Raw genomic sequence first — 56349 nt, forward strand, 5'->3', positions numbered from 1 at the left:
CGACCACGTAGTCGATGGACGCGGTGAGCGCCTCGACATCGGCCGGCTCGACGGCCGGGAACAGCGCCACCCGCAGCTGGTTGCGACCGAGCTTGCGGTAGGGCTCGGTGTCCACGATGCCGTTGGCGCGCAGCGCCTTGGCGATCGCCGTGGCGTCCACCCCGTCGGCGAAGTCGATGGTGGCGACCACGTTGGAGCGCAGCGCCGGGTCGGTGACGAACGGGGTGGCCACGCTGGACCGCTCGGCCCAGCCGTAGACCGCGGCGGCGCTCTCGGCGGTGCGCTTCGCCGCCCAGGACAGGCCGCCCTGCGCGTTCATCCAGTCGGTCTGCTCGGCGGCCAGGAAGATGGTGGCCAGCGCCGGCGTGTTGTAGGTCTGCTCCAGCCGCGAGTTGTCGATCGCGGTGACCAGGTCGAGGAAGGCCGGGATGTAGCGCCCGGACGCCTTGATCTCGGCGGCCCGGTCCAGTGCGGCCGGCGACATCAAGGCCAGCCAGAGACCGCCGTCGGAGCCGAAGCACTTCTGCGGGGCGAAGTAGTAGACGTCGGTCTCGCCGACGTTGACCTCCAGGCCACCCGCGCCGGAGGTCGCGTCGACGAGCAGCAGCGCGCCCTCGTCGGCACCGGCCACCCGGCCGATCGGGACGGCCACACCGGTCGAGGTCTCGTTCTGCGGCGTCGCGTACGCGTCCACGCCGGACTCGGCGACCAGGGCCGGCGCGCTGCCCGCGTCGGCCTTGCGGACGGTCGGCTCACCCAGGAACGGGGCGTCCTTGACCGACTTGGCGAACTTGGCGCCGAACTCGCCGAAGCTGGCGAACTGGGCCCGGTCGCGAATCAGGCCGAAGGTGGCGACCTCCCAGAACGCGGTGGTGCCACCGTTGCCGATCACCACCTCGTAGCCCTCGGGCAGCGAGAAGAACTCGGCGATGCCGGAGCGCAGCCGGGCGACCTGGTCACGGACCGTCTTCTGCCGGTGCGAGGTGCCCAGGTAGCTGGTCGCGACCTCGGCGAGAGCGGACACCGCCGCCGGGCGGACCTTGGACGGGCCGCAGCCGAAACGTCCGTCGGCGGGCTTGATCTCATCGGGAATCCGGATGATCGGTGCGTCAGCCACGGTCTTGAAGATCCTTCCGCAAGGGCGAGGGCGGGCCCGGCGACACTGCCGGCCCCCATCCTCGCACCCGGGCCGGACGGCGATGGCCGGGGTCCCGGCGGTCGGTCTGAGTCCTTCGCCACAGTCGGCTGACCTCTCTTCGACGCGCGGCGTCGAAAGGGCCCCTTCTCGACGCGCCGCGTCGAGAAGGGGCCATTGCCTACCGCTCAGACGCCGTGCGGGATGGCCGCCCAGCCCTCGACGTCGGACGGCTTGCGGGACTCCGGGCCGATGTAACGGGCGGACGGACGGACCAGCCGCTGGAGGCGCTTCTGTTCCAGGATGTGCGCGCTCCAGCCGCCCATCCGTGCGCAGGTGAACATCGAGGTGAACATGTGCGCCGGCACCTCGGCGAAGTCCAGCACGACGGCCGACCAGAACTCGACGTTGGTGGCCAGCACCCGGTCCGGACGGCGGGCCTGAAGCTCGGCGAGGGCGGCCTTCTCCAGCGCCTCGGCGATCTCGAAGCGCGGCGCGCCCAGCTCCTTGGCCGTGCGCCGGAGCACGCGGGCGCGCGGGTCCTCGGCACGGTAGACGCGGTGGCCGAAGCCCATCAACCGCTCGCCGCGGTCCAGGACGCCCTTGACGTAGCCCTCGGCGTCGCCGCTGCGCTCCACCGCCTCCAGCATGCTGAGCACCCGGGACGGGGCGCCGCCGTGCAGCGGCCCGGAGAGGGCGCCGATGCCCGACGAGATGCAGGCAGCCGCGTCCGCCCCGGTGGAGGCGACGATGCGAGCGGTGAAGGTGGACGCGTTCAGGCCGTGCTCGGCGGCCGAGATGAAGTACGCGTCGACGGCCTTGACGTGTCGTGGGTCGGGCTCGCCGCGCCAGCGCTTCATGAACCGCTCGACGATGGTCTGCGCCTTGTCGATCTCCTTCTGTGGCACCGCCGGCAGGCCGAGGCCGCGGGCGGACTGGGCGACGAAGGAGAGCGCGGTCACCGAGACCCGGGCGAGATCCTCACGGGCCCGCTCGTCGGAGATGTCCAGCAGTTGATTGAGACCCCAGTACGGGGCCAGCATGGCGACCGCGGACTGCACGTCGACGCGGATGTCACCGGAGTGCACCGGCACCGGGAACGGCTCCGCCGGCGGCAGGCCCGGCCCGAACCGGCCGTCGACCAGCAGTGCCCACACGTTGCCGAACGACACCTGGCCGATCAGATCCTCGATGTCGACTCCGCGATAGCGCAGCGCGCCGCCCTCACGGTCAGGTTCGGCGATCTCGGTCTCGAAGGCGACGACGCCCTCCAGCCCGGGTTTGAAATCGGCCATGTCGCTCTCCTGGATCTGGTCGGTGCGCCCGATCGCTCATCCGGCCCGATCGGCCGAGCGCCTTAGGCGACCCTCAGGGATGTGTTCGGAACATACTGCCTGCTGAGTAAGGGATACGCGACCCGCTGCGACTGTGCTGCACGCGACATCCCCGGACGCGCATTCTCCGCCCGGCTCAGTGAGACTGGGCAGGGCGGGCTGGTCAGCGCGGGAGGGTGCTGGCGGGGCCCCCGAAAAGGAGTGGGGACGTGACGGGTGACACACCCGCCCCGGCCGCGATGCGTAACGAGTACGCCGCGGACCTGGGCCTGACCGAGGCTGACCTGGCGGTGGACTGGCACACCCAGTTCGACAGCTGGTTCGCCGACGCGGTGGCCTTCGGGCTACCCGAACCGAACGCCATGGTGGTGGGCACCGCCGACCCGGCCGGCCGGCCGAGCGGGCGGACGGTGTTGCTGAAGGGGTACGACCCGGAGGGCTTCGTCTTCTTCACCAACCACCTGTCGCGCAAGGGCGTCGAGGCGACCGCCAACCCGTACGCCAGTCTGGTCTTTCCGTGGTTTCCCATGCAGCGGCAGGTGGTGGTCGCCGGGCGGGTCGCGCACGTCGACCGCGCGACGAGCGAGGCGTACTTCGCCAGCCGGCCGCGCGGCTCCCAACTGGGCGCCTGGGCCAGCCCGCAGTCCCAGGTCGTGTCGGGCCGGGCGGCGTTGGAGCAGCGGTACCAGGAGGCGGCCGAGCGGTTCGCCGACCAGGCCGAGATCCCGACCCCGTCGCACTGGGGCGGGCTGCGGGTCCAGCCCGAGTCGGTGGAGTTCTGGCAGGGCCGGGCCGGCCGGTTGCACGACCGGCTCCGCTTCCGTCGCCGGGACGAGGGTGACTGGATCGTCGAGCGGTTGGCGCCGTGACGGGTGTGCAGGAGACCCGGCCGCGCGCGGCGCGCCGCTGGGCGATCGACGTGCGGCCGCTGCGGGTACCGGCGTACCGGCGGCTCTGGCTCGGCAACACCGTGGCGATGTTCGGCTTCCAGTTCACCGCCGTCGCGGTGCCGGTGGAGATGTACGCCCTGACCCGGGACTCGTTCTGGGTGGGCCTGTTGGGGGTTGCTGCCTTCGTACCGTTGCTGGTCTTCGGGCTCTGGGGCGGCGCGGTCGCCGACGCCCGCGACCGGCGTGCGGTGCTGCTCGGCGGCTCATTGTTGCTTTGGGCATCCACCCTCGGTCTGCTGGTCCAGGCGCTGCTGAACGTGGGCAGCCCGGTGCTGTTGCTGGCGTTGATGGCGTTGCAATCGGTGGCCTTCGCGATCAGCTCGCCGGCCCGCAGCGCCATGCTGCCCCGGCTGGTGCCGGAAGGGCTGGTGGCGTCCGCCACCACCCTGAACTACACGACCTTCACCGCCGCGTCGGTCGCCGGCCCGCTCGCCGCCGGCCTGATCCTCTCCGCGTCGCCGGACACCACGGTGGTCCTGCCGATCGCGTACGGGTTGGACGCGGTGCTGTTCACCGCGATGCTCTGGGCCGCGCTGCGGCTGCCCTCGCTCCCGCCCGAGCCCACCGAAGACGGCCAGGCCCGACGTGCCGGCCTGGCCAGCGTCGTCGACGGGTTCCGCTACCTGGCCACCACCCCGGTACTGATGCTGTCCTTCGGGGTGGACCTGATCGCGATGATCCTCGCCATGCCACGGGCCCTCTTTCCGGAGATCGCGCACGAGCGGTTCAGCGGTGGCGGCGCCGTCGGTCTGCTCTACAGCGCCATCGCGATCGGCTCGATGATCGGTGGGCTGACCTCCGGCTGGATCGGCCGGCTCCGCCGGCAGGGGCTCGGCCTGGTGCTCGCGGTGGTCGGCTGGGGCCTGGCGATCGCCGCGGCGGGCCTGGCCCACCAGCTCTGGCTGATGGTCGTGCTGCTCGCCGTGGCCGGCGCCGCCGACCTGATCAGCGCGGTGCTGCGTCAGTCGATGCTGCTGGTCTACGCACCGGACCGGATGCGCGGCCGGCTCCAGGGCGTCAACACGGTGGTGGTGGCGGGTGGCCCACGCCTGGGTGACCTGCGCGCCGGCACCATGGCCGCCGGGTTCGGCGGCGGGGTGGCCTGGGTGGCCGGTGGGCTCGCCTCGGCGGTGCTCGTGGTGGTGCTCGCGGTCGCGTTCCCGGCGCTGCTGCGCTACCGGGCGGCGACGGCGTCGAGCGACGACCGGGCCTGACCGGTTAGGGTCGCCGGCATGGAAAGCCCCGATCAGCGCCCGTTCTCCGGCGCCCAGTGGACCATCTCCGCCGCCGGTCACGAGGCCGTCATCGTGGAGGTCGGCGGTGGGCTCCGGACGTACCGGCACGACGGTGTCGACCTGGTCGACGGGTACCAGACCGACGAGGTCTGCCCCGGTTGCACCGGGCAGGTGCTGGCGCCCTGGCCGAACCGGATCCGCGATGGTCGCTACCCGTTCGGTGGGCGGACGCACCAGCTCGCACTGACCGAGCCGGACCGGCACGTGGCCATCCACGGGCTGGTCAACTGGGTGCCGTGGCAGCTGCTGGAGCAGTCGGCGGACGCCGTGACGGTCGGCTACGACCTGCCGCCGCAGCCCGGCTACCCGTGGCCGCTGCGGCTGCGCAGCCGGTGGAGCGTGGACGCGGACGGGCTGCGCGCCGAGCACGAGGTGACCAACATCGGCGAGGAGTTGGCACCGTTCGGTTTCTCCGTGCACCCGTACCTGCACCTGCCGGGCGTCGCGGTGGACGACCTGGTGCTGCGGCTGCCCACCCGGAGCCGGGTGCTGGTGGACGGTCGGCTGCTGCCGGTGGGGGTGACCCCGGTGGCCGGCACCGAGTACGACTGGACCAGCCCCCGCCGGATCGGCGCGGCCGTGCTGGACTCCTGCTTCGGCGAGGTGATCCGGGACGCCGACGGCGGTTCGTCGGTGAGCCTCTCCGCGCCGGACGGTTCGGCCGGGGTGAGCATCTGGGCGGATGCCGAGTTCGGCTGGTGGCAGGTGTTCACCGGGGACGCCCTCACCGGCGAGCGACACCGCCGCTCGGTGGCGGTCGAGCCGATGACCTGCCCACCGGACGCGTTCCGGTCGGGCAAGGATCTGCTCACCCTCAAGCCCGGCACGACCTGGCGGGGTGCCTGGGGCATCCGCCCCGGAGCCTGATGGAGTTCGCCGAGGTCGTCCGTCGTCGGCGGATGGTGCGCAACTACGACCCGGACCGCCCGGTCCCGCCCGACGTGGTGGACCGGCTGCTCGACCACGCGGTCCGCGCGCCGTCGGCCGGCTTCGCCCAGGGCTGGGGCTTCCTGGTGTTGGAGGAGCCGGCCGACCGGGAACGGTTCTGGGCCGCCACCACCCCCGACGGCGGTGGACGGGAGCGCTGGCTCGCGGGCATGCGCCAAGCACCCCTGATCGTGGTGCCGCACGCCAACGAGTCGGCCTACCTGCGGCGGTACGCGGAGCCGGACAAGGGCTGGACGGATCAGTCCACGGACCGGTGGCCGGTGCCGTACTGGCACGTGGACGCCGGCTTCGCGGCGTTGCTGATGTTGCTCACCGCCGTGGACGAGGGGTTGGGTGCGTGTTTTTTCGGCATTCCGCCGCAGCGGCTGGCCGCCTACCGGGACGCGTTCGGCGTGCCGGCGGAGTACCAACCCGTCGGTGCCGTCACAATCGGTTACCGGGCGGCCGACCATCGGTCACCGTCGTTGCGCCGTGGGCGTCGCCCGATGGACGAGGTCGTACGGCGTGGCCGGTGGAACTGAGGCTGACGTCCCGTTCGTCCGGTTGAAGAACGGACGAGCGATAGCGAAACTGACATCAGGGAGCAGAACGCAGCGTGCGCTGGGCGGCTAGGCTGGCACGGTCATCGGTGCCGCGCCGCGCGGTGCCCGCCGCGGCCCGGCTCGGCGCCGTCGGTCGGCCCGGCCACGGGGAGGGGAGCGTGCCGTCGTGATCTTCAGAGCGGTCCGGGACGGGCGTCCCTATCCGGAGCACAATCTGACGCTCAAGCAGTGGGCGGAGATCCCGCCGCGGCCACTGCGCCTGGATCAGATGATCACCACCAAGCGCGAGTTGGCGCTGGACAAGCTCCTCGCCGAGGATTCCACCTTCTACGGTGACCTCTTCCCGCACGTCGTGCAGTGGAACGGCGGGCTCTACCTGGAGGACGGGCTGCACCGGGCACTGCGCGCCGCCCTGCAACAACGCAACCAGATCCACGCGCGGGTGCTTGTGCTCTCCGAGCCCATCGAGTGACGAGCCCTTCTGTCGCCCGTTGAACCTTCGTTAGGGTGGCGTCCATGACCGCTCCGCTGGACCTGCTCGACCTGGACCCGTCGCTCAGCGAGGAGGAGCGGCAGATCCGTGACGTCGTCCGCCAGCTCGTCGACGACCGGGTGCGGCCACACGTCGCCGACTGGTACGAGGACGGCCGGGCGCCCGCCCGGGAGCTGGCCCGCGAGTTCGGCAAGCTCGGCCTGCTCGGCATGCACCTCACCGGCTACGGCTGCGCCGGCGCCTCCGCGGTCGCCTACGGGCTGGCCTGCCAGGAGCTGGAGGCCGGCGACTCCGGCCTCCGCTCCCTGGTCTCCGTGCAGGGATCGCTCGCCATGTACGCCATCTGGCGCTACGGCAGCGAGGAGCAGAAGCAACGCTGGCTGCCGCCGATGGCCACCGGTGAGGCGATCGGCTGCTTCGGCCTGACCGAGCCGGACCACGGCTCCGACCCCGCCTCGATGGCCACCCGGGCCCGCCGCGACGGCGACGACTGGCTGCTCACCGGCGGGAAGATGTGGATCACCAACGCACCGATCGCGGACGTCGCGGTGATCTGGGCGCGCACCGACGACGGCGTACGGGGTTTCGCCGTACCGATGGACACGCCCGGCGTCACGGCCCGGGAGATCCGCCGCAAGATGTCGCTGCGCGCGTCGGTGACCGGCGAGATCGTGCTCGACGACGTCCGGCTCCCGGCCGACGCCCAACTGCCCGAGGCGGTCGGGCTCAAGGCGCCGCTGAGCTGCCTCACCGAGGCCCGCTACGGCATCGTCTGGGGCGCGGTCGGCGCGGCCCGCGACTGCCTGGAGACCACCCTGGCGTACGCGACCACCCGCACCCAGTTCGGTCGCCCACTGGCCGGCTTCCAGCTCACCCAGGCGAAGCTCGCCGACATGGCCGTCGAGTTGGTGAAGGGGCAGCTGCTCGCGCTGCACCTGGGCCGGATCGCCGACGCCGGGCGGCTGCGGCCCGACCAGGTCAGCGTGGGCAAACTGAACAACGTGCGGGAGGCGCTGGCCATCGCCCGGCAGTGCCGCACCATCCTCGGCGCCAACGGCGTCTCCGGCGAGTACCCGGTGATGCGGCACGCCAACAACCTGGAGAGCGTGCTGACCTACGAGGGCACCTCCGAAATCCACCAACTGGTCGTCGGGCAGCGGCTCACCGGGCTCTCCGCGTTCGCCTGACCTGCTCGTTTGTCGCTTCCTGGCGCTCGCCGCGCGACTGTCGTAACGGGGCCGTACCGTCATTGACAGACGACGTGTCTGACGAGGACGGTGAGCGTGATGGCCCGCGATGCTGGCAGCAACGAGCCCACGAGGGAGTTCCCCGGTTTCCCGACCGGTGACGATCTCAAGGCGCGGTCGACCGCGACACCCGAGTGGAGCACGGACACTCCGGGTGGCCCCGGCGGGTCTGCTGGTCCCGGTGGGCTTGGTGGGCCCGGTGGCCCGACGAGCGGTGGCGACGGCCCCGGCGGTGGCGGTGGCGGCGGGGCGGCCCGCGGGCTGCTCCTGCTGCTCGGCGCTGCCGCGCTGGCCGTGGTCGTGCTGCTCGGCATCCAGGCGACCGGCATCCTGCCTGAGTTCCGCAACCCGTTCGCCAAGGAGCAGACCGACCGCAGTCAGCCACCGCTGCTGAAGTCGATCCAGGACCTCAGCCGCTACGTGGCCGCCGAAGGCAACTTCCAGGTCGTGGTCGACACGCAGAACGACAGGCGCAACGTTCCGGACTTCCTGCTCAACGAGCGCACCCTGTTCGTCGGGGCCGGCAGCGTCGAGGCGTACGTCGACTTCACCAAGATCGGTGAGGGTGCCGTCGTCCAGTCCGCCGACGGCAAGTCCGTCGAGATCAAGCTGCCCGCACCGCAGCTCGGCGAGACCAACCTCGACATGGAGAAGAGCTACGTCTTCGCCGAGCAGCGCGGTCTGCTCAACCGACTCGGTGACCTGGTCGGCAACGACCCCAACCGGCAGCAGCAGGTCTACCAGCTCGCCGAGGACCGGATCACCGCCGCCGCCCGGGACAGCGGGCTCTCCGCCCGAGCCGAGGAGAACACCCGCAAGATGCTGGAGGGGCTGCTCCGCTCCCTCGGCTACCAGCAGATCACGGTCACCTACATAGCCGCCTGACCTGCCCCTCCGTACGCCGAAGCGCCCGCCCCGACTCTCGTCGGAGCGGGCGCTTTCGTCTTGCCCCTCGGTCCCGTGCTCGGATCGCGTCAGGTGTGCGGGGCGGGTCAGTGGCCGGTGGAGGCGAGGTAGCGGTCCTCGTTCGGCATCAGCACCCACAGGATCAGGTAGACGATCACCTGCGTGCCGGGCAGCAGCAGCGACAGCAGGAACAGCAGCCGGACCATTCCGGCCGACATGCCGAACCGCCGTCCGAGGCCAGCGCAGACACCGGCGATCATGCGCCCCTCGCGGGGCCGGACCAGTTTGCGACTCATCGTCGTACTCCCACTCTGCGGCGGTGCGCCGCGTCTGCAATCCACGGTAGAAAGGGATAGCCACCTCGCCCTCGGTCCCGAGGAGGAGCGGCGACCCGTGGACCCGTAGGTGCTTTACCCGGGCCGCCCCCCGCTGACGCCTCCCAGAACCCCCGCCACCCGCCGCCGGTCGTCTGCCCGCCCCCCGTAGCCGGGCGGAGATCGTGCTCGATCCTGGTTGTAGTGGCATCGGGGCGCGCGGATGCCACTAGATCCTGGATCCAGCACGATCTTGCAGTGCAGTGCAGTGCAGTGCAGTGCAGTGCAGTGCAGTGCAGTGCAGCGCGGCGCGGCGCGGCGCGGGCGGGGGCGCGGGCGGCGCGGCGCGGGGGCGCGGGCGGCGCGGCGCGCGGAGCAGGGACGCGCGGGGGTGGGAGACGGTGGTCGGGTGTTCACGTCCCGGACCGGATGGGCGGTGAGCTGGGCGGGTAGGCTGGCTGATCGGCCTTCCACACCCCGGAGGGCCGGCACCCATACCCCGGACGGTCACCATCGGGGCCGCCAGATCGGTGGTCACGACCCGGCCGGGTCCCGTACGCCGGGACGACGGCGAGGAAGCGCAGCCATGATCAGTGTTTTCGACCTCTTCAGCGTCGGTATCGGGCCGTCCAGCTCGCACACGGTGGGGCCGATGCGGGCCGCGCGTACGTTCGTCGGCGGGCTCAAGGCCGACGGGCTGCTCGCTGACACGGCGCGGGTGCAGGCCGAGTTGTTCGGCTCGCTGGGCGCCACCGGGCACGGGCACGGCAGCGGCCCGGCGGTGCTGCTCGGGTTGGCCGGCGAGTCGCCGGAGACGGTCGACACGGACACCGTCGGCCCTCGGGTCGAGCGGATCCGGGCCGAGCGGCGGATCAACATCCTCGACGCGCACGAGATCGACTTCGACCCGGATCGGGACCTGACGCTGCACCGCCGCCGGTCGTTGCCGTACCACCCGAACGGGATGACCTTCGTGGCGTACGACGGGGCCGGTGCCGAGCTGCGCAGCCGCACCTACTACTCCGTCGGTGGCGGGTTCGTGGTGGACGAGGCGGCGGCCGGGGCGGACCGGATCAAGCCGGACAGCACGGTGGTGCGGTATCCCTTCCTGACCGGGGCGCAGCTCCTCGACGTCACCACCCGCACCGGGCTGTCGATCAGCGAGGTGATGCTGGCCAACGAGCGCTCCTGGCGCAGCGAGGCGGACATCCGGGCCGGTCTGCTGGAGATCTGGCGGGTGATGCGGGAGTGCGTGCAGCGCGGCTGCGAGCGGGACGGCGTACTCCCCGGGGGGTTGAAGGTTCGGCGGCGCGCGGCGGAGCTGCGGCGCGGCCTGGAGGTGGAGGCGGAGGCCGGGACTGTCGACCCGCTGCACGCGATGGACTGGGTGACGCTGTTCGCGCTCGCGGTCAACGAGGAGAACGCCGCGGGCGGCCGGGTGGTCACCGCGCCGACCAACGGCGCGGCCGGGATCATTCCGGCGGTGCTGCACTACTACACCCGGTTCGTGCCGGGCGCCGATGACGAGGGCGTGGTGCGGTTCCTGCTGACGGCGGGCGCGATCGGTGTGCTGTTCAAGGAGAACGCCTCGATCTCGGGCGCCGAGGTGGGCTGCCAGGGTGAGGTCGGTTCGGCGTGTTCGATGGCGGCGGCGGGGCTGGCCGAGGCGCTGGGCGGCACCCCGGAGCAGGTGGAGAACGCGGCCGAGATCGGGATGGAGCACAACCTGGGGTTGACCTGTGACCCGGTGGGTGGCCTGGTGCAGATCCCCTGCATCGAGCGGAACGCGGTGGCTAGCATCAAGGCGATCACGGCCGCCCGGCTGGCGCTGCGCGGCGACGGGGTGCACAAGGTGTCGCTGGACAAGGTCATCAAGACCATGCGGGAGACGGGCGCCGACATGAAGGTCAAGTACAAGGAGACGGCACGTGGCGGTTTGGCCGTCAACGTGATCGAGTGCTGAGTCCGGTCGATTCGGGGCAATCGTTCACCGACTGCTAACCTGTCGTCCGTTTCAGGAGGCGGGAGGCTGCGGTGACCGCTGGCGTCGCGGCATTGTGGTCGCACCGCAACTCGCTGCGCATCCTGGTCAGGCGGGATCTGGCGGTCAAGTACCAGCAGTCGGTGCTTGGCTACTTCTGGTCGTTGATCGAGCCGCTCGGCATGGGCGCCATCTACTGGTTCGTCTTCGGGGTGCTCTACTCCCGGGACACCGGTCGGCACCTCGGTGAGGCGGCCGGGTCGTACCCGTTGTTCCTGATCACCGGCATCTTCGCCTGGATGTGGACCAGCTCGGCGCTGAGCGAGGCGACGAACGCGCTGACCGGCCAGTCTCGGCTGATCACCACGATGAACGTGCCGCGTCAGGTCTTTCCGATCGGCCGGGTCACCGGCCGGTTCGCCGAGTACGCGGCCGGCCTGCCGATCCTGGTCGCCATCGCGGTGATCTACGCGGCGCACGGTCGGATCCACCCGGGTTGGTCGCTGCTCTCCCTGCCGCTGGCGGTGGCCGTCCAGGGCGTCCTGTTGACCGGGCTGGCCCTGCTGCTGTCCGCGTGGAACGTGCTGATGCGCGACGTGGAACGGTTGATGCGGCTGATCATCCGGGTGCTCTTCTACGCCACGCCGATCATCTACCCGCTCAGCCTGGTCCGGGAGTCCGGGCTGCCCGGCTGGTTGAAGGTGGTGTACGAGCTGAACCCGCTGGTCGGGATCTTCCAGCTGCACCACGCGATCTGGTACCCGGACGAGTTCCCGGACGCCCGGCTGCTCGCCACCACGATCGTCGGCAGCGTGCTGGTGCTGGTCGCCGGTTGGTGGTCGTTCCGCCGGTTGGAGCCCGCCGTGCTCAAGGAGCTCTGAACGTGGCCGCGCCGATCATCGAGGCGGACGGTCTGGGCATCCGGTTCGTCCGCAACCGTCGCCGCCAGCTGCGGCTGCGTGAGTTGTTCATCCACCGGGGTGCCCGTGGCGCGTTGCCGGGCCAGTTCTGGCCGCTGCGGGACGTGTCGTTCAGCATCGAGCCGGGCGAGACCGTCGGGGTGATCGGGCGCAACGGCACCGGCAAGAGCACCCTGCTGCGGCTGATCGCCGGGGTGCTCATTCCGGACGAGGGCGACATCCGGGTGCACGGCGCGGTGGCGCCGTTGCTGGAGTTGTCCGCCGGTTTCTCCAACGACCTGACCGGGCGGGAGAACCTGCACCTGGTCGGTGGGCTGCACGGACTGTCGACGAGCTACCTGAAGCGGCACTTCGACGAGATCGTCGAGTTCGCCGGTGAGCAGGTGGAACGGGCCATCGACACGTCGGTGCGGCACTACTCGTCGGGGATGAAGGTGCGGCTGGGCTTCGCGATCATCTCGCACCTGCCGCACCCGATCCTGCTGATGGACGAGGTGACCGCGGTCGGGGACGCGGAGTTCCGCAAGAAGTGTTACGCGACGATTGATCGTCTGCTCGGGGAGGGGCGCACGCTCGTGCTGGTGTCACACAACGAAAAGGACCTGACCCGGTTCTGCCGTCGGGGGTTGTACCTCGACGCGGGCCGGTTGACGCTCGACGGCACCATCGCCGAGGCGCTCGACGCGTACCACGCCGCGGTCCCGCGGTGACGCTCGCGATCGTGCTCGCCGCCGGGATGCCCGCGGCGGGCCTGACCACGGCGACCGGTGAGCCGCTGGCCGACCGGCTGGCCGCCCAGTTGCGCCTGGCCGGGGCGGACGAGGTGCGCTTCGCCGCCACCCTCGACGAGCTGTCCGACCTGGTCGCCACCGCGACCGCCCCGGTGCTGGTCACCGGCACGGATCTGGTCGCGCACACCGCCGTACTGCGCCACCTGGCCACCAGCCCGGTGGGGCCCACGGTGGCGCTGGTGCTCGGCGACCCGCCGGTGCCCGGTCGGACGGCGGTGCGGGAGGAGCGCGGCCAGGTGGTCGACGCGGGCGCGTTGGACGCCCTCGACGGGGACGCCACAGGCGTGTTCGGCGGCGCGCTGCGGGTCGGCGTGGACGACCTGCCGACCCTCGCCGCCGCGGCCCGGGCCGCCGCGGCCGGGGGGTCGGTCACGACCGGCGGCCCCGGGTCCGCCGTGGACCGGCTCTTCGCGGGCCTCGCGGCGCTCGGCACGCTGATCTTCGCCCAGCGGGTACGCCTGCTCGTCGCCCACCGCGTCGAGGACCAGGCCGGGCTGACCGCTGCCGAGGCGGCGGTCACCGCTGTCGACGAGGACCGGGCCGAGCTGCGGCTGTCGGTGAAGGAGAGGGACGACTTCTTCTCCACCTACTTCGTGAGCACCTGGTCGCCGTACGTGGTCCGGCTCTCGGCCCGGCTCCGGCTCACCCCGACCGGGGTGACGGTGATCTCGGTGCTCTTCGCGCTGGGCGCGGCGGTGCTGTTCGGGGTCGGTGGGCGACCCGCGCTGGTCGGTGGCGCGGTGCTGCTCTACCTCGGCTTCGTGCTCGACTGCGTGGACGGCCAACTGGCCCGCTACACCCGGCACTTCAGCGCCTGGGGTGGCTGGCTGGACACGATGGCGGACCGGGCCAAGGAGTACCTGGTCTACGCCGGGCTGGGCTTCGGGGTGAGCCACGCCGGGCTGGGCAACGGGTGGGCGCTCGCGATCGCCGCGATGACGTTGCAGACCGTCCGGCACATGACCGACACCTGGTACGGGGTCCTGCACGACGAGGCGGCCCGGCGGCCACGTACGGCGTCGAACGCCAGCGGCGGGATCGGTGACCGGCTCAACGCGGCCTCGACACGGGTGCAGGCGGACACCGGGTCGGTGTCGTACTGGCTGAAGCGGACCGTGGTCTTCCCGATCGGTGAGCGGTGGGCGCTGATCGCGCTGACCGTGGCGCTGTTCAACCCGCTGGTCAGTCTGATCGCCGTGCTGGTCTGGGGTGTGTTGGCGTTCGCGTACACAGGTGCTCTGCGGACGCTGCGGGCCCGCTGGATGTGGGTGCCGGTGCTGGACACGGTCGATGCCACCCTGCACCGCGACGACGGGCCGTTGGCCCGGTGGTTGCCGGTGGTCCGCCCGATGGGGCCGCTGACCCTGGCGGTGATCGCCGCGCTCGGCCCGGCGGTGTTGCTGGTCGGGGCGCTGCTGAGTGACGCGCCCGAGGGGCTGCGCTGGGCGGTGCCGGTGGCGCTGCTGGTGCTGCTGGTCGGCGGGCTGGGCGCCGGGGCGGCGCACAACGGTCCGCTGGACTGGCTGGTGCCTGCGGCGTTGCGCGCCGCCGAGTACCTGTTCGCCATCGCGGTCGGGGTGGTCGGCGAGGCGCCCGGCTGGCTGATCTTCGGGTACGTCTTCGTGCTCACCGTGCACCACTACGACCTGACCGCCCGGCTGGAGAAGCGGCAGGCGGCACCGCCCCTGCACGCGGCGACGGTGGGCTGGGAGGGGCGCTCGGTGCTGTTGGCCCTCGCGGCGATCGCCGGTATTGCGGGTATCGGACTGGCTACACTCAGTGCGTACCTTCTCGTGGTTTTCGTGGTGAGCGTCGTCCTGGCCTGGTTCGTGCGACCGGCCCGTAGCGCGCGGGCGTCGGTCGCGCCGGCGGGCGCTGGAGGTGCCGCGCCGCGCTGACGGAGGGCGGCCGGATGACCCTGATCAGCTTCGTGGTGCCGGCCTTCCGGGTGCAGGGATACCTGCGGGAATGCCTGGACTCCATCCTCGGTCAGCCGGAGACCGACATCGAGGTGATCGCCGTCGACGACTGCTCGCCGGACGCCAGCGGCGACATCATCGACGAGTACGCGGCCCGCGACCAGCGGGTCCACTCGGTCCGGCTGCCGAAGAACGTAGGCCTCGGTCCGGCCCGGAACATCGGGCTGGACCGGGCCGTCGGCGAGTACGTGTGGTTCCTCGACGGCGACGACTGGCTGGCTCCGGAGTGCCTGACCGAGGTCGCCGAGCGGTTGCGGGTCACCCGCCCGGACGTCCTACTGGTCGACCACGTCCGCACCCACTGGAACGACACCGCCACCCGCAGCGCGATGGCCGAGGTGTTCCCGGAGTCCCCGGGTCCGGGCACGTTCCGGTTGCGGGACCGGCCGCAGGCGATGCACCTGCTGCACACCGCGTGGAACCGGCTGGTCCGTCGGGAGTTCCTCGTCGACCTGGGCCTGCGCTTCGCGCCCGGCTGGTACGAGGACGTCTCGTTCAGCTACCCGGTGCTGATGGCCGCGCGGCGGATCGGCGTACTGGACCGGGTCTGCGTCAACTACCGCCAACGCCGCGCCGGCGCGATCACCCGGACCCGGGGTGACCGGCACTTCGAGGTCTTCCCGCAGTGGCACCGGGTGTTCCACCTGATGGATTCGTGGGGGCCGGCGACGGAGGCCCTGCGACCGGCGGTCTTCGAGCGGATGATCTGGCACTACCTGACCGTGCTCGGCAACGGTCAGCGGATCGCGCCGGAGCTGCGGGAGGCGTTCTTCGCGCAGATCACCGCCGACTACGAGCGCTGGCTGCCGCCCGGCGGCTATCCGGTGCCGGACGGGGTCGAGGGGCTCAAACACAAACTCGTCGCCTCCGGACGGTGGCGCACCTTCAGCGCATTGCGGGCCGCCAGCCGGGCCCGTGACGCCGCCCGCCGGCAGGCCCGCACCGCTCGGCGCAGGGTCGGCCCGGTCGCCCGACGCGGGGCCCGGCTGACCCGCGACGGGCTGCTGCGCGAGTACTACCGGGCCGAGTCGCGGCGGCCGGTCGACCCGACGCTCGCGGTGTACGCCGCGTACTGGTACCGGGGTTACTCCTGCAACCCGGCTGCCATCTACGAGGTCGCCCGCCGGTTGGCGCCGGGGGTGCGCGGGGTGTGGGTGGTGCGCCGGGACCGGGTGGACAGCGTGCCGGCCGGGGTGGAGTACGTGGTGGCCGGCACCCCGGCGTACTACCGGGTGCTCGCCCGCGCCCGGTGGCTGGTGAACAACGTCAACTTCCCGGACTTCGTCCGCAAGCGACCCGAACAGGTGCACCTGCAGACCCACCACGGCACGCCGGTCAAGGTGATGGGGCTGGATCAGCAGCGCTACCCGATCGGCGCGGGCCGGATGGACTTCGCCGGCCTGCTGCGCCGGGTGGACCGCTGGGACTACAGCGTCAGCGCCAACAGCTTCTCCACCCAGATGTGGGACCGGGCGTACCCGGCCACGTACACCACCCTGGAGGTGGGGTACCCGCGCAACGACCGCCTGGTCACCGCCGGTCCGGACGAGGTGCGCCGACTCCGCGCGGAGTTCGGCCTCGACCCCGACGAGCCTGTCGTCCTGTACGCCCCGACACACCGCGAGCACCTGCCCGGCTACCGGCCGCCGTTCGACCCGGACCGGTTCGTCCAGGCGCTGGGCGACTCGGGCCGGTTGCTGATGCGCAGCCACTACTTCCACGACCGGGACCGACGTCCCGGCCAGCCGAGGGACTGGGACCGGGTTCGCGACGTCAGCGGCCACCAGCGGGTGGAGGACCTGTACCTGGTGGCGGACGTGCTGGTCACCGACTACTCGTCGGCCATGTTCGACTACGCGGTGCTGGACCGGCCGATCGTGCTCTACACCCCGGACTGGGAGGCGTACCGGCTGGCCCGTGGGGTCTACTTCGACGTCACGGCCGAACCGCCGGGCGCGGTAGCCTCCACTTTCGCCGACCTGCTCGACCTGTTCCGTACCGACGCGGCGCGTTCGGACGCGGCGACCAAGGCCCGTGAGCATTTCCGGGCCCGGTTCTGCACCTTGGACGACGGGCGGGCGGCGGAGCGGGTGGTGCGCCAGGTGTTCCTCGGGGAGCCGGTCGAGCGGTCCACCCGCTGCTGATCGGGCCTTCTGTCGTGTAATAGCAGTGTCATCGATCGAACATGAGACGTTTACCCGATGTCCTAGACCCATGATCCTGGTCACAGTCTTGTGGGGTTCGGTCGACGCGCTGGGGGGGAAGACGGTGAGCACCGTCACGCTCAAGGATGTGACCAAGGTTTTTCGGGATGGCACGGTGGCCGTCGACAGCATCAACCTCGATGTGAACGACGGCGAGTTCATGGTGCTGCTTGGGCCGTCCGGGTGCGGCAAGTCGACGGTGCTGCGAATGATCGCCGGGCTGGAGGAGCCGTCCACCGGCGCGGTCATGCTCGACGGGGAGTTGGCGAACGACCTCCCCCCACGGGACCGCAAGATCGCCATGGTCTTCCAGGACTTCGCCCTCTACCCGCACATGACCGTTGGCGACAACATCGCGTTTCCGCTGCGGCTGGCCGGGATCGAGCCCGAGCCGAGAGGTGAGCGGGTCAGTGACGTGGCGAGCGCACTGGGCATCGGTGACGTGCTGGCCCGCAAGCCGGGTCAGCTCTCCGGCGGGCAGCGGCAGCGGGTGGCGATGGGCCGCGCGATCGTCCGTCGACCGGGCCTGTTCCTCATGGACGAACCGCTGTCCAACCTCGACAGCGGTCTCCGGGCCGAGCTGCGCGCGGAGATCTCGGGCCTGACCCGCGAGCTGGGCGTCACCACCGTCTACGTCACGCACGACCAGGCCGAGGCGCTCACCATGGCCGACCGGGTGGCCATCATGCGCCGCGGCGTGCTCCAGGACGTGGGCACACCGACCCAGGTGTACGGCCGACCGGCGACGCTCTACGTGGCGGCGTTCCTGGGCAGCCCACGGATGAACCTGCTGGAGGCGTCGGTCTACGTCCACCTCGACCGGTACGTCACGCTCAACCTCGGTGACCAGTCGCTCTACCTGCCCTGGAACGACATCCGCAGTCGGGCGGTGGCGCACTACCACGGTGAGCGGATCGTGGTCGGCATGCGGGCGGAGGCGCTCACCCCGGTCGCACCGGACAGCCCGGGCGACGTGCTGCGCGGGCGGATCCGCTACCTGGAGCATCACGGGCACGAGTCGTTGGCGTTCCTCGACATCGGCGCGACCGCGATCGTGGTCGACGAGATGGGCGCGCCGCAGGAGACGCCGCCGGTCGGCCAGCGCGGCCTGCGCCGGTTCGGTTCGGTGATGCAGCGGCTCACCGGCAAGCCGGTGGAGCCGCAGGACACCCCCAGTGGCGTCCAGACCAGCGTGCTCCCCGATCCGGGACGGCACCACCGACGCCCGGCGGAGCTGGCGGTGCGGCTGGCGCCGTACCCGGCGGTCAGCGCCGGTCACCCGCTCGCCGTCTCGGTGCGGATGGACGCGCTGCACTTCTTCGACGAGCGTGGCGACCGGATCGACGTGGGTTGGCGCTGACGACGTGCCGGAGCGGGGTGGCGGGCCCGCCATCCGGTGCCCTACCGTCTGCCCACCAGTCCACTGTGAATGAGTGACCACCGAGAGGGGTGCACCCGTGTCGGGTGACCGTCCCAGCCCGCTCGTCATCGAGCGCATCCTGCGGGATCGCGAGAGCATCTGGCAGCAGATCGTGGCCGAGCGTGACCTCAACGTCCTGACCGGGCGGATGCTGACCAGCTCCGCCATCGCGTTGGCCTGCTACGGGGCGGTGCTGGGCTTCTTCCACAGCCCGCTGATGGCGCTGACCTCGGCGCTGAAGCTGCCACTGCTGTTCCTGGTCACCCTGGCCATCTGCCTGCCCACGCTCTACCTGTTCAACCTGGTCTTCGGCGCCCGGCTCTCGGTGCGGCAGTCGTTGGCGCTGGTGATGGTGGCGATCACGGTCACCTCGATGCTCGCGGTGGCGTTCGCGCCGATCAGCCTCTTCTTCCTGATCACCGCCAACGACTACGGGTTCTTCAAGCTGCTCAACGTGGCGATCCTGACCCTGTCGGCGCTTGTCGGGTTGCGCTTTTTGACCAGCGGGATGCAGGTGCTCAACGACCACGGCCTGCTCGCGCCGGAGACCGCCACCGCCAAGGTCGAACAGGCCAGCGCCCCGGCGCCGGTCCAGGCCGTGCCGGCCGCGGTGCCCGTTGGGGCGACGCCGGCCGCCGCGCCGGTCGCCGGTCCGAGTTCCGGACCGGCCGGGGCCGCGGTGGCCGAGCCGACTCCGAACGGTGCCGTGGCCACCGCGCCGGCGCAGGTTCCGACGCAGCCGGCCGGTGCCTCGTACCCGCCCGGCATGCTGCCGCCCGGCTACGTGGCGCAACGCCCGTGGAACAGCCCGCCGGTCCGACGCGGCGAGCCGACGCAGCGGCCGGCCAGCATGACCCTGCTCTACATCTGGATCCTGCTCTTCGGTTTCGTCGGCACCCAACTGGCCTGGACGCTGCGGCCGTTCTTCGGTGACCCGGGCCAGGACTTCGCCTTCTTCCGCAGCATCGACGGCAACTTCTACGCGGAGATCCTGCGCACCATCGCCAACCTCTGAGCCGGCCCGGTGGGCGAGAGTCGCTGGTTGCCGACCTGGTTACCGGTGAGTAACGTCAGGCCATGACTATCGACTCCCGCCAGGTGGCGTCCGGCATGCTGGAAGCGGTGCCGTTCGCTCGTACGCTCGGTATCGAGTTCGTCGAGGTGGCGCCCGAGGCGGAGGGCGGCGTGCGGGCAGTCGTCCGGCTGCCCGACTCGCCGGCCACCCACAACCACATCGGTGGCCCGCACGCCGGCGCGATGTTCACCCTCGGCGAGACGGCCTCCGGCGCGGTCGTGCTGGCCGCGTTCGGGCAGCTGCTCGACAGTGCCGTGCCGTTGGCCGTCCGGGCCGAGATCGCCTACCGGAAACTCGCCATGGGTCCGGTGCTGGCCACCGCGCGACTCGGCCGGCCGGCGGTCGAGGTGATCGAGGAGTTGGCGGCCGGTCGGCGCCCGGAGTTCCCGGTCGCGGTGGAGATCGCCACCGAGGCCGGCAAGCCGACCGCGGAAATGACCGTGATCTGGACGCTGCGACCGAACTGAAACGCCCCAGGGCGGCGGAAACGGGTTTGCGGGCCCAGCAGGGTGGATAGATTCGTACCGTGCTGGGCCTACCTGCTCACGTGACCGCCTGTCTCTTCGATCTGGACGGTGTGCTGACGCAGACCGCCCGCGTACACAACGCCGCCTGGACGCAGACGTTCGACGAGTTCCTCCGCCAGCGCGCCACGGCCTCCGGCGAACCGTTCCAACCGTTCGATCCGGGTCCGGACTACAACCGCTACGTCGACGGCCGACCCCGGGCCGACGGAGTCCGGACGTTCCTCGCCTCCCGCGGGATCGTGCTGCCCGAGGGCAGCCCGGACGACCCGCCGGATGCCGAGACCGTCAACGGTCTGGGCAACCGCAAGAACGTCCTGCTGTTGCACCGGCTGCGTACCGCCGGCGTCGAGGTCTACCCGGGCTCGGTGCGGTATTTGAAGGCGGCGACCGCCGCCGGGCTCCGCCGAGCCGTGGTCACCGCCAGCGCGAACGGGGGCGAGGTGGTCGCCGCCGCCGGGTTCGAGCCGTTGTTGGAGGCCCGGGTGGACGGGCTGGTCGCCCGGGCGCAGGGGCTGCGCGGCAAACCACACCCCGACACCTTCCTCGCCGGGGCCAGGCTGCTCGGCGTCGACCCGACGCAGGCCGCCGTCTTCGAGGACGCGCTCTCCGGGGTGGCCGCCGGCCGCGCCGGTGGCTTCGGCTACGTGGTCGGCGTCGACCGGGTCGGGCAGGCCGACGAGTTGCTCGCCCACGGCGCCGACATCGTGGTGACGGACCTGGCCGACCTGCTCGACAGCGCCGACCCGCCGGCGCCGACCCGCACCACCCCCGACCCGCTCGCCGCCGAACGAGGCTCCGGATGATTCGGGAGCGCGCCTATCCGGTCGAGCCGTGGCACGTCCGCGAGACCCGGCTGGACATGGACGTGCTGGCCCAGTCGGAGTCGGTCTTCGCGCTCTCCAACGGGCACGTCGGCCTGCGGGGCAACCTCGACGAGGGCGAGCCGCACGGCCTGCCCGGCACCTACCTCAACTCGTTCTACGAACTGCGTCCGTTGCCGTACGCGGAGGCGGGCTACGGCTTCCCCGAGTCCGGGCAGACCATCGTCAACGTCACCAACGGCAAGCTGCTCCGGCTGCTGGTCGACGACGAACCGCTCGACGTGCGGTACGGAGAACTGTTCGCGCACGAGCGGGTCCTCGACCTGCGGGCCGGCACCCTGCACCGGGAGCTGCACTGGCGCTCGCCCGCCGGCCGGGAGGTCAAGGTCCGCAGCACCCGCCTCGTCTCGTTCACCCAGCGGTCCGTGGCCGCCATCAGCTACGAGGTGGAGGCCGTCGACGGCCCGCTGCGGCTGATCGTGCAGTCCGAGTTGGTGGCCAACGAGTCGTTGCCCGCGCAGAGCAAGGATCCCCGGGTCGCGGCGGTGCTGGAGTCGCCGCTGCAGGCCGAGGAGGAGCTGACCACCCCCGACGGCGGGCAGCTGATCCACCGCACCAAGGTCTCCGGCCTGCGGGTCGCCGCCGCCATGGAGCACGAGGTGCACGGCCCGGACCACACCACCATCGAGTCCGAGGGGTACCAGGACTGGGTGCGTACCACCATCGCCTGCGTGCTCAAACCCGGCGAGAAGCTGCGGGTGATCAAGTATCTGACGTACAGCTGGTCGAGCCGCCGATCCCTGCCGGCGCTGCGCGACCAGGTCGGCGCGGCACTGGCCGGCGCCCGGCTCGACGGGTGGGACGGGCTCCACCGGGAGCAACGCAACTACCTCGACACGTTCTGGGACGCCTCCGACGTGCTGGTCGAGGGCGACCCGGAGGTGCAGCAGGCGGTCCGGTTCGGTCTTTTCCACGTGTTGCAGGCCGGCGCGCGGGCCGAGCAGCGGCCGATCTCGGCGAAGGGGCTGACCGGCCCCGGATACGACGGTCACGCCTTCTGGGACACCGAGATGTTCGTCCTGCCGGTGCTCACGTACACCCAGCCGAGCGCGGTGCGCAGCGCGTTGCAGTGGCGGCACAGCACGCTGGACTCGGCACGGGAGCGTGCCGAGACGCTCAACCTCCGGGGCGCCGCCTTTCCCTGGCGGACCATCGAGGGCCCCGAGTCGTCCGGATACTGGCCGGCCGGCACGGCGGCCTTCCACATCGCCGCCGACATCGCCGACGCCGTACGCCGCTACGTGATGGTCACCGGGGACACCCAGTTCGAGCGGGAGATCGGGCTGGAGCTGCTGGTGGAGACCGCCCGGCTGTGGCGCTCGATCGGCCACCACGACCGGCACGGGCAGTTCCACATCGATGGTGTCACCGGCCCGGACGAGTACACCGCCGTCAAGAACGACAACGTCTACACCAACCTGATGGCGCAGCGGAACCTGCTCGCCGCCGCCGACGTGGTCATGCGCTACCGGGACGAGGCGTTCCACCTCGGGGTCACCGACGAGGAGGCCGCGAGCTGGCGGGACGCCGCCACCTCCATGCACGTCCCGTACGACGAGGAGCTCGACGTCCACCAGCAGGTGGAGGGCTTCACCCGGCTCCAGGAGTGGGACTTCACCCACACTCCGGCGGAGAAGTACCCGCTGCTGCTGCACTATCCGTACTTCGAGCTGTACCGCAAGCAGGTGGTGAAGCAGGCCGACCTGGTCCTCGCCATGCACTGGCGGGGGGACGCCTTCACCCCGGAGGAGAAGGTCCGCAACTTCCTCTACTACGAGCGCCGCACCGTGCGCGACTCGTCGTTGTCGGCCTGCACCCAGTCCGTGCTCGCCGCCGAGGTGGGCCACCCGGAACTCGCGCACACCTACCTGCGTGAGGCAGCGCTGATGGACCTGCACGACCTCAACGAGAACACCCGCGACGGCGTACACATGGCGTCGTTGGCCGGTGCGTGGCTCGCCCTGGTCAGCGGGTTCGGCGGCCTGCGGGACCACGACGGCGAGCTGTCCTTCGCCCCTCGGCTCTCCAGCCGACTCAGCCGGTTGGAGTTCTCGCTCCAGTGGCGGGGGTTGGCGCTGCGGGTGGATGTCCGGCCGCACCAGACGACGTACTCGCTGCGCCACGGCGGCCCGGACGACGTGGTGGAGCTCCGCCACCACGACCAGCTGCTGCGGGTGACCTGCGACGAGCCGGTGACGGTGCCGGTGCCGCCGGCCGAGCCGTCCGGTCCTCCGCCCGAGCAGCCACCGGGCCGGTCTCCGCTGCTGCGGTTGCCCGAACGCGAACAGTGACGGGCGGGGCGGGAGTGTTCCCGCCCCGCCCGCCCGCGCCGGTGGTCAGACCGGCTCGCCGATTCCGGTGGGTCAGACCGGCTCGCCGGTAGACGGACGCCCGATCGCGTCCCGGGGCGTCGCCGCCTTCGGATCGTCGGGCAGCCGGGCCGAGGCGGCCTGGTCCCCGAAATCCTGGTCCCCGACGTCCTGGTTGCGCTCGGCGTCCTGTTCGCGCTGAGTCTGCTCGGTCAGCTGCTGCTGCCGGGAAATCTGCTGCTTGGCCATGGCGATCCTCGCGATCCGTCGGGGCGCGGTTGCGCCGACACGGTCTGCGGTCGCTCGTCGCGTACCCGACGCAATATCGGGCAAACGCGGCCCGCGGCGTGCCCACGGCCCGGGATGACGCCACCCGCGGCGGGCGTGCCGGGCGGCGCGCGGGGTACCCGGGCCATCGGCGAGCACGCGGAGGTGGGGCATGGACGAGCAGCGCAGCGCGACTATTCCGATCGGGGACGCCCAGCTCCCCGCCGACCTGACGCTGCCCGCCCAGCCGGTCGGCGTGGTGCTGTTCGCGCACGGCAGCGGCAGTTCCCGGCACAGCCCGCGCAACATGGCGGTGGCCCGCACGCTCAACGACCGTGGTCTCGGCACGGTGCTGGCGGACCTGCTCACCCCAGCCGAGGACGAGGTGGACGCGCGAACCGCCGAACTGCGCTTCGACATCGGGCTGCTGGCCAGCCGGCTGGCCGGGATCGTCGACTGGCTGGCCGCCGAGCGTCCTGCCGGTGACGTGCCGATCGGCCTGTTCGGAGCCAGCACGGGCGCTGCCGCTGCCCTGGTCGCGGCGGCGTCCCGCGCCGATCGGGTGGGTGCGGTGGTCAGCCGGGGTGGTCGGCCGGACCTGGCCGGGAACGCGCTGGCCCAGGTGCGTACCCCCACGTTGCTCTTGGTCGGCGGGCTGGACGAAGAGGTGATCACGCTCAACGAGCGGGCGCTGGCCGAGTTGGGGGAGGTCGGCGAGCTGCGGGTGATTCCCGGCGCCACCCATCTCTTCGAGGAGCCCGGCACCCTCGAACAGGTCGCCGACCAGGCCGGCACCTGGTTCACCACGCACCTCAGCCGATGATCAGTCCGTGGGTAGCAGGGCCGAGGACGCGCGGCGCTGTTGGACGGTGTCGATGACGCGCCAGAGGACGGCGGTGATCGGGACGCTGACGAAGGCGCCGGCGATGCCCGCGATCAGCGTGCCCGCGGTGACCGCCACCAGGATCACCGCCGGATGCAGTCGGACCTGCCGCTTCATGACCAGCGGCTCCAGCAGGTTGCCCTCGATCTGCTGGACGGCGATCACCGCCGCGAGGGTGAGCAGCGCGGTGGTGGGACCGTTCGCGGCCAGCGCCACCAGCACCGCCACCGCGCCGGCCACCGTCGCACCGATGATCGGCACGAACCCGCCGAGGAACGTGATCAACGCCAGCGGCAGGGCGAGTGGCACCCGCAGCACCACGAGAGCCAGGCCGATGCCCAGGGCGTCGATCGCGGCGATGAACATGGTGCCCCGGCTGTACGCGCCCAACGTCTGCCAACCGGCCCGGCCGGCCTCGGCCAGCACGGGCTGGTTCGGGCCGGACACCCGCGACAGCACCCAGTGCCACATCGACCGCCCATCCTTGAGCAGGAAGAAGAGCAGCACCAGGGCCAGCAGCGCGGAGCCGAACACCTCGGTGGCGGTCCGGGCGCCGGCCACCGGGTCCGGGGAGCTACCACTGAGCCCGTCCCGGGCCTGGTCGACCAGCCGGTCCAGCTGCGCCTCGGTGACCGGCAGCGTGGACGTCACGAAGTCCCGGCTGCGTTCGACCCCCTGGGTCAGCTCCTGGCTGAGCTGGTCGAACTGGCTGGCGGTCAGGTTCCACACCAGGGCGCCGACGCCGACCAGGATCCCGAGCAGCAGCAGTACGGTGCAGAGCGCGGCCAGCGCCGCCGGCAGGCGCAACCGGCGCAGCAGAAGCAGGACCGGGTCGAGCAGCGCGGTGAGGAAGATGGTGGCGGCCAGCGCGATGGCCAGCGGCGCCAACAGGACGGCGATCCGGCCGAGCAGGTAGAGCCCTGCGGCGATCACCACCAGGCAGGCGCTCCACAACACCGCGGTTCGGACCAGCCAGGGCAGCGCCGCCCAGGTCTGGCGCGGCCCGGGGGCGCCTGTCGGTCCGGGTTCCTCTGCGGCCATGTCGGTCCTCCTCGATGTCGACGAGGTCGGTACCCGGTCGGTCGTGCCCCGACACCCGAATCGCTGGCCGTTGCCCGCGCCGGATCGTACGCCGGCCGGGGGGACGCGGGTGGGCGTTCGCTAATCGCATCCGGAACGACGGCGTTTGCGCGGTCGGGCCGAGGGAACGCGAAGAGGACGGACCGGACTGAGGAGGAACGCGGTGGGTGACTTCATGGACAAGGCCAAGGACTTCGCGGACAAGCATGACAAGCAGGTCGACCAGGGTGCGGAGAAGGCCGGCGACATGGCCGACAAGCGCACCGGCGGCAAGTACGGCGACCAGATCGACAAGGGCGTGGACCAGGCCCAGGCGCGCACCGGTGAGGGCGACCAGGTTCGCTGACCGTCATGCGCCTCCCGGGCCGCCGATCCGTCGGCGACCCGGGAGTGCCCGGATGGTGCGCCGTCAGTGTTGGTGCTTGTCGCGTAGCTCGTCCATTGAGGTGGGTCGGGCGCTCAACGCGTCGCGCAGCCGGTCGACCAGACCGATGCCGGGGGCGAGCAGCCTGTTCGCCGGCGGGTGCTCCGGGCTCCCCGGATGTGGCCGGGTCGGCCCGATCTCCTTGATCGCCGTCACCCTCCCGGCAATCTCGACCAGCTCCTCCCGGGCCGTCGCCGCGCGCAGCCGGGGAAAGAGCTCCTTCTCCTCCTCCGCCACGTGGTGTCGGACGGTACTGGTCAACTGAGTCAGCAGCTCGTCGAAGCGGGGGTCGGACGGGTCGGCGGACTCCAGCGCCTTCATGGTCCGTTCGGCGTCGGCGTGCTCCGCGATCTCGCGGTCGGCGATCTCGTCGCCGTCGGGCAGCACCTTGCGGGTGACGGGATACACGTACGCCTCCTCGGCCACCGAGTGACGGACGAGTTCGGCGATCACCACGTCGGCGAGGCGTCGGCGGTGCTCGGGGGTGCCCTGCCGGGTCGCCAACTCGACGAGGACTGTGTCGATCTCACGATGATCCGAGACCAGGATGTCGATGGCATCGTGGTCGTCGGTGGTCGGAGGATTGGTCATGTCACGGCCCCTTACCGGTTGCGGATCGGTGGGAGGTGTGCGGCTCTGGTACCCCCACCGGGCTGCACAAACCCATGGTTGACGATGTGTTCGAAGCGGCCCATGGTGCCTATCGTGAAGGTGGTGCGGAGCCTGCCACGATTGCTCCGCCGTCGCCGGGGTAACCGCCGCCATGGCCGACGACCGCCCAGCCGCCGACCGCGGTCAGTCGCGGCTCGACGAGACCGCCGAGCGGACCGTTCGGCGGGTGCGGCACCGTGGTGGGCAGGCCGGCCGGATCCGGGCCCGGCAGTGGGAGGTCACCCTGGTGATCTCCATCCAGGCCGGATTGGCCGCGGCGATCGCCGCCCTGCTCGCCAAGAACCTGCTCGGCCCCGGAGCGCACGTCTTCGCCCCCGCCGCCGCCGTCGGTACGATCGCCACCGCCATCGGGCAGCGGGCCCGGCGTACCTTCGAACTGTTGGCCGGCGTGGCCCTGGGCATCATCATCGGCGACACGCTGCGCTTCCTGCTCGGCTCGGGCCCGTGGCAGACCGGCGCGGTGGTCGCGCTGGCCATCGCCGCCGCGTTGCTGGTGGCCGGAAGGGGCGGTGCGCTGGTCGGTCAGGCCGGCGGTACCGCCGTGCTGATCGCCACGCTTGCCCCGATGGAACGTGGCCTGGAGTTGCCCCGGATCTTCGACGCGCTCGTCGGCGGGGCGGTCGGCCTGGCGGTGGTCGCGCTGCTGCTGCCGATCAACCCGATGCGAGTGCTGGACCGGGCCGCAGCCCCGATCTTCGCGATCCTCTGCGAGCAGCTCGGCGAGCTGGCGGGGGCGATGCGGGAGCGCGACGGCGACCGGACCCTGAAAGTCCTGGAGCGGCTCCGGGGCACCGAGGGCGATCTGGGTCGGTTGCACGATGCGCTGAGCGGCGCGGAGGAGGTGGTGGTGATCGCTCCGGTGCGCTGGCACCGCCGACAGCAGTACCACAGGTACGCCCGCAGCGCCGACCACTTGGAGCGGTTACTGCTGGACAGCCGGGGCCTGGCCCGCTGGTCGTCGACGGCCCTGCAGTACGACGAGCCGATCCCGCCGGAGCTGCCGGACGCCATGGCTCGGTTGGGCCAAGCGGTGGCGGAGATGCGGACGGAGTGCAAGGTCGGTGACGACACCCGGCGCACCCGCCGGTTGGTTGAGGAGTGTGCGCACCTAGCCGGGCGGGCTGCGGCGAGCGGGGTCCGCTCGTTCGGTGAGTCTCTGGTGACCGACCTGCGAACCGCGGCCAGCGACCTGCTCCGGGCAACCGGCTGTGAACCCGACGAGGCCAACCGGATCGTGCGCCGGGCGGCGGGTGCCGGTGAGGCGGAGATCCACCCGCCGGTCCGGCGACAACTGCACCGGGCGCGACCGACGCGAGCCGCCCGAGCCCGTCGGCACGCCCACCTCGCCGCCCGGGCCCGTAACGAGGGACGGGCCGGCCTCCCCGCACGGGAGAGGCCGGCCCGGTGAACCGTCAGGATCAGGAGGAGTAACCGCGCTCGGCGATCCAGTTGGCGACCTTGGGCAGGCTCATCCAGTACTCGCCCAACGTCGGGTCGGCCGGGTCGGCGACCCGGATCGTGTCACCGCCGTCGCGGTAGCCGACGAGGGTCAGGTAGTGACCGCCCTCGTACGAGTGCGGGTTGCCGTCGGTGTCCACGGTCGTGCCCTTGATGTTGGCCACCACCGGGCGACCGGCGTCCACCGCGGCCAGCACGTCACGGCGCAGCTGCTCGACCTGGTCGGGGCGGGCCACCGAATCACGGATCTCGGTGGTCCGGTACTTGCCGCCGGTCAGTTGGTTCAGCACCCGGGTGGTGTCCAGGGCCGACGGGGTACCCGCCTCGGTGGTGCCGAGCAGTTGGGCCACCTCGTCCTGGGAGAGCGCCTTGCCCTGGGCGGACAGCGCGATCCGGGTCGCGGCCGGGCCGCAGTAGTAGAAGTTCGGCTGGGCCTGGTAGTCGACGCCGAGGATCCGTTCGGCGTGCCGGTCGTTCTGGCTCGACGAGGCCGTGGCGGCCTGCACCGGGGCGGCCTGCGCGGCGACCGCCGGGCCGAGGGCGCAACCGCCGGCGACCAGCAGGCCGACGACGGACAGACCGCTCTTCTGGACGATCGGGTTCATGGTCGAGTCTCCGTTCGGGGGTTGGCGCCTCCGACCAGCGGAGGGCGGCAGCACCGGGAATGGCGCTCGGCGCAACACGGGGGCCGACCATCGGTGGTCTCGGCCCTGGGCGTACCGAGGGCGTAACCGCTCTGCTCCGCCGAGAATTCCGCCGGCCGCGGGCACCGGGGGGCACCCTGCGTGGCCTAACCGGTCACCGGGGACACGCGGTCAACTCAGAGGCTTCCCAGCAGCCTGGTCACGGTGATCTCGATGACCACCCGCTCCGGATTCGGGCGCGGTGTCCGATACCGCTCGGCGTACCGCCGCTCCGCCTCGGCCACGGCGGCCGGATCCGACCGCAGCACCGCGCGACCCTCGATGGTCAACCAGCGCCGCCCATCCACGTGACACACGGCCACCGCCGCGCCCGCCGCGCCGGCCGCCGCCACCTGACGGGCCTTGCGGGAGGCGCCCGAGGTGATGACCCGGGCCAGTCCGGCCGCCGGGTCGAGAGTCACCCCCACCGGTACGACGTGCGGGGTGCCGTCCGCCCGCAGGGTGGTCAGCGTCGCGAGGTGACGTTCTGCGCAGAAAGCGACAACACGCTCATCGTGCACGTCCAACCGATGATCGCCCGCCATGCCCGTCCCCTGTCCGCCGAACCGGCCTCGATCATGGCACGCGGCGGCGCACCCGGTCCCGATCCGGCGGGGCGTCCGGCTGATCGGGCAGTTGGCGACCCGCCGCCCGACGTTGGTGCACCAGCCGGGTCAGGTAGATCAGCGCGGCGGCCAGGACCCCCATGTCGTCCAGGTAGATCGGGTCCGGCAGCACGTCGACCGGGAAGATCGTGTAGATCAGCGCCCCGTAGAAGGCGACCTTGCCGCCCGCGCCGAGCCCGGTCAGCAGCCGCCGCGTACGCACCACCCGCACCGCCAGCACCACGGCACCGACCAGTGTGGCCAGCGCCAGGATGCCGGCGATCACCACGAGAACCCACGACTGTCGGGACATGCGGTCACGCTAACCCACCCGACCCCGCGCGGCTCAGAACGCGGGCACCGTCGCCCGGCCGCGAGCGGTCACCTTGTTCTCCCGGGTCTGTTCGACGTTCTCCCGGGTCTGCGCGCCCAACGGTCGGGCAACCTCGCTCAGCGGGAGCACCGACGCCGACTCGGCGACCCGTCGCCCGGTCGCGGCGTGCGCCTCCTCGCGCAGACTGCGAGCCGCGGCCACCGCCAACTCCGCCGCCCGCCACGCGGCCTGCTCCCGCTCACGGGCCGCGGTGTGCCTGGCCGCCAGATTGTCCCGGATCGCCCGCTGGAGCACGAGCTCCTGCTCGACCGGGTGCAGTCGCGGGTCCCAGCCGTCGCGGTGGGCGAAGACGTCACTGAGCTGCTCCACCGACAGCTCCCGACGCCAGTACGCATCAAGGGCCGCCCGGTGCAGGTAGCGCTCGCGGTCCGCGTACTCGGCGGGGGTCCGTGCGGTGTGCGGCAGTGGCATCGCGGCCGCCGCGTCGAGCCTCCGTACGCCAGCCTCGGCCGCCTCGTACGCCAGCCAGGCCGCCTCGACGGCCTCCTGCGCGGCCACCCACTCCGCCCGGCGGCGGCGGACGGTGGTGGTCGCCCGCTCGGCGGCCACCGCGACCTCCTGCGCGTAGCGGCTCTGCTCCCGTTCCTCCTGCGCCTGCTCGAGTTGGCTCGGCATGGCCGCGCGGCGGATCCGGGCGCCCGGGTCGAGGCGGAGTCGGCCGGGCCGCAGCAGGAGGGCGGAGACGGCGACGGCGACCACCCCGAGCAGGCTCAGCCAGATGACGGCGGCCCGGGAGAGGTCTGGCAGGACGGCGGAGAGGATGGTTTGCATGATCAGCACCTCGCGGTCGAAGGCGGGTATCGACGGGCGGCAGGAGGGCGCGGCAGTGCCGGTCGGCCCGGTGGCGGGGTCGTTCCGTCGACGGCGAACTCAGGTGCCGTGCGGAAGGATCAGCCGGGATCGGGCCCCCGGGATCGCCGGGCCTGGCTCAGCGGGCGGGCGGGCCGCGTCGCGCAGGAGTGCCACGGCCGGGATCGATGCCCGGAACGTGCGCCAGGCCCGCCGCGACCGGACCGGTCGCCGTGGCGGTGTCGAGCGTGCCAGCCGGCGAGGCGACAGCGGGCTGGTCGGCCCGCTCGATGGCCGGGCCGGCGTCGGGGCGAACACTTGCCACTCGGCTGCTCACGGCACTGGGCCGCAGCGGCGTGGGGGCGGGCGGTGGGGTCGCGGCGAGGGCGGCACCGAGGCCGACCGCGAGCACCAGCGCGGTGACCGCCAGACGGGTCAGTTCCCGCAGCGAACGCAGCACAGCCCACCGGGCTGGGCGGACGGACGCTGCGGACGACACCCCACCAACCTATCGCCCGTCCTGGCGTACCGCAGCACGGCGACGGACCGCGCGGGCGTGACCGCCACCACGATGCGCACAGTGGACGCCCCAGCTCGGGGACCGGAAACGGCGGTGCCCCCGGCCGGACCAGGTCCGATCGGGGGCACCGCGCATCGTCTCTGCGACACCGCCGGTGGTGCGGGCTGGTCGGCGGCGGACCGTGGTCAGTCGCCGGTGCCGAGCACCGGGGGTGCGGGCTTCTCGTCGCCCTGCCACACCATCTCGTCCTCGGTCAACCAGGTCAGCCGCTCGTCGGAGTCGTCGTCCTGTGCTGCACCGCGCCCGCCGAGCACACCGGGACGGCCGCCGGACCCCGGTCGGGCGTTGCCACCGGCCACGGCCGCGCGCCCGCCGCTCCCGCCGCGCTGGCCGTCGATGCTGCGCCCGACCCCGCTGGCGGCGCGGCTCTCCGCCGGTGCTGTACCGGCAGCGGTCGGTCGAGCCGAGGTGGGGGCCGCGTTGCCCGAGCCCGCGAGCGCGCCGCTGCGCAACACCCCGCCGGCCGGTGCTCCGCCCGGTGCCCCGTAGAGCAGGCCGGGGCCGGTGTTCGACGCGGCGGGCACGCCGCCCGGCCCGGACAGACCGACCAGCCCGGCGGCACCCCCGCCGAGCAGTGCGCCGCCGACCAGCGGATCCGCTCCGGCGAGGGAGGTGCCGAGGTTGGCGGGGTCGCTGCCAGCGCCGGTCGGGCCGGTGACGACAGCCGGGTTGCCACCGGTGCCCGAGCCGACCTCGTCCGGGTTCGAGCCGCCGTCCGGCAGTTGGGCGACGCGGTCGGGCGTCGAGATGGTCGCGTCACCCGTACGCCCGGTGTCGGTGCCGGTGGTGGGGCCGCCGGACACCCTGGCGATGGCCGAGACACTCTGTGGCGTCGTCGAATCCTTGCTGGTGGTGCTCGGAGTGTCCGGATCGGGCGGCGGCGGGTCGACCACCCGGTCGTAGGCGGAGATGTCGTAACTGCTGGCCAGGTCGGCCACCAGGTTCACCATCCGCTGGTGGGCCTTCTCCTGCTCTGCCTTGTCCTGCTGGTGACCCGCGATGCCCCCGACGATCAGACCGGTCAGACCGAAGGCCGCGCCACCCTTGATCGCACCGCCGATCGCCTTGTCGTTGTCGTCGGTCTCCTCCGGGCTCTCGGCCTGCTTGTGGGCGGCGCGCAGATGGTCGGCCATCATGGTCAACCCCTGCTTGATGCCAGCCATCCCCTCGCCCAACGCGTCGGTGTGGGCGACGATCAGGCTGAGTCGTCGGTGGAATTCCCGACCTGCCGAACCCGTCCAGGTGTTGCCCAGCTTGTCGAGGTCGCCGCTCAGCTCCCGGCCGAGGCCGTCGAGGATGCCCTTGAGCTCGGCCCACTGGGTGGCCACGCCCTCGATCTGCTCCGGTTTGCCCGCCATCAGGCCGTCGTACAGCTGCTGGTGGCTGCTGCCCTGGTACCGCTGGGTGTATTCAGACACGACCGTCCTCCTTCGGCTGCAACGCCCGGTCGACCGGGGTCAGCGCGGCGGTGACATCGTCGGCGTTGGCCGCGTTACGCGCCTCGGCGGTGCGGTAGTTGCTCAGGATCGTGCTGGTCGCCCGCTGTGCCGCCAGCACCGCCTGCCGGATCCGTTCGGCCTGCTTGACATAGGACTGGTGGACGTCGCTGTAGCGACGCGCGTTGTCGGTGGCGTCGAGGAACGAGCCCAGTGCCGGAGGACGGCACTGCATCTCGGTGTTGAGCTTGCGCAGCACCGACTCGGCCTGGCTCAACCGAGACGCCAGGTGCTCGTGGAAGTCCTCAAGGGACAACAGGTCGACTTCCGTACGCCCGGCCATGGCAACATCCCCGTCGTTCTGGTTGACAACCGTCAGCGACATCCAGGTTAGTCCACCCGTGCGACTCCGGGCGACCCGCCGAAAGGGCTCAGCCGTCGGCGTCGGTCGATTCCACAGGCCTTCCGCCACCGGCCCCGCCACTCGACGGGGCGCCACTGGCCGAAGTCGACGGTGTCGACCCCGACGGCGGCGCGGCGGACGACGACCCCGACGGTGGCGCGACGGACGGCGAGCCCGAGGACGGCGCCGCCGATGGCGAGCCTGACCTCGGCGCGGCCGACGGCGGTGCGGCCGGCGCCGGTCCCTCCGGAGCGAACACGGCCAACGCGTCCTCGCGGTTCAGAGTCGGCCCGGTCGGGATCAGTGCGAGCAGCGAACCGGGCACCGCCAGCGGCGTGACCCCGCCGTAGCCGAGCACCTCCAGGGTCTCCGCCGAGCCGAGCGGATACCGGATGCCCTGCGGGCTGATCAGGTAGATCGTCGACCCGGCGGCACCGGACCCGCTGGTCCCGGCGCCGGGCGAGGCCTGCGCGATGACACCCTTGCCGCCGGGCAGCAGCACCGCCTCGGCGGTGCGTACGGCGTCGCGCCTGGTCTGGCGCACCGGCACCAGGCCCGGATCGCTCTCGGTCAGCTCGGCCGGGACCCGGTCGAAGACCTCCAGGGTGGTGGTCGGCGGGCCGCCCGCGCTGCCCTTCCGGTACGTCGCGCACAGCGTCGTCTGGCCGGGCTGGGCCGGGTAGAGGGCGGGCATCGTCGGGGGCAGCCCCTCCTCCTCGATCCGCCGCTCCTCGAACGCCTCGCTGGCCTGATTCGGGGTGATGTCGGTAATCCGACCTCCGTTGCTGATGAGCAGCAGAGCGGTGATCTCACTGATCGACACGAGGGCGTCGCGGGTCAGCACGTAGTGCCGACCGGCGGCCTTGAACACCGAACCGACGCTGTACGACTGCCCGCCCACCCTGCGGCTGCTGGGCTCGCCCTCACCGGTCAGCGACGGCCGGCGCAGCGGGGGCCCGGCCGGCACGGAGTTGAGCAGTTGCTGCCCGACCTGGAGTCGCTCGGTGCCGGCCATCCGCAGCGCCGTGATCGTGCGGGACGGGTCGAGCAGCTGGAGCCGGGTGTTGTTGGTGATCAGGTACCGCTGGTCGTCCACCGAGACCAGCACCGCCCGGTCACCCAGCGGCGTGCCGCCGGGCAGCGCACGGTCGATCACCAGCCGGGTGGTGGACCGCTGCCGGTCGACCGGGTCGGGCACGTCGCAGACCGACCAGGGCAGCCCGGTCAGCGACTTGCGGTCCGGAAGGGCGTCCGGTGCGCCGACGATGCCGAGGGTGACGCCGCGGGGCCGGTCCCGCAGCGACGCCTGGGACACCGTCCGTACCGCGGCACTCGCGTCGTTCACGATGAGGCGCGCCGAGGTGTAGTTGAGCGTCGGGTGCAGCTTGCCCTCGATGAACACGTACGTCGCGCCGGTCTCCCGTTCGATGACCAGGGTCTGGTCGTCCAGCGGCGCCGCGCCACCGGTCAACTGGCCGTAGGCGCCCACCCCACCGAGCACGATGGCCGCGGCGAGGACACTGCCGAAGACCGCCATGCCGAGCCGTCGCATCGGCAGGTTGGTGGTCTCCGGATCGCCCGACAGCAAGGCGGAGACGATGCGGCGGGTGACGAAGCGGTACGCCTGCACCTGATCGCGGCGGGTCCGCATGACTTACCTCCGGCGGGGTGGATCCGCGACGATCAGGGTCGGGGCGTCGTCGCGGACTTCCCTACGATAAGGGGCGGACGATGGTTCCTTGGGACCACCGCTCGTGGCCGGCACCGGACCGACCCGGCGCAGAGCCGTACCGTGCAGGAGGGACAGTCAGCGATGACGCAGGTTCAGGCGCCACCCGTCCGAGCGGTCACGGACCCTGTCGACGTTCCGACCCGGCCGGCGCCCCCGGCCGAGCGGCCCGGCCGTGGTCGGGTCGGTCCCGTGTTGGTCGGGCAGCTCGTCGTGCTGGAGTTGTGCCTGGTCGGTGTCTGGGCCGCCACCGCCGGACCCAGCTGGGTGCTCGCCGCGGTGGGCGCGGCGGCGCTGCTTGTCGTCCTGGCGGCCTTCGCCCGCCGAGGTGGCCGCTGGTGGTTCGAGGACCTGCTGCTCCGCCGACGGCTGCGGCGGCGCGGTGAGCGCGCTTCGGCCGCGCTGGCCAGCGGCACGGCGACCGACCCGCGGTTGGCCGCGCTCGCCCCCGAGCTGAGCGTCATCGAGCTGACCGACCGCGGCACCCGGCTCGGCATCGGGCGTGACGACCAGGGCTGGTTCGCCGCCGTCGCCCTGCAGTCCGCCACCGGCGCGGCGGTCGGCTCGGTCGACGCCTCCGCGGTGGACCGCGCGCTGCGGGTGCTCACGGACTTCAACGCCCCGGTCTCCCGGGCCCAGGTCGTCGCGCACACGCTGGTCTGGTACCCGGCACCCGGCGCACCGCCGGCGGCACACCGGACCGTCTGGGTGGCGCTGCGGCTCACCGTGCGGGACGCCCGGGTCGAGGCGGTGAGCCGGGGCGGCGGGCTGACCGGCGTACACCGGACGGTGGCCGCCGGAATCGGCCGACTCGGCAAGGCGCTGACCTCGGCGGGGCTGGCCCATCGCCCGCTGGGCCGTGAGGAACTCCGCGCGGCGATTGTCTCGGCCGCCGGTCTGGACCTGGTGCCCGAGGCGCCGACGGAGAGCTGGCACGGTTTGCGCGGCGGCGGCTGGACGCACCGCTGCATGGCTCTGCGGGGCCGCTCCGACGCGCCGCTCGGCCCGCTCGTGGACGCGATCACCGCGACCTCGGCGCCGTCGCACACGGTGGCCGTGACCGTCTCGGCGGACGGTCGGGTGGCGGCGCCGCTGCTGCGGGTCGCGGCGATGGACAACCACGTCGAGGCCCTGGTCAAGGTGGTTCGCGAGGTCGCTGATCGGGTGGGCGGGTCCACCCGGCCGATGGACGGGCAGCATGCTCCGGGCGTCTACGCCACCGCTCCGGTCGCGTCGGCGCTGGGCGCCTCCACCGGTCTGCGGTCGCGCTGACCGGTGCGGCGGCGCGGCACGGTCAGGGTCGGAGGTTGACGATCCAGCCGTAGAGGCCGCAGACCCAGAAGGCGAGCGGCACCAGCGAGATGATGAGCAGGATCTCGGCGATGTCGAGCAGGCGACCCCAGACCGGCGAGATGCGCTTGCCGGCGACGGTCAGACCGTAGATCAGGCTGATCACAGCGGCCAGCACCAGCCCGCCCAGGATCAGGCCGAGCCGGACCGGCAGCGACCCACCGGCGAAGGTGGTCGCGGCGGCCAGGCCCAGACCCACGGTGCCGGCCAGCAGCACCGGGGTGCGCTGGGCCCGGCCCAGGAGGGGGCGGGCCCGCAGCAGCGCCAGCAGGGCCAGCACCAGGCACAGCAACACCGCGGGCAGGCGCCCGTCCAGCGCCAGCACGAGTTCCGCGCCGAGCACCAGCAGCGACACCGTCCACAGCAGACCGGTGAGGAACTGGTCGGCGCGCTCACTCTGCTGGAGCACCTGCCGGCCGTCCACCGACTCGCTGTCGGTCTTCAGGTCCTCCGGACCGGTCGGGATCGACGGCACCGGCAGTCGGGCCAGGCGGTAGGCCATCATCGGCAGCGCCGGCACCACGCCGAACGCGACCGCCGCGACCACCGCGGCGGCGGCCGCCGCGTCGAGGCCGAGAACCAGGCAGAGCACCGCGCCCAGGCCGGTCGCGGCCGCCACCCCGATGGCGGCGAAGAAGAGGGGGTACCGGTCGCCGACCGCCAGTACGGCCACCGCGCCGGCCACCACCGCGGCTGTTGCCGCGAGCAGGACGTGCGGACTGGCCAGCTCGGTCAGTGATCGGTCGCCGGCGAGCAGCAGCAGGCCACCGGTGGCCGCGTGCGCCAGGCCGACCAGGGCCAGCACCGCGCCGATGCCACTGTCACCGGCGGCCCGGGACAGCACCGCGGCGCCCACCAGCAGCGCCACCGCGACCAGCAGCGCGGCCAACGCGCCGGGCAGGTGCGGCGGGCCGGCGAAGAGGGCCGCCAACGCGCCGGCGCCGAGCGCCGCCGCCGCGAAGACCACCGCGAAGGAGCGGGTCGCGCCGACCTGCCAGGCGCCGGGGCGCTGGTTGGTCGCGGTGGCGACCGCGTCCACCACGTCGTCGAAGACGATCTCCGGCGCGGCGTCGGACCGGGGGTTGAAGTAGAGCACCTCGCCGTCGCGGACACTGAGCTGCGCTGCGGTACGACCACCGTCGAGGGGCGCACCGCCCAACCGGGACAGTGCCCAGCCGCCGTGCCGCGCACCCTCGTCGGCCATGTCCTCGCCGGCATAGCGCAGCAGGGTGGGGAGCAGGTCGGCCAGCGGCACGTCCGACGGCAGCGCCAGATCCATCCGGGTACGCGGGGCCACGATGGTGATCCGGCTCAGACCACCGGTCGCCGTCTTCGTCGCCACTGTGGCCTCCAGGTGTGCGTCTGTGATCGGCTGTCTGTGATGCTGCGGTCCGGGTCCACCGCGCACACGGCAGATTACCTACGATGACGGCACGTACGATGCCCACCCACGGGCGGTGTTCCGCGGGCCGTACGTCATCAGGGCCGCTTCTGGGGAGGAGACAGCCGTGAGCACGGTGGTGTTCCGCCGGCTCCCGCGTCAGCCGGGGCCGGCCTTACCGCGCGGCGAGGTGCTGCTGGAGTCACCTCCCGAGCTGCCCGAGCCGACGCCCCGCGGGATGGGGCAGCTGCTCATGATCCTGCCGATGTTCTGCGGGGTCGGCGCCATGGCGTTCCTCTACGCCGGCAAGGGCGGCGGCATGATGACCTACGTCGCCGGTGGGCTGTTCGGTGTCTCGATGCTCGGCATGGCGATCGGTTCGCTGGCCAACAGCGGTGGCAAGGACAAGGCCGAGCTGAACGCCGACCGCCGCGACTACATGCGTTACCTGGCTCAGATGCGCAAGCGCACCCGGCGTGCCGCCGAGCAGCAGCGGGCGGCGATGGCCTGGCGGCACCCGGAGCCCGACGCGCTCTGGTCGATCGCCGCGTCCCGCCGACTCTGGGAGCGGCGGATCACAGAGGACGACTTCGGCGAGACCCGGATCGCCCTCGGCCCGCAGCGGCTCGCCGTGGAGATCGTCCCGCCGGAGACGAAGCCGGTGGAGGACCTGGAGCCGATGAGCGCCATCGCGCTCCGCCGGTTCGTCCGGGCACACTCGACGGTGCCGGAACTGCCGACGGCGCTGTCGGTGCGCGCGTTCAGTCGGGTGGTGCTGCGCGGCGACCGCGAGCCCGTGCTCGACCTGACCCGGGCGGCGCTGGGGCAGCTGGCCACCTTCCACGCACCGGACGACCTGGTGATCGCGGTGGTCGCCGCACCCGACCGGCAGTCGTCCTGGGGTTGGGTGAAGTGGCTGCCGCACGCCCACCACAGCGGTCGTACGGACGCGGCCGGCGCGCGCCGGCTGGTCTTCGCCAGCCTGGCCGAGGCCGAGGCGTCGCTCACCGCCGAGCTGGCCGGTCGGCCTCGGTTCGCGCCGGAGGCGAAGCCTCTGACCACGGCCCCGCATTTGGTCGTGGTGATCGACGGTGGGGAGATCTCACCGACCTGCCAGCTGGTGGGCCCGGGGCTGCTCGGCGCCACCGTGATCGACCTCTCCGGCACTGTGCCGCGCGACGCTGGCCGCTGGCTGCTCTGCCTCGACGTGGGCGACGGAACCTCACTCGATCTGGTTCGGGGCAGCTCGTCGTCGACGCTGGGTCGGCCCGACCGGCTCAGCGCCGAGGCCGCCGAGGGGCTGGCCCGTCAGATCGCCCCCTTCCGGCTCTCCCAGCAGCAGACCGGTGGCGACGAGCCGTTGGCCCGCAGCACGGAACTGCCGGACCTGCTCGGCGTGGGTGACGCCGCGGCGGTGGACGTGCAGAACACCTGGCGTCCGCGTGGCCACCGGGACCGGCTGCGCATCCCCCTTGGTGTCGGCCCGGACGGCAACGTGGTCGAACTCGACTTCAAGGAGTCGGCGCACGAGGGCATGGGCCCGCACGGTCTGGTGATCGGCGCGACCGGGTCCGGCAAGAGTGAGCTGCTGCGTACGGTGGTGGCCGCGCTGGCGGTGACCCACTCGTCGGAGGAACTGAACTTCGTCCTGGTGGACTTCAAGGGCGGCGCGACCTTCGCCTCGCTGGAGGCGCTGCCGCACACCAGCGCGGTGATCACCAACCTGGCCGACGAGCTGCCGCTGGTCGACCGGATGCGCGACGCGCTCGCCGGCGAGATGGTGCGCCGGCAGGAGCTGCTGCGCGCGGCCGGCAACTACGTCTCCCGCTTCGAGTACGAGAAGGCGCGCTCGGCCGGTGAGCCGCTGGCGCCGATGCCCAGCCTGTTGATCATCTGTGACGAGTTCAGCGAACTGCTCGCCGCCAAACCGGACTTCATCGACCTGTTCGTGATGATCGGCCGGTTGGGTCGGTCCCTCGGCGTGCACCTGCTGCTGGCCAGTCAGCGCCTCGAAGAGGGCAAGCTGCGGGGCCTGGACACGCACCTGTCGTACCGGATCGGTCTGCGGACGTTCTCCGCGGTGGAGAGCCGGATCGTGCTCGGCGTACCGGACGCGTACGAGCTGCCGAACGCGCCGGGCCACGGGTACCTGAAGACGGACACCAGCACGATGCTGCGGTTCCGGGCCGCGTACGTGTCGGGGGCGTACCGGGCGCCGGGGCAGCAGGCCTCCGCCTCGCAGGCGCTGGTGCAGCGGCGGATCGTGCCGTACGGCCTCGACTTCGTGCCGGTGCAGGTCCCGCAGGTGCCGGTGGACACCGCCCCGGAGCCCGAGCAGCCGGCCGACGGCAAGGCCGTGGCGATGCTCGACGTGCTGATCGACCAGCTCAAGGGTCGGGGCCGCCCAGCCCACCAGGTGTGGCTGCCGCCGCTGGCCGACCCGCCGGGCCTGGGTGAGCTGCTCGGCCCGCTGGCGGTCGACCCGACCTACGGGCTGTGCACCGCGTCCTGGCCCGGGCGCGGGCGGCTGACCGTGCCGGTCGGCGTCGTGGACCGCCCCTACGAGCAGCGCCGGGATCCGATGATGGTCGAGCTGGCCGGGGCCGGCGGCAACGTGGTCATCGTCGGGCGGTCGCTCAGTGGCAAGAGCACGATGCTGCGTACGCTGCTCGCCTCGCTGGCGCTCACGCACACGCCACGGGAGGTGCAGTTCTTCTGCCTGGACTTCGGCGGGGGCGCGCTGCGCAGCATGGAGCGGTTGCCGCACATGGCCGGGGTGGCCGGTCGACGCGACGTCGAGGCGGTCCGCCGGACGGTGGCCGAGGTGGTCGCCGTGTTGGACGAGCGGGAGGGTCGTTTCGCCCAGCACGGCATCGACTCGGTGGCGAGCTACCGCCGTCGCCGCGCCGCGGGTGAGTTCGCGGACGACCCGTTCGGCGACGTGTTCCTGGTGGTGGACGGGTGGAACACGCTGCGCCAGGAGTACGAGGAGTTGGAGCAGACCATCACCACGTTGGCCAACCGGGGCCTCGGCTTCGGTGTGCACGTGGTGCTCACCGCCGTGCGGTGGGCGGAGATCCGGATCAACATGCGGGATCTGCTCGGCACCAAGTTGGAGCTGCGCCTCGGCGACGCGTCGGAGTCCGAGATCGACCGCCGCGCCGCGAACAACGTGCCGGAGAAGTCGCCCGGTCGGGGCCTGACCCGGGACAAGCTGCACTTCCTCACCGCCATCTCGCGGATCGACGGTCGTCGCGACATCGACGATCTGAGCGAGGCCTCGCTGGCCCTGGCCGGGCACGTGGCGGCGAACTGGCCGGGTCGCCCCGCGCCGAAGGTGCGGTTGCTGCCGCGCCGGCTGCCGGTGGCGGAGCTGGCCCGAATCATCGACCGGTCGGCACCGGGGCTCCCGATCGGTGTCAACGAGTCGGCGCTCGCGCCGGTCTACCTGGACCTGGCCAACGAGCCGCACCTGACGGTCTTCGGCGACGCGGAGTGCGGCAAGACCAACCTGCTGCGTCTGATCGCCCGGGGGATCACCGAGCGGTACACCCCGGCGCAGGCCCGGCTGGTGATCGCCGACTACCGGCGTGGCCTGCTGGGCGCGGTGGAGGGTGACCACCTGCTCGACTACGCCCCGTCGAACCAGGCGTTCGCCCAGGGGCTCGGGTCGATCCGTAGCGCGCTCTCCAACCGCCTGCCCGGCCCGGACGTGACCACCGCCCAGCTGCGCGATCGGAGCTGGTGGAAGGGTCCGGACCTGTACATCCTGGTGGATGACTACGACCTGGTGGCCTCCGGCGGCAGCAACCCGCTCAGCGCCCTGCAGGAGCTGTTGCCGCAGGCCCGCGACATCGGTCTGCACCTGATCGTCACGCGCCGGGTCGGCGGTGTGTCCAGGGCGCTCTACGAGCCGGTGCTGCAACGGCTGCGCGAGTTGGACTCGCCCGGCCTGCTGATGTCCGGCAACCGGGAGGAGGGCGCGGTCTTCGGCACGTTGCGACCGAGCCCGCAACCGCCCGGCCGGGGCACCCTGGTTCGCCGACGCGATGGCCAGCAGCTGATTCAGACCGCCTGGTCCGAGCCGGCCTGAGCGAGGTCGACCGTTCGGTAGGGGGGTGGTGGGCCGTCTCGGCCCGATTCACCACCATCCATCGAACGTCACCGGTCAGGGCTGCGAGGGCTGGACAGGTTCCGCTACGGTCTTCACAGGAGTGTCCGTCGGTGGGGTGTTGCTGCCTTGCCGCGGGGGAGGGTGCGGCGAAGCCGCCACCACAACAGACGGAAGGGTGTGAAGCATGGCGTTCGAGGTCGAAGCTGCGACTCTGCATACCGCCGCGAGTGACGTGCGGTCCACGCGCAGCGAGGTCGACGGCGAGCTGAAGAAGCTGTGGAACGTGGTCGACGACCTGGCCATCGCGTGGAAGGGTCAGGCGTCCACGGGCTTCCAGTCGCTGATGACGCGCTGGAACGAGGACACCGTCAAACTGCTGACGGCGATGGACAGCATCGCTGACCTGCTCGACAAGTCGGGTACGACGCACCAGGTCAACGACGAAGAGCAGCAGCAGATGCTGGACAAGTTCCACTCTGCTCTCAACCCGTGATCCGCAGCCGGCAGAGGAGGAAATCGTGACGATCAAAGTTGACTATGCGGTCCTCGAGAGCAGCAACCAGCAGATGCAGGCCATCTCGAAGACCCTCGAGGAAAAGCTTGACACGCTGCGGTCGATGCTGACCAAGCTGCACTGGGACGGCGAGGACCGGGTTGCCTACGAGCAGCACCAGGCGAAGTGGGACGCGGCGGTCCGGGACATCAACCGGATCCTGAACGAGATCGGCGGTGCCGTGGGCATCGCCCGCGAAAACTACCTCACCACGGAGATGAGCAACTCCAAGGTGTGGAGCTGAGGCATTCGCACGAGCGGCTCCGGTCCGGTTCGTCCGGCCCGGAGCCGCTCCGTGTTGGCGGTTCTGCGTAGGCGTAGGCGGCGGCGCTGCGGTGCGCCGCTCAGCCGGCGGTTGGCGCGTCGGTGCGTCGGCCGGGGCGCCAGTCGCGTCGACGGCCCCGGGCCATGATCGGTCGCGCGACCAGCAGCAGCCCGGCGAGCAGAGCGCCGATGACCGCCGCCCAGATCGCGGCGGGGCGCTGCCAGCTCAGCGGGTCGTCCCGTACGGCGGGGGCCGGGAGCGCACCGGCGGGCGGGTTCGCCCGGGTGCCGAGCAGGCTCGACACCGCCCGGTAGGGGTTGACCATCCCGTGGCCGATGTCGGCGTTCTGACCCTCCGGTGGGTTGTCCGCGGTGCGTTTCAGCCGATCCGCGACCTGCTGCGGGTTGAGACCCGGGTAGGCGGCCCGGACCAGCGCGGCCACTCCCGAGACGTACGCGGCGGCGTAACTGGTGCCGCCCTCCGGCACGGTGCGGTAGCCGGTGTTTCCGGGCGCTGGCCCGACGATGTTCATCCCCGGTGCGGCGATGTCGACGTAGTCGCCGCTGATCGAGGTGCCGACGTGGCCGCCCTGCTCGTCCACCCCACCGACCGCGATCACCCCGGGGTACGCGGCCGGGTAGCCCGGCCGGTTCTGGGAGTCTTCGGTCCGGTTGCCCGCGGCGGCGACCAGCACCACCCCTTTGGCCAGCGCGCGCTCGACGGCCGCCGTCAGTTCGGGGCGGGGAATCGTCGTCAGGGACAGGTTGATCACGTCGGCGCCCTGGTCGACCGCCCAGTCGATGGCCGCCGCGATCTGCGCGGGGAGCTGCGGGTTGCTGACCTCTCCGAGCTGCGGCAGGACCCGGATCGGCAGGATGCGGGCAGCCGGGGCGATGCCGCTGAAGGGGACGACCGTGCCCTCCCGGCCCGCGATGATGCCGGCGATCAGCGTGCCGTGCCCGGCCTCGTCGCACTGGCCCTGCCGGGCCGGCAGGCCGTTGAAGTCGCGACCCTCGAGAACCTGGCCCTTGAGGAGCGGGTGGGCGGCGGAGACTCCGGAGTCGATCACGGCCACCGTGACCCCGGCGCCCCGGGACAGCGGCCACGCCGAGGACGGCTCCAGCCGGCGTAGCGCCCACGGCAGCTGGGTCAGGTTCTCGGTGCCGGAGGGACCGCAGAGGGGCGGCGCGGCGGTCGCGGGAGAGGGTGCCACCAGGCCGGCGCCGAGCAGGGCCGCCAGCGCTCCACTGAGGACGCCGCGAAGGGCACGGCGGGACGGGGTCGCGCTCAACGGCGGGCATTCGCGCACCGGCAAAGGTTACCGCCGTGACCGTCGGGCGGCGGCCCCCGGTGACCAGGGTCAGGCCCGGGGGGACGCCTTCGAGGTGGGAGTGTCGGCGAAGAGCGCGAGCAGGTCGCCGACCTGCCGGTCGGCCTCGGCGGGGTGCCGGAACCGGCCGGCCGGGTTGAGGGTGTACTCGTTGCGTCGCCCGACCCGGGTGCGGTGCAGGTAGCCGCCCGCCTCCAGGTCGGCGACGATCGCCTGCGCGGCCCGTTCGGTCACTCCGACCTCGGCCGCGACGTCGCGCAGCCGGGCGGTCGGATCGCGGGCGATGGCCAGCAGGACGTGCCCGTGGTTGGTGAGGAACGTCCAGTTCCGTCCGCCGCCGGTGTCGCCCGTCACGGTGCTCGCCATCGTGTGACCGCCTTTCCGGATGTCCGCCTGCCCTCACGAGAGTCTTGTCCGCCCTGCCCGGGGAAGGTTGCCCAGGGGGCGGCCGGAGTCAACGTATGAAATTTAAATCACGCATACCTTGACGCATCTTACGGTGCGTGTGACGGTGGAGCACGAGCCAGCGCCCGCCCGCCCGGCCGGCGGAAAGCCGGCTTGACCAGGCCAGATGCGTCGAGACGAGGTGCGGGATGAGTCATACCGGGAGCTCCGGCGGTCAGCCGGGTCCGCAGCGGACCACCGACCGGGCCACCGCGCTCAGCGAGCCGACCCGTGCGTACGCCGAGCTGATCGCCGGCAACCGGCGCTTCGTCGGTGGCGCCCCACGCCACCCCAACCAGGATGCCGAGCACCGGGCCGCCGTGGCCGACGGGCAACACCCGTTCGCGGTGATCGTCGGCTGCTCCGACTCCCGGCTGGCCGCCGAGATCATCTTCGACCGGGGGCTCGGCGACCTGTTCGTGGTCCGCACGGCCGGGCACACCACCGGCCCCGAGGTGCTCGGCAGCGTCGAGTACGCGGTGACCGTGCTCGGCACTCCGCTGGTGGTGGTGCTCGGCCACGACTCGTGCGGTGCGGTGCAGGCCGCCCGGGAGGCCGCCGCCACCGGTACCGCGCCGAGCGGGCATCTGCGCGCCGTGGTCGACGCCGTGCTGCCCAGCCTGCGTCGGGCCGATGCCGAGGGCGTGGATGACATCGACGGCATCGTCGACATCCACATCGCACAGACCGTCGAGACGTTGCTCGGGCAGTCTTCCGTGCTGGCCGACGAGGTGGCGCGGGGGCGGTGCGCGGTGGTGGGGGTGTCCTACCGGCTGGCCGCCGGAGCGGTACGTCAGGTGGCCGCCGTGCCGGCTGGCTTCGCGACGCTGGACACCCCGGCCGGATCGCCCGAGTCGACCGACCCGGCCGCGCCTGCCACCGTCTGACGCGACGAGGGCCGCTCCGCGTCACGCGGAACGGCCCTCGACGGTGATCGTGCGGGTCAGAGCAGCGACATGTGGACGTGGTCGGTGTGGTTCGACGGCCCGCTGTACGAACTCCAGCCGGTGGCCGGGAACCAGATCTGCCGGTTCCAGATCACGTAGTAGATGCCGAGCCGGTCGGCGTTACGGATGAGGAACGCGGCGACGTTGTTGCCGTACGTCCGGGTGTCCTCGTTGTGCCAGGGGGAGAAGCCGCTCTTCTGCAGCGACCAGTCGCAGGCACGGCCCTTCGGGTGCTCCCACGGCCCGCCGGGGCGGTAGCAGCCGACGAACCGGTTGAAGCCGGCCCGCTTGACCTCCTTGTACGCGTGCAGCGTGCGTGGCGTGATGCAGCCGGACGTGGTGGGGTCGTTCTCGCTGCACGACTGGGGTTTCCAGTCACCGTCGGCGGTGCGACCCGGGCCGATCTTCGCGACCGGTGAGGTGGCGTCCACCAGGCCGCCGGTGAAGCCCTTTCCACCGACGAGGGAGAGCGCCTTGTCGGCCTCGCTCTTCCGCTTGGCCATCAGGGCGGTCTGCTTCTGCTGCTCCCGGACCTCCGTGTCGAGGGCGAGCTTCGCCTGCTCGGCGCGGGCCTTCACCTCGTTGACCTCGGAGAGCTTCTTCTCGTTGACCATGTTCATCTCGTCGAGCATCCCGGCGCGCCGGACGAACGAGTCGGGAGCTTCGCTCTCCAGCAGCATCGCGACCGCGCCGATCCGGCCGGTCCGGTACGCCTGGGCGGCGATCTGCCCGACCTGCGGGGCCAACGCGTCCAGGTCGGCCTTGGCCCGGTCGACCTCTGCGGCCAACTCGCCCTGCCGCTTCTTTGACTTGTCCAGCTTGGACTTGGCGGCGGAGTAGTCGCGGTTGGCCTGCTCGATGACATCGTTGAGCAGCTTGGGTTCGCCGTCCTCCTCGTGCCCGGACGGTGTGGGGGTCGTCGGGGCGGCGTGGGCCGGGAGGGGCCCGGCGAGCACGGTCAGTGCGGCGATCACGGCCACCACGGGTGTCATCCAGCGGCGTAGGGGTGCCGTCACAATGTTCCCTTCCGTCGACCGCCGACCGGGTTAGCTGACGGGTTCGGGGCGGAAGTGGCCCCTACCGCTGACGCGGATTCACCCCAGGTACCTGGGTCCCCGGCTCGCCGGCTGGCGATTGGGCGGTGGCACCGCAGGCGCCGCTTCGCGCCTTCATCGGTAACCGGCAGCGAGGTTACCCGAGAGTCGACCGGGTGAGCTACGCCTGGATGCCGACCAAAAGCGTCATTTCGCCATAGCGTTGAGTGACCAGTGACGCGGTTCTCAGGGTGGATGCCCGATCTGGTCACGCTGAGGAGTGTCACCATGCCGTATCCGTGCTCCTGTTCGACTCCGGCCACCGGTCGGTGGCCTCGGATGGGGGTGCGGGCCGCGTCCGGTCCGGCTCGTCGGAGCCGGCCTTCCGCGGTGAGCTGAGTGCGGCCAGTGCCTCCGTGCGGTCCGGCTGGGGCCGGGGCGCGGGAGCGTCGGTGGACGGCGTGGCCTCGGTGCGCCCGGCGGCGGTCACCACCGCGGCCAGCCCGGTGGTCAGCGGTACGGCGGCGATCAGACCGAGGGTGGCGACCGCGCTGCGGACGATCTCCTGCGCGAGGAACTCACTGGTGAGGATCTGCCCGATCGGCCGCGAGTCGGCGGTGAGCAGGAGCAGCAGGGGCAGTGACGCGCCCGCGTACGCCAGCACGATGGTGTTGACAGTGGAGGCGATGTGCGCGCGGCCGACCCGGGTGGCCGCCCGGTACAGCTGCAACCGGGTCAGCCCGGGGTTGGCGTTGGCCAGCTCGGTGACGGTGGCGGCCTGGGTGACCGTCACGTCGTCGAGCACCCCGAGCGACCCGATGATGATCCCGGCGAGCAGCAGACCGTGCAGGTCCACGTCGCCCTGGAACATCGACAGGGTGGTGGCGTCTTCGCTGCCGAAGCCGGTGAGGTGGGTCGCGGCCGTGGCGATGGTGGCGAGCACGCCGGTCAGCACCAGGCTGCCCAGGGTGCCGAGCACCGCGACCGAGGTCTGCGCGGTGACCCCGTGCGTCAGATAGAGCACCACGAACATGATCAGGGCCGCGCCGACCACCGCCACCAGCAGTGGCGACCTGCCGGCGCCGATGCCCGGCAACACGAAGGTGAGCAGGATGGCGAAGCTGGCGGCCAGCCCGGCGAGCGCGGCCAGACCCCGCCACCGACCGAACGCGACGATCGCGGCCGCGAAGACCACCGCCAGCCACACCATCGGGGTGCCGCGTTGGTGCTCGGCGATGTTCCAGTTGCTGGTGGTGGGATCGGTGGGATCGGCCAGCTCGACCAGGATGACCTCGTCACCGACCTCGACCCGGGGCGCGCCGGGCCCGTCGGGCACCGGTGTCCGTACCTGTTGGCCGGCGGCCGGCCCGTCGTCCACCCGGACGTCGACCGTGCCGCACCGCCCCTCGCCGACCCTCGGTGTGCCCTCGGGAACCGACGGCACCGGCGGGCACGGCTCACTCACCACCCGGGTGACCGTGCCGGGGTGGCGCGGCACGTCCGCACCACCATCGGTCTGCGGTGACCCGCCGCGCGGCCAGAGCAGCGCCGCGGCGAGCACTGTGGCGACGAAGAGGGGTACCACAGTCACGACGAGGATCCGTCGCACCCGTGGTGGGGCGGACGGCGCGGGGTGAGTGTGGTCGGCGGCCAAGGCGAGAACTCCCAACGATCCGGTGCGGGGTACGGGTCAGCGTGCCGGGCGGTTCACCGTTTCGGTGGAAACGCGGCGAACGGCGGGGGGGGATCGCTGCCTGATCACCACTTGATCACGGACGGTCAGTGTTCGGCCCGGTCGGCCGGGGGCGACGCCACGTCGCGGCGGCGCCGGTGCCCGACTGTGCAGCGGCATACGGAGGGCCATCGTGGGAGATGCTAGCCAGCCCACCCGAGGGTCGCAGGTCGTGGCGGAGTGTCGGGCGGTCGAACCGCCCGCGTGGCGGACCCCGGCCCGTCAGCCGCGCTTCATGAGCCGGCCGACCGCCGCCATCATCTCGGTGGCCATCTCGTCGGCCCGACCCTCGGCGGCGCCCTCGTGCATGCAGTGCCGGGCGTGCCCGTCGAGCAGCCCCAGGGCCACCTTGTCGAGGGCGGCCTGGATCGCGGAGATCTGGGTGAGCACGTCGATGCAGTAGCGGTCGTCGTCGACCATCTTCTCGATGCCCCGGACCTGCCCCTCGACGCGGCGGAGCCGCGCGAGCAGTTGGTCCTTGCTGGCGGTGTATCCGCGGATCGGGGTGGGTGCGGTCATGTCGACCAGGATAGCGTACCCCCAGGGGGTATGGTACGGTCGTGTCCGGATGAGATACCCCCACCGGGTACCGGTACCGTAAAGGAGACGCTCCGATGGTCAACACGACGTATCAGGTGCAGGGCATGACCTGTGGGCACTGCGTCAGCGCGGTGAGCGCCGAGGTCAGCGCCATCGCGGGCGTGCGTGACGTCCAGGTCGACCTCGCCGCCGGCCGGGTCACCGTCAGCAGCGACCAGCCGCTGGACACCGCGGTTGTCCGGGCCGCCGTCGACGAGGCCGGCTACGACCTCGTCGACGCGTGATCGGAGGGCCGGCGTGCGTACGGTGACGAGACTGGCCGGGTTCGCCGTCGGCCTGGCGGCGGTCTTCGGCGCGACCTACGGGGTCGGCCGGGTCGTCGACCGCACCCCGGTGGTCGAGGGCCGGCACGACGCTGCCGCCATCCCGGCGGCGGACGAGCGGGGCGGTACGGCCGACCGGCTTCCCGGCGGGCTGCTCGTCTCCGAGCGCGGCTACAGCCTCGAACGGGTCGACGCCCCGGCCGGCGAGTTCGCCTTCCGGATCGCCGGCCCGGACGGCCGCCCGGTCACCCGTTACGAGGTGGCGCACGACAAGCGGATGCACCTGATCGTCGCCCGGCGGGACCTCTCCGGCTTCCGTCACGTCCACCCCGAGCTCGCCCCGGACGGCACCTGGCGGGTCGACACCCCGCTGACCGGCCCCGGGCAGTGGCGGGCGTTCGCGGACTTCACGCCGACCGGAGGCGAGCCGCTGACCCTCGGCGTGGACGTGACCGTCCCCGGTGAGCTGACCGAACAGCCGTTGCCCGCCCCGGCGACCAGCACCACCGTCGACGGCTACACGGTCACCCTGACCGGAGCGCCGCAGCCCGGCCGCACGTCGTCGCTGACCCTGACCGTCAGCCGGAACGGGCGACCGGTCACCGACCTGGAGCCCTACCTGGGCGCGTACGGGCACCTGGTGGCGCTGCGCCGGGGTGATCTGGCGTACCTGCACGTGCACCCGGACGGCACGCCCGGCGATGGGCGCACCCGGCCCGGTCCGGCCGTCACCTTCCTCGCCGAGGTGCCCTCGGCGGGCAGCTATCGGCTCTACCTCGACTTCCAACACGGCGGGCGGGTGCACACCGCCGAGTTCACAGTGGTCGCCGGCGCCGCACCGACCGCAACCGCCCCCACCCCGAGCGGGCCCGCGCCGACCGGCGGGGCCGACCACGGCACCCCCGGGCACGGACACAACTGACGGGACCAGACGATGACCACCACCAGCAGACCGCTGCCCGAGGCACCCAACCGGATCGAACTGGCGATCGGCGGGATGACCTGCGCCGCGTGCGCCGCCCGGATCGAGAAGAAGCTCAACCGGATGGACGGGGTGAGCGCCACCGTCAACTACGCCACCGAGAAGGCGACCGTCCGGTACGCCGATGGCGTCACGCCGGACGACCTGATCGGGACCGTGCAGAAGACCGGCTACACGGCGGCGCTGCCGGCCCCGCCCAGCGCGGAAGCTCCGGTGGACCCGTTGCGGGGGCCGCGTACCCGGCTCTGGGTCTCGGTGGCCCTGAGCGTGCCTGTGGTCCTGCTGGCCATGGTCCCGGCCTGGCAGTTCGACTACTGGCAGTGGCTGTCGCTGACCCTGGCCGCCCCGGTGGTGGTCTGGGGTGGGCTGCCGTTCCACCGGGCCGCCTGGACCAACCTGCGGCACGGCGCGGCCACCATGGACACCCTGGTGTCGCTCGGCACCCTGGCCGCGTTCGGCTGGTCGCTCTGGGCGCTCTTCCTCGGTGACGCGGGGATGCCCGGGATGACGCACCCGTTCCGCTTCGACATCACCCGGACCGACGGCGCCGGCAACATCTACCTGGAGGCGGCCGCCGGGGTCACCGTGTTCATCCTGGCCGGTCGCTACTTCGAGGCCCGGTCCAAGCGCACCGCCGGCGCCGCCCTGCGCGCCCTGCTCGACCTCGGCGCCAAGGACGTGGCGGTCCTGCGCGACGGCGTGGAGACCCTGATCCCGGTGGACCGGCTCGCCGTCGGTGACCGGTTCGTGGTCCGCCCCGGGGAGAAGATCGCCACCGACGGGGTGGTCGAGGAGGGCACCTCCGCGGTCGACGCCAGCATGCTCACCGGTGAGTCGGTGCCGGTCGAGGTCGCCCCGGGCGACGGTGTGGTCGGCGCCACGATCAACGCCGGTGGACGGCTGATCGTCACCGCCACCCGGGTCGGCGCGGACACCCAGCTCGCCCGGATGGCCGACCTGGTCGAGCAGGCGCAGAGCGGCAAGGCGGCCGTGCAGCGACTGGCGGACCGGATCTCCGGTGTCTTCGTACCGATCGTCATCACCCTCGCCGTCGGCACGCTCGGCTGGTGGCTCGGCACCGGGGCCGGCCCGACCGCCGCGTTCACCGCCGCCGTGGCCGTGCTGATCATCGCCTGCCCGTGCGCGCTCGGCCTGGCCACCCCGACCGCGCTGCTGGTCGGCACCGGTCGGGGCGCCCAGCTCGGCGTGCTGATCAAGGGCCCGGAGGTGTTGGAGTCGACCCGCCGGGTGGACACCGTGGTGCTCGACAAGACCGGCACGGTGACGACCGGCCGGATGACGCTGGTGGACGTGGTGCCGGCCAGCGGCGTGGATCGGGCCGAGCTGCTCCGGGTGGCCGGGGCGGTGGAGGCCGCCTCCGAGCACCCGATCGCCCGTGCGGTCGCCGCCGCTGCCGCCGACGCGGGCGCGCTGCCCCCGGTGGCCGCCTTCGGCAACCTGGAAGGGCTGGGGGTGACCGGCACGGTCGACGGCCGGGCCGTCCTGGTCGGCCGCGTCCGGCTGCTGCACGAGCACGAGATCGACGTACCGCCGGAGATCGAGTGGGCCGTGCGTGACGCGGAGGCCGCCGGCCGTACGGCCATCGTTGCCGGTTGGGACGGGCGGGCCCGGGGCGTGCTCACGGTCGCCGACGTGGTCCGGCCGACCAGCCGGGCGGCGGTGGCTCGGCTGCGCGGGCTGGGGCTGACCCCGGTCCTGCTGACCGGGGACAACACCACAGTGGCTCGCGCGGTCGCCGCCGAGGTCGGCGTCGACGAGGTGATCGCCGAGGTGCTGCCGGCCGGAAAGGTCGACGTGATCAAGCGGCTCCAGGCCGAGGGGCGGTCGGTGGCGATGGTCGGTGACGGGGTCAACGACGCCCCGGCGCTGGCCCAGGCCGACCTGGGGCTGGCCATGGGCACCGGCACCGACGTGGCGATCGAGGCGGCCGACCTCACCCTCGTCCGGGGCGACCTGGACGCCGCGGTGGACGCCATCCGGTTGTCCCGACGCACGCTCGGCATCATCCGGGGCAACCTGTTCTGGGCGTTCGGCTACAACGTGGCGGCGCTGCCGTTGGCCGCCGCCGGGCTGCTCAACCCGATGATCGCGGGCGCCACGATGGCGCTGTCCTCGGTCTTCGTGGTGGCCAACAGCCTGCGCCTGCGTCGCTTTCGTCCGGTCGCCGCCGATCTGTGACGACGGTAATGGTTGGGCCGGTGACGACGGGGGTACCTCTGTGGTCGTAGCGAAGCTTGCAATGCTTGCAATGGAGGTTGGCAATGGGTATCGACGACAAGATCAACAACGCCACCGAGGACGCGACCGGCAAGCTGAAGGAAGGCGCCGGTCGGGCCACCGACAACGAGCAGCTGGAGGCGGAGGGTCGCGCTGACCAGTCCACCGCCAAGCTCAAGCAGGCGGGCGAGAAGATCAAGGACGCCTTCAAGAGCTGACGTACGACGACGTAACCCGCACGCCGGGCCGGTGATCATCACCGGCCCGGCGTGCTGTGTGTCCGGCCTCTTTCGTCGACCCTGAGATCCCCCTGATTCCGCTCTCCGCCTCACCGCAGCACGACGACACCTGCTAACTTTCCTTGGCATGTGCAAGGGCTGGTTATGAGCACCGCTCCACCGCCGACCGGCGACGATCTGGTCCGGGTGCTGGCCACCCTGGCCAACCCGCACCGGCTGCGGGTCGTCGCCGCGCTGGCCCGCGAGCGTGCGTACGTCAGCGGGCTGGCCCGGCAACTGGGCATCAGCCGGGCGCTGTTGCAGGTCCACCTACGGAAGCTGGCGGCGGCCGGGCTGGTCACCGCCCGCCTGGAGTTGTCGGAGGACGGGAAGGCCATGAACTACTACGAGGTGGAGCCGTTCGTGCTCACACTCACCCCCGCGGTCATCGCGGCTGCGGTCGAGACGCTTACCGTGCCCGACTCGGGCGAGCAGCCAGGAGCACAACGATGAGCGAGCACGACTGGACCGAGGTGGTCGGCGCGATAGGCATCTTCGGTTTCCTGATCAGCGTGGTCACGGTGACAGTCGTCCAATTCGCCAAGACCCGGCGGGCCCGGTACGAGGCGGCCCGCGCGGACGACTACCGCCGGCTCGCCGAGACGGCCGCCCAGGCCCAGGCGGAGAACACCCGACTGCTCGCGGCGATGGATGGCCGGCTGGGCGGGATGGAGACCCGGATAACCACGCTCGAACGCGTGCTGCGCGAGGTCGACTGACCCGGCGGACGAGAGTCCCCGGGCCGTCGAGCGGCTACTCGACGGCCCGGGTGGAAGCAGCATCACCTCGCCCAGTGGGCGAGTTTCACCGGCAACGCTCCTTCGAGGAGAGGACAGCACCTCATGCTGCGCGTACGCAAATCCACAGTCGGTTGGGCGGTCGCCCTGGCCGTCACGGCCGCCGGCCTGACCCCGGCGAGCCCGGCCGCCGCCCGACCACAGCCCGCCCCGACGATCGACTGGCGGCCCTGCGCCGAGGACAGCAGCGCCGAGTGCGGCACCCTGTCGCTGCCGGTGGACTGGAACCGACCCCGAGGTGAGCGCTTCGACCTGTCGCTGGCCCGCCGGGTCGCCGACCCGGCCACCCGGGAAGGCGCCCTGGTCTTCGGCCCCGGCGGGCCGGGCGACAGCGGGGTCGACCGGGTGGTGGACGGCAGCTCCCGGTTCAGCGCCGACCTGCGTGCCCGGTTCGACATCGTCAGCTTCGACCCCCGCGGCACCGGCGACAGCCACCCGGTGGTCTGTGCCCGGGCTCTGCTCGCCCGGCAACCACAGCTGATCGCCGACCAGGCCCAGTTCGATGCCGTCCTGGCCAACAACGCGCTGCTGCGCGCCGACTGCCGGGCCCGCACCGGGGCGCTCTACGACCACGTCGACACCACAAGCGCCGCCCGCGACCTGGACGCGGTCCGCGTCGCGCTCGGCGAACGGCAGCTGACCTTCCACGGCAGCTCGTACGGCACCCTGCTCGGGCAGCGGTACGCCGAGCTGTACCCCGACCGGGTCCGGGCCCTGGTGCTGGAGGCCGCGATGGACCACAGCCTCGGCACCCGCGCCTTCCTCGACAGCCAGGCCGCCACCGCGGAGGGCGCGTTCGACGAGTTCGTTGCCTGGTGTGACCGGTCCACGTCCTGTGCCCTGCACGATCGGGACTTCCGGGCGATCTGGGCCGGGCTGCACGCGCGGGCCGAGCGTGGCTCACTGACCGACCCGGACCAGGCCGGGGCCGCACTCGCCCCGTTCGAGCTGAGCCGCCTCGCCCACAAGAAGCTCTACGACACGTGGCGGTGGCCGGGGCTGGCCGAGTGGGTCGTCCGACTGGAGGGTGCCGCCACCACGCCGAGCGCCCGCGCGCTCGCGGACGAGGCCGTGGCTCCGTACCCCTTCGCGGTTTTCTGCCAGGACTGGAGCCTGCCGGTGCGCGACTACCGCGAGTACGCCGGACATCTGCGCCGGGTGGCCCGGCTCGCGCCGGACCTGCGCTACCCGCCGGCGCTGTTCGCGCTGGTCACCTGCCTGGGCACCCCGACGCCGGTCGCCAACCCGCAGCACCGGCTACGGGTCCGCACCGACGTGCCGCTGCTGATCGCCGCCACCGTGCACGACCCGGCCAGCGGCTACGGCTGGGCGCGCAACGTGGCGCGACAGTTGGGCCGGCACGGCGCGCTGCTCACCTACCCGGGGTGGGGGCACGGCAGTTACAGCAGCAGCCCGTGTGTGCAACGAGCTGTCGACTCCTACCTGATCGATCGGGTGGTGCCCGCCCGGGGCGCCAGCTGCCCGGCCGTCGAACCCGAGGTGTGACCGCCGCTGCCGACCGCCGGGCCGCCCGGCGGTCGGCAGCGGTGTGCTCAGGGGCGTCTGACCGCGCGAACGACCACGTCGTGCAGCGGGATCTCCCGGCCCGGCACCGTGCGGCGCTGTTCCTCGGCGGTGATGATCTCCCAGCTGGCGCCGTCCAGGCCGGCGGTGATGTCCGCGAGAGTGACCGACGCCTCGTCGGGCGGGTGGTGCCCATGTCCGTGTCCGTCCCCGATCGCTTCCGAGCTGTGCAGGTGCCCGACGATCAGGAGGGTGCCACCGGGGGCCACCCACCCGGCGACGCGGTCGTAGAAGGCCAACTGCGGCATCGCGGGGTGCGCGTAGTGCGTCGTGACCAGGTCGAACCGCGTTTCCGGAGCCCAGGCCGTCAGGTCCGCCTCCACCCACCGCACCCGCTCGGACACCCCGCTCTCCGTCGCGCGTTCGGCGGCCCGGGCGAGGGCGACGGGTGCGATGTCGACAGCGGTGACCTGCCAGCCGTGGGAGGCGAGCCAGATCGCCTCGGCACCGGCACCACACCCGGCGTCCAGCGCGGAACCCGGCACCAGAGCGCCGGTCTCCCGGGCCAGGTACGGGTGCGCGGGAGAGTTGCTCATCGCGCCGGGGCGGTCGTGGTGCGCCTGGTGCCAGTGCCGCTCCCAGTAGTCCTTGTCGAACTCGTGCTGCTCGGTCATCTGTGCCTGCTCCTTCGCGCGTCGGCCCCGACTGTGACCGGCGACCGGGCGATGCGCAAAGATTGTTGCCGAAATGGCAAGGCGACGGTCGTCACCCCTACCCGGTCAACCGGGCCGCCCGCACCTCCAGGTACCGCTGCTCGGGCCGGCTCGTGGTGCCCCGCGCCGCGGCCAGGTACGCCTCCCGCGCCGCGCCGACCTCCCCGGCCAGCTCCAACAGGTGACCCCGTACGGCGGCCAGCCGGTGGTGCACGGCCGTGCGTTCGTCGGCGTCCAACGGCGTGAGAAGGGCGAGCCCGGCCCGGGGCCCGTCCACCATGGCCACCGCCACCGCCTGGTTCAGGGTGACCATCGGGTTCGGCGCGACCCGGGCCAGCAGCCGGTAGAGCGCGACGATCTGCCGCCAGTCCGTCTCGGCCGCCGTCGACGCCTCGGCGTGCACGGCGGCGATCGCCGCCTGGAGTTGGTACGGGCCGGGCGGCGACCAGGTCAACGCCTCGGTGATCAGCGTGACCCCCTCCGCGATGGCGGCGGCGTCCCACCGCGAGCGGTCCTGCTCGGCCAGCGGCACCAACTCCCCGTCCGGCCCCACCCGGGCCGCCCGGTGCGCGTCGGTCAGCAGCATCAGCGCCAGCAGTCCGGCCACCTCGCCGTCGTCGGGCAACAGCCCGCGCAGGATGCGAGCCAACCGGATCGCCTCACCGGTCAGCTCGGCCCGGTGCAGGTCCGGGCCACTGGACGCGGTGTAGCCCTCGTTGAAGATCAGGTAGAGCACCCGCAGCACCGTTCCCAGCCGCTCGTCCCGCTCGGCCGGCCCGGGCATGGTGAACCGGGCCCCGGCGGCCTCGACCCGCTGCTTGGCCCGCCGGATCCGTTGACTCATCGTCGCCTCGGGCACCAGGTGCGCCCGGGCGATCTGGGCGGTGCTGAGACCACCGACGGCCCGCAGGGTGAGCGCCACCTGCGCCGATCCGGGCAGCGCCGGGTGACAGCAGAGGAACAGCAGCCTGAGGGTGTCGTCGTCGTCCGGAACGGCCGGCTCCGCGTCCGCCGCCGGCGCCACCCCGGCGTACGCCGGCTCGCGTCGCGCCACCGCCAGCTCGCGGTCCCGGCGCGCGCTCTCGCTGCGCCACTCGTCGGTGAGCCGGCGGGTGGCCACGGTGAGCAACCAGGCGCGCGGATTGTCCGG

The 56349-nt window shown here is 72.2% G+C and carries 54 protein-coding genes and 1 riboswitch (2 of these 55 cut by a window edge); of the genes, 32 read left to right on the forward strand and 22 right to left on the reverse strand.

The features are described 5' to 3' along the window. Positions 1 to 1117 carry the 5' portion of a phosphoserine transaminase gene (gene serC, locus ACFYL6_RS13845; RefSeq protein ID WP_387171019.1) on the reverse strand. Its footprint begins 11 nt before the window's first position, so only the first 1117 of its 1128 coding nucleotides appear in the window; it begins with the start codon at positions 1115 to 1117; the stop codon falls past the left edge of the window. A 206-nt stretch (positions 1118 to 1323) separates the two neighbouring features. Further along, positions 1324 to 2430 (reverse strand): citrate synthase 2, encoded by a 1107-nt coding sequence (locus tag ACFYL6_RS13850; protein WP_387171021.1) that lies wholly within the window; start codon positions 2428 to 2430, stop codon positions 1324 to 1326. Positions 2431 to 2708: 278 nt separating this feature from the next. Between ACFYL6_RS13850 and pdxH the strand changes: the two genes are divergently transcribed. The 7 genes from pdxH to ACFYL6_RS13885 all read left to right on the forward strand — a co-directional run bounded on the left by pdxH (position 2709) and on the right by ACFYL6_RS13885 (position 8829). Continuing rightward, complete coding sequence (pdxH, locus tag ACFYL6_RS13855) at positions 2709 to 3338, forward strand: pyridoxamine 5'-phosphate oxidase (RefSeq protein WP_387171190.1); 630 nt, start codon at positions 2709 to 2711, stop codon at positions 3336 to 3338. Beyond that, positions 3335 to 4633 carry an MFS transporter gene (locus ACFYL6_RS13860; protein WP_387171022.1) on the forward strand — a complete coding sequence of 433 codons (1299 nt, stop codon included), beginning with the start codon at positions 3335 to 3337 and terminating at the stop codon, positions 4631 to 4633. Before pdxH ends, ACFYL6_RS13860 begins: the two co-directional genes overlap by 4 nt. 18 nt (positions 4634 to 4651) lie before the next feature. Further along, positions 4652 to 5581, forward strand: coding sequence for an aldose 1-epimerase family protein (locus ACFYL6_RS13865; RefSeq protein ID WP_387171024.1), 930 nt, complete (start codon positions 4652 to 4654; stop codon positions 5579 to 5581). Beyond that, positions 5581 to 6183: a nitroreductase family protein gene (locus ACFYL6_RS13870; RefSeq protein WP_387171026.1), complete on the forward strand. Its 603-nt coding sequence runs from the start codon at positions 5581 to 5583 to the stop codon at positions 6181 to 6183. The genes ACFYL6_RS13865 and ACFYL6_RS13870 overlap by 1 nt, the downstream gene beginning before the upstream one ends. Before the next feature lie 187 nt (positions 6184 to 6370). After that, a complete protein-coding gene (locus ACFYL6_RS13875) occupies positions 6371 to 6676 on the forward strand; it encodes a type II toxin-antitoxin system VapB family antitoxin (RefSeq protein WP_030329612.1) in 306 nt (101 codons plus the stop codon). Between the two features lie 44 nt (positions 6677 to 6720). Then, complete coding sequence (locus ACFYL6_RS13880) at positions 6721 to 7884, forward strand: acyl-CoA dehydrogenase family protein (protein WP_387171028.1); 1164 nt, start codon at positions 6721 to 6723, stop codon at positions 7882 to 7884. A gap of 96 nt (positions 7885 to 7980) precedes the next feature. Beyond that, complete coding sequence (locus ACFYL6_RS13885) at positions 7981 to 8829, forward strand: DUF4230 domain-containing protein (protein ID WP_387171030.1); 849 nt, start codon at positions 7981 to 7983, stop codon at positions 8827 to 8829. Between the two features lie 107 nt (positions 8830 to 8936). Here the strand turns inward: ACFYL6_RS13885 and ACFYL6_RS13890 are convergent, their stop codons facing one another. Next, a complete protein-coding gene (locus ACFYL6_RS13890) occupies positions 8937 to 9146 on the reverse strand; it encodes a PspC domain-containing protein (RefSeq protein ID WP_030486383.1) in 210 nt (69 codons plus the stop codon). Positions 9147 to 9750: 604 nt separating this feature from the next. Here ACFYL6_RS13890 and ACFYL6_RS13895 point away from each other — a divergent pair. From ACFYL6_RS13895 to ACFYL6_RS13940, 10 genes are all read left to right on the forward strand, one after another. Further along, positions 9751 to 11127 (forward strand): L-serine ammonia-lyase, encoded by a 1377-nt coding sequence (locus ACFYL6_RS13895; protein ID WP_387171032.1) that lies wholly within the window; start codon positions 9751 to 9753, stop codon positions 11125 to 11127. A 71-nt stretch (positions 11128 to 11198) separates the two neighbouring features. After that, positions 11199 to 12026 (forward strand): ABC transporter permease, encoded by an 828-nt coding sequence (locus ACFYL6_RS13900; RefSeq protein ID WP_387171034.1) that lies wholly within the window; start codon positions 11199 to 11201, stop codon positions 12024 to 12026. Positions 12027 to 12028: 2 nt separating this feature from the next. Next, positions 12029 to 12775: an ABC transporter ATP-binding protein gene (locus ACFYL6_RS13905; protein WP_387171036.1), complete on the forward strand. Its 747-nt coding sequence runs from the start codon at positions 12029 to 12031 to the stop codon at positions 12773 to 12775. Positions 12776 to 12801: 26 nt separating this feature from the next. After that, entirely contained in the window at positions 12802 to 14754 is a 1953-nt protein-coding gene (locus tag ACFYL6_RS13910) for a DUF5941 domain-containing protein (protein WP_387171192.1), read from the forward strand. A gap of 14 nt (positions 14755 to 14768) precedes the next feature. Further along, a complete protein-coding gene (locus tag ACFYL6_RS13915; protein ID WP_387171038.1) occupies positions 14769 to 16979 on the forward strand; it encodes a CDP-glycerol glycerophosphotransferase family protein in 2211 nt (736 codons plus the stop codon). Between the two features lie 124 nt (positions 16980 to 17103). Beyond that, positions 17104 to 18399 (forward strand): ABC transporter ATP-binding protein, encoded by a 1296-nt coding sequence (locus tag ACFYL6_RS13920; RefSeq protein WP_387171040.1) that lies wholly within the window; start codon positions 17104 to 17106, stop codon positions 18397 to 18399. A 97-nt stretch (positions 18400 to 18496) separates the two neighbouring features. After that, positions 18497 to 19474 carry a hypothetical protein gene (locus ACFYL6_RS13925; RefSeq protein WP_387171042.1) on the forward strand — a complete coding sequence of 326 codons (978 nt, stop codon included), beginning with the start codon at positions 18497 to 18499 and terminating at the stop codon, positions 19472 to 19474. A 62-nt stretch (positions 19475 to 19536) separates the two neighbouring features. Further along, the gene (locus ACFYL6_RS13930; RefSeq protein WP_387171044.1) at positions 19537 to 20001 is read left to right on the forward strand and encodes a DUF4442 domain-containing protein; all 465 of its coding nucleotides are present in this window, start codon (positions 19537 to 19539) and stop codon (positions 19999 to 20001) included. A 59-nt stretch (positions 20002 to 20060) separates the two neighbouring features. After that, positions 20061 to 20864 carry an HAD family hydrolase gene (locus ACFYL6_RS13935; protein ID WP_387171046.1) on the forward strand — a complete coding sequence of 268 codons (804 nt, stop codon included), beginning with the start codon at positions 20061 to 20063 and terminating at the stop codon, positions 20862 to 20864. Continuing rightward, positions 20861 to 23233: a glycoside hydrolase family 65 protein gene (locus ACFYL6_RS13940; RefSeq protein WP_387171048.1), complete on the forward strand. Its 2373-nt coding sequence runs from the start codon at positions 20861 to 20863 to the stop codon at positions 23231 to 23233. The genes ACFYL6_RS13935 and ACFYL6_RS13940 overlap by 4 nt, the downstream gene beginning before the upstream one ends. A gap of 72 nt (positions 23234 to 23305) precedes the next feature. Here the strand turns inward: ACFYL6_RS13940 and ACFYL6_RS13945 are convergent, their stop codons facing one another. Further along, the gene (locus tag ACFYL6_RS13945; protein ID WP_387171050.1) at positions 23306 to 23500 is read right to left on the reverse strand and encodes a hypothetical protein; all 195 of its coding nucleotides are present in this window, start codon (positions 23498 to 23500) and stop codon (positions 23306 to 23308) included. A gap of 190 nt (positions 23501 to 23690) precedes the next feature. On the opposite strand from ACFYL6_RS13945, the gene ACFYL6_RS13950 reads away from it, so the two are divergent. Continuing rightward, positions 23691 to 24341 carry a dienelactone hydrolase family protein gene (locus ACFYL6_RS13950; protein WP_387171052.1) on the forward strand — a complete coding sequence of 217 codons (651 nt, stop codon included), beginning with the start codon at positions 23691 to 23693 and terminating at the stop codon, positions 24339 to 24341. On the opposite strand, the gene ACFYL6_RS13955 is transcribed toward ACFYL6_RS13950, so the two are convergent. After that, on the reverse strand, positions 24342 to 25442 hold the full coding sequence (locus ACFYL6_RS13955; protein ID WP_387171054.1) for an AI-2E family transporter: 1101 nt from the start codon (positions 25440 to 25442) through the stop codon (positions 24342 to 24344). 214 nt (positions 25443 to 25656) lie between these two features. Here ACFYL6_RS13955 and ACFYL6_RS13960 point away from each other — a divergent pair, with 214 nt between their 5' ends. Continuing rightward, positions 25657 to 25827: an antitoxin gene (locus ACFYL6_RS13960; RefSeq protein WP_231393380.1), complete on the forward strand. Its 171-nt coding sequence runs from the start codon at positions 25657 to 25659 to the stop codon at positions 25825 to 25827. Between the two features lie 63 nt (positions 25828 to 25890). Here ACFYL6_RS13960 and ACFYL6_RS13965 read toward each other — a convergent pair whose 3' ends face one another. After that, positions 25891 to 26496, reverse strand: a complete 606-nt coding sequence (locus tag ACFYL6_RS13965; protein WP_387171056.1) for a hemerythrin domain-containing protein — start codon at positions 26494 to 26496, stop codon at positions 25891 to 25893. A gap of 172 nt (positions 26497 to 26668) precedes the next feature. Between ACFYL6_RS13965 and ACFYL6_RS13970 the strand changes: the two genes are divergently transcribed. Beyond that, positions 26669 to 27985: an aromatic acid exporter family protein gene (locus ACFYL6_RS13970; RefSeq protein WP_387171058.1), complete on the forward strand. Its 1317-nt coding sequence runs from the start codon at positions 26669 to 26671 to the stop codon at positions 27983 to 27985. Between the two features lie 10 nt (positions 27986 to 27995). Here ACFYL6_RS13970 and ACFYL6_RS13975 read toward each other — a convergent pair whose 3' ends face one another. The 8 genes from ACFYL6_RS13975 to eccB all read right to left on the reverse strand — a co-directional run bounded on the left by ACFYL6_RS13975 (position 27996) and on the right by eccB (position 34576). After that, positions 27996 to 28640 carry a C39 family peptidase gene (locus tag ACFYL6_RS13975; protein WP_387171060.1) on the reverse strand — a complete coding sequence of 215 codons (645 nt, stop codon included), beginning with the start codon at positions 28638 to 28640 and terminating at the stop codon, positions 27996 to 27998. 215 nt (positions 28641 to 28855) lie between these two features. Then, entirely contained in the window at positions 28856 to 29263 is a 408-nt protein-coding gene (locus tag ACFYL6_RS13980) for a TIGR03618 family F420-dependent PPOX class oxidoreductase (RefSeq protein ID WP_357200033.1), read from the reverse strand. Positions 29264 to 29294: 31 nt separating this feature from the next. Continuing rightward, a complete protein-coding gene (locus ACFYL6_RS13985; protein WP_387171062.1) occupies positions 29295 to 29636 on the reverse strand; it encodes a hypothetical protein in 342 nt (113 codons plus the stop codon). A 33-nt stretch (positions 29637 to 29669) separates the two neighbouring features. After that, positions 29670 to 30488: a hypothetical protein gene (locus ACFYL6_RS13990; RefSeq protein ID WP_387171064.1), complete on the reverse strand. Its 819-nt coding sequence runs from the start codon at positions 30486 to 30488 to the stop codon at positions 29670 to 29672. Between the two features lie 157 nt (positions 30489 to 30645). After that, complete coding sequence (locus tag ACFYL6_RS13995) at positions 30646 to 31005, reverse strand: hypothetical protein (RefSeq protein ID WP_387171066.1); 360 nt, start codon at positions 31003 to 31005, stop codon at positions 30646 to 30648. A gap of 206 nt (positions 31006 to 31211) precedes the next feature. Continuing rightward, positions 31212 to 32504 carry a WXG100 family type VII secretion target gene (locus ACFYL6_RS14000; protein WP_387171068.1) on the reverse strand — a complete coding sequence of 431 codons (1293 nt, stop codon included), beginning with the start codon at positions 32502 to 32504 and terminating at the stop codon, positions 31212 to 31214. Then, a complete protein-coding gene (locus ACFYL6_RS14005) occupies positions 32497 to 32907 on the reverse strand; it encodes a hypothetical protein (protein WP_387171070.1) in 411 nt (136 codons plus the stop codon). The genes ACFYL6_RS14000 and ACFYL6_RS14005 overlap by 8 nt, the downstream gene beginning before the upstream one ends. A gap of 46 nt (positions 32908 to 32953) precedes the next feature. Continuing rightward, positions 32954 to 34576 (reverse strand): type VII secretion protein EccB, encoded by a 1623-nt coding sequence (gene eccB, locus ACFYL6_RS14010; RefSeq protein WP_387171072.1) that lies wholly within the window; start codon positions 34574 to 34576, stop codon positions 32954 to 32956. Positions 34577 to 34738: 162 nt separating this feature from the next. Here eccB and ACFYL6_RS14015 point away from each other — a divergent pair, with 162 nt between their 5' ends. Further along, the gene (locus ACFYL6_RS14015) at positions 34739 to 35926 is read left to right on the forward strand and encodes a type VII secretion protein EccE (RefSeq protein ID WP_387171074.1); all 1188 of its coding nucleotides are present in this window, start codon (positions 34739 to 34741) and stop codon (positions 35924 to 35926) included. Between the two features lie 22 nt (positions 35927 to 35948). Here ACFYL6_RS14015 and eccD read toward each other — a convergent pair whose 3' ends face one another. Next, on the reverse strand, positions 35949 to 37346 hold the full coding sequence (eccD, locus tag ACFYL6_RS14020) for a type VII secretion integral membrane protein EccD (RefSeq protein WP_387171076.1): 1398 nt from the start codon (positions 37344 to 37346) through the stop codon (positions 35949 to 35951). Between the two features lie 166 nt (positions 37347 to 37512). On the opposite strand from eccD, the gene eccCa reads away from it, so the two are divergent. The 3 genes from eccCa to ACFYL6_RS14035 all read left to right on the forward strand — a co-directional run bounded on the left by eccCa (position 37513) and on the right by ACFYL6_RS14035 (position 42296). Next, positions 37513 to 41478 (forward strand): type VII secretion protein EccCa, encoded by a 3966-nt coding sequence (gene eccCa / locus ACFYL6_RS14025; RefSeq protein ID WP_387171078.1) that lies wholly within the window; start codon positions 37513 to 37515, stop codon positions 41476 to 41478. 205 nt (positions 41479 to 41683) lie between these two features. Continuing rightward, positions 41684 to 41992, forward strand: a complete 309-nt coding sequence (locus tag ACFYL6_RS14030; RefSeq protein WP_030329557.1) for a WXG100 family type VII secretion target — start codon at positions 41684 to 41686, stop codon at positions 41990 to 41992. Between the two features lie 25 nt (positions 41993 to 42017). Beyond that, positions 42018 to 42296 (forward strand): WXG100 family type VII secretion target, encoded by a 279-nt coding sequence (locus tag ACFYL6_RS14035; RefSeq protein WP_030329555.1) that lies wholly within the window; start codon positions 42018 to 42020, stop codon positions 42294 to 42296. Positions 42297 to 42396: 100 nt separating this feature from the next. Here ACFYL6_RS14035 and mycP read toward each other — a convergent pair whose 3' ends face one another. Together mycP and ACFYL6_RS14045 are read right to left on the reverse strand one after the other, a co-directional pair. After that, entirely contained in the window at positions 42397 to 43626 is a 1230-nt protein-coding gene (gene mycP, locus ACFYL6_RS14040) for a type VII secretion-associated serine protease mycosin (protein WP_387171080.1), read from the reverse strand. Between the two features lie 51 nt (positions 43627 to 43677). Further along, positions 43678 to 44013, reverse strand: coding sequence for a helix-turn-helix transcriptional regulator (locus tag ACFYL6_RS14045; protein ID WP_387171082.1), 336 nt, complete (start codon positions 44011 to 44013; stop codon positions 43678 to 43680). A gap of 227 nt (positions 44014 to 44240) precedes the next feature. On the opposite strand from ACFYL6_RS14045, the gene ACFYL6_RS14050 reads away from it, so the two are divergent. After that, positions 44241 to 44978 carry a carbonic anhydrase gene (locus tag ACFYL6_RS14050; RefSeq protein ID WP_387171084.1) on the forward strand — a complete coding sequence of 246 codons (738 nt, stop codon included), beginning with the start codon at positions 44241 to 44243 and terminating at the stop codon, positions 44976 to 44978. Between the two features lie 56 nt (positions 44979 to 45034). On the opposite strand, the gene ACFYL6_RS14055 is transcribed toward ACFYL6_RS14050, so the two are convergent. The 3 genes from ACFYL6_RS14055 to ACFYL6_RS14065 form a co-directional block, all read right to left on the reverse strand. Further along, positions 45035 to 46054 carry a coiled-coil domain-containing protein gene (locus ACFYL6_RS14055; protein ID WP_387171086.1) on the reverse strand — a complete coding sequence of 340 codons (1020 nt, stop codon included), beginning with the start codon at positions 46052 to 46054 and terminating at the stop codon, positions 45035 to 45037. 4 nt (positions 46055 to 46058) lie between these two features. Then, a riboswitch (cyclic di-AMP (ydaO/yuaA leader) is annotated at positions 46059 to 46189 on the reverse strand. A gap of 166 nt (positions 46190 to 46355) precedes the next feature. Next, on the reverse strand, positions 46356 to 47726 hold the full coding sequence (locus tag ACFYL6_RS14060; protein WP_387171088.1) for a YibE/F family protein: 1371 nt from the start codon (positions 47724 to 47726) through the stop codon (positions 46356 to 46358). Between the two features lie 300 nt (positions 47727 to 48026). Next, positions 48027 to 48323, reverse strand: coding sequence for a metal-sensitive transcriptional regulator (locus ACFYL6_RS14065; RefSeq protein WP_030329541.1), 297 nt, complete (start codon positions 48321 to 48323; stop codon positions 48027 to 48029). Positions 48324 to 48418: 95 nt separating this feature from the next. Here ACFYL6_RS14065 and ACFYL6_RS14070 point away from each other — a divergent pair, with 95 nt between their 5' ends. From ACFYL6_RS14070 to ACFYL6_RS14100, 7 genes are all read left to right on the forward strand, one after another. Then, a complete protein-coding gene (locus ACFYL6_RS14070; protein WP_387171090.1) occupies positions 48419 to 48628 on the forward strand; it encodes a heavy-metal-associated domain-containing protein in 210 nt (69 codons plus the stop codon). Between the two features lie 13 nt (positions 48629 to 48641). Next, the gene (locus ACFYL6_RS14075) at positions 48642 to 49589 is read left to right on the forward strand and encodes a hypothetical protein (protein ID WP_387171091.1); all 948 of its coding nucleotides are present in this window, start codon (positions 48642 to 48644) and stop codon (positions 49587 to 49589) included. A gap of 12 nt (positions 49590 to 49601) precedes the next feature. Then, on the forward strand, positions 49602 to 51848 hold the full coding sequence (locus tag ACFYL6_RS14080) for a heavy metal translocating P-type ATPase (RefSeq protein WP_387171093.1): 2247 nt from the start codon (positions 49602 to 49604) through the stop codon (positions 51846 to 51848). Between the two features lie 83 nt (positions 51849 to 51931). Beyond that, complete coding sequence (locus ACFYL6_RS14085) at positions 51932 to 52105, forward strand: CsbD family protein (protein WP_036390803.1); 174 nt, start codon at positions 51932 to 51934, stop codon at positions 52103 to 52105. Positions 52106 to 52270: 165 nt separating this feature from the next. Beyond that, on the forward strand, positions 52271 to 52618 hold the full coding sequence (locus tag ACFYL6_RS14090; protein ID WP_124818380.1) for an ArsR family transcriptional regulator: 348 nt from the start codon (positions 52271 to 52273) through the stop codon (positions 52616 to 52618). Beyond that, complete coding sequence (locus ACFYL6_RS14095) at positions 52615 to 52884, forward strand: hypothetical protein (protein ID WP_387171095.1); 270 nt, start codon at positions 52615 to 52617, stop codon at positions 52882 to 52884. The genes ACFYL6_RS14090 and ACFYL6_RS14095 overlap by 4 nt, the downstream gene beginning before the upstream one ends. A gap of 123 nt (positions 52885 to 53007) precedes the next feature. Continuing rightward, complete coding sequence (locus ACFYL6_RS14100) at positions 53008 to 54468, forward strand: alpha/beta hydrolase (RefSeq protein ID WP_387171097.1); 1461 nt, start codon at positions 53008 to 53010, stop codon at positions 54466 to 54468. Between the two features lie 47 nt (positions 54469 to 54515). Here ACFYL6_RS14100 and ACFYL6_RS14105 read toward each other — a convergent pair whose 3' ends face one another. Both ACFYL6_RS14105 and ACFYL6_RS14110 read right to left on the reverse strand, forming a co-directional pair. Further along, on the reverse strand, positions 54516 to 55160 hold the full coding sequence (locus tag ACFYL6_RS14105; protein WP_387171099.1) for a class I SAM-dependent methyltransferase: 645 nt from the start codon (positions 55158 to 55160) through the stop codon (positions 54516 to 54518). Positions 55161 to 55257: 97 nt separating this feature from the next. Continuing rightward, positions 55258 to 56349, reverse strand: partial view of an RNA polymerase sigma factor gene (locus ACFYL6_RS14110; RefSeq protein ID WP_387171101.1) — the 3' portion only. Its footprint extends 156 nt past the window's final position; the window shows 1092 of its 1248 coding nt (coding positions 157–1248); the start codon falls outside the window, past its right edge; its stop codon occupies positions 55258 to 55260.

The sequence above is a fragment of the Micromonospora sp. NPDC007208 genome (genome assembly GCF_042869175.1).
Taxonomy (GTDB): Bacteria; Actinomycetota; Actinomycetes; order Mycobacteriales; family Micromonosporaceae; genus Micromonospora; species Micromonospora foliorum.

Bases quoted from the DNA above. Each gene is read 5' to 3' on its own strand.
- ACFYL6_RS13850 (WP_387171021.1), bottom strand. From the start codon at position 2,430: ATGGCCGATTTCAAACCCGGGCTGGAGGGCGTCGTCGCCTTCGAGACC.
- pdxH (WP_387171190.1), top strand. From the start codon at position 2,709: ATGCGTAACGAGTACGCCGCGGACCTGGGCCTGACCGAGGCTGACCTG.
- ACFYL6_RS13865 (WP_387171024.1), top strand. From the start codon at position 4,652: ATGGAAAGCCCCGATCAGCGCCCGTTCTCCGGCGCCCAGTGGACCATC.
- ACFYL6_RS13870 (WP_387171026.1), top strand. From the start codon at position 5,581: ATGGAGTTCGCCGAGGTCGTCCGTCGTCGGCGGATGGTGCGCAACTAC.
- ACFYL6_RS13880 (WP_387171028.1), top strand. From the start codon at position 6,721: ATGACCGCTCCGCTGGACCTGCTCGACCTGGACCCGTCGCTCAGCGAG.
- ACFYL6_RS13890 (WP_030486383.1), bottom strand. From the start codon at position 9,146: ATGAGTCGCAAACTGGTCCGGCCCCGCGAGGGGCGCATGATCGCCGGT.
- ACFYL6_RS13895 (WP_387171032.1), top strand. From the start codon at position 9,751: ATGATCAGTGTTTTCGACCTCTTCAGCGTCGGTATCGGGCCGTCCAGC.
- ACFYL6_RS13910 (WP_387171192.1), top strand. From the start codon at position 12,802: ATGCCCGCGGCGGGCCTGACCACGGCGACCGGTGAGCCGCTGGCCGAC.
- ACFYL6_RS13915 (WP_387171038.1), top strand. From the start codon at position 14,769: ATGACCCTGATCAGCTTCGTGGTGCCGGCCTTCCGGGTGCAGGGATAC.
- ACFYL6_RS13930 (WP_387171044.1), top strand. From the start codon at position 19,537: ATGACTATCGACTCCCGCCAGGTGGCGTCCGGCATGCTGGAAGCGGTG.
- ACFYL6_RS13940 (WP_387171048.1), top strand. From the start codon at position 20,861: ATGATTCGGGAGCGCGCCTATCCGGTCGAGCCGTGGCACGTCCGCGAG.
- ACFYL6_RS13945 (WP_387171050.1), bottom strand. From the start codon at position 23,500: ATGGCCAAGCAGCAGATTTCCCGGCAGCAGCAGCTGACCGAGCAGACT.
- ACFYL6_RS13950 (WP_387171052.1), top strand. From the start codon at position 23,691: ATGGACGAGCAGCGCAGCGCGACTATTCCGATCGGGGACGCCCAGCTC.
- ACFYL6_RS13955 (WP_387171054.1), bottom strand. From the start codon at position 25,442: ATGGCCGCAGAGGAACCCGGACCGACAGGCGCCCCCGGGCCGCGCCAG.
- ACFYL6_RS13960 (WP_231393380.1), top strand. From the start codon at position 25,657: ATGGACAAGGCCAAGGACTTCGCGGACAAGCATGACAAGCAGGTCGAC.
- ACFYL6_RS13965 (WP_387171056.1), bottom strand. From the start codon at position 26,496: ATGACCAATCCTCCGACCACCGACGACCACGATGCCATCGACATCCTG.
- ACFYL6_RS13970 (WP_387171058.1), top strand. From the start codon at position 26,669: ATGGCCGACGACCGCCCAGCCGCCGACCGCGGTCAGTCGCGGCTCGAC.
- ACFYL6_RS13975 (WP_387171060.1), bottom strand. From the start codon at position 28,640: ATGAACCCGATCGTCCAGAAGAGCGGTCTGTCCGTCGTCGGCCTGCTG.
- ACFYL6_RS13980 (WP_357200033.1), bottom strand. From the start codon at position 29,263: ATGGCGGGCGATCATCGGTTGGACGTGCACGATGAGCGTGTTGTCGCT.
- ACFYL6_RS13985 (WP_387171062.1), bottom strand. From the start codon at position 29,636: ATGTCCCGACAGTCGTGGGTTCTCGTGGTGATCGCCGGCATCCTGGCG.
- ACFYL6_RS13990 (WP_387171064.1), bottom strand. From the start codon at position 30,488: ATGCAAACCATCCTCTCCGCCGTCCTGCCAGACCTCTCCCGGGCCGCC.
- ACFYL6_RS14005 (WP_387171070.1), bottom strand. From the start codon at position 32,907: ATGTCGCTGACGGTTGTCAACCAGAACGACGGGGATGTTGCCATGGCC.
- eccB (WP_387171072.1), bottom strand. From the start codon at position 34,576: ATGCGGACCCGCCGCGATCAGGTGCAGGCGTACCGCTTCGTCACCCGC.
- ACFYL6_RS14015 (WP_387171074.1), top strand. From the start codon at position 34,739: ATGACGCAGGTTCAGGCGCCACCCGTCCGAGCGGTCACGGACCCTGTC.
- ACFYL6_RS14030 (WP_030329557.1), top strand. From the start codon at position 41,684: ATGGCGTTCGAGGTCGAAGCTGCGACTCTGCATACCGCCGCGAGTGAC.
- ACFYL6_RS14045 (WP_387171082.1), bottom strand. From the start codon at position 44,013: ATGGCGAGCACCGTGACGGGCGACACCGGCGGCGGACGGAACTGGACG.
- ACFYL6_RS14050 (WP_387171084.1), top strand. From the start codon at position 44,241: ATGAGTCATACCGGGAGCTCCGGCGGTCAGCCGGGTCCGCAGCGGACC.
- ACFYL6_RS14065 (WP_030329541.1), bottom strand. From the start codon at position 48,323: ATGACCGCACCCACCCCGATCCGCGGATACACCGCCAGCAAGGACCAA.
- ACFYL6_RS14070 (WP_387171090.1), top strand. From the start codon at position 48,419: ATGGTCAACACGACGTATCAGGTGCAGGGCATGACCTGTGGGCACTGC.
- ACFYL6_RS14080 (WP_387171093.1), top strand. From the start codon at position 49,602: ATGACCACCACCAGCAGACCGCTGCCCGAGGCACCCAACCGGATCGAA.
- ACFYL6_RS14085 (WP_036390803.1), top strand. From the start codon at position 51,932: ATGGGTATCGACGACAAGATCAACAACGCCACCGAGGACGCGACCGGC.
- ACFYL6_RS14090 (WP_124818380.1), top strand. From the start codon at position 52,271: ATGAGCACCGCTCCACCGCCGACCGGCGACGATCTGGTCCGGGTGCTG.
- ACFYL6_RS14095 (WP_387171095.1), top strand. From the start codon at position 52,615: ATGAGCGAGCACGACTGGACCGAGGTGGTCGGCGCGATAGGCATCTTC.
- ACFYL6_RS14100 (WP_387171097.1), top strand. From the start codon at position 53,008: ATGCTGCGCGTACGCAAATCCACAGTCGGTTGGGCGGTCGCCCTGGCC.
- ACFYL6_RS14105 (WP_387171099.1), bottom strand. From the start codon at position 55,160: ATGACCGAGCAGCACGAGTTCGACAAGGACTACTGGGAGCGGCACTGG.